The sequence below is a fragment of the Wolbachia endosymbiont of Drosophila aff. chauvacae BK-2020 genome (assembly GCF_032848195.1).
Taxonomy (GTDB): Bacteria; Pseudomonadota; Alphaproteobacteria; order Rickettsiales; family Anaplasmataceae; genus Wolbachia; species Wolbachia pipientis.
Map to the genome: position 1 here is coordinate 288,357 of NZ_CP136586.1, position 57,671 is coordinate 346,027.

The following is a 57,671-nucleotide window of genomic DNA, read 5'->3' on the forward strand; positions in this document are numbered from 1 at the left end:
TAACAAAACTTGAGTGCTGTCATTAACTTGAACATCGCTGTCATTTGAATCAAAACCACTCTTAGTATCTTTATAGAGGTTATCTTTTTCATCGTAGGTGTCACTACTACAAGACCGCCCTTCTGAAAGGGTTATGGGCTGATTGGAAAAATTGGTGCATAAAGTTTTTTGCTTGGAAGACATATCACTCCTCTATCTTTTCAATAACTACATTATGATTTGTATAAACACATATATCGCCAGCTATCTTCATAGCCTTTTTCGCAATTTCCTCTATTGATATTCCTTTAATGTCAATTAAAGCTCTTGCTGCAGATAGAGCAAAATTTCCCCCAGAGCCAATAGCTGCGACTCCATCTTCAGGTTCAAGAACATCACCTGTTCCCGTAATTACTAATGAAATAGATTTATCTGCAACGATCATCATAGCTTCTAATTTCCTCAGATATTTATCCATTCTCCAGTCTTTTGCAAGTTCAACACATGCTCTCATTAATTGCCCTGGGTGCTTGTCAAGTTTAGATTCTAATCTTTCAAAAAGAGTAAATGCGTCGGCTGTTGCCCCGGCAAATCCAGCAATTACGGAATCACCAGAAAGACGCCTAACTTTTTTTGCTCCAGATTTTATAACAGTGTGGCCCAGTGAAACTTGTCCGTCACCTATTACTACTACACTTTTATCTTTTCTAATTGATAATATAGTAGTGCCATACATTTTATTGTTATCGTGTTGAATCATTTTTCTATCACTTTAAATAAGAATCTCATTATACTTTAATCTTTAGTCAAATTTACTAAATATGTTCAACTATAGCTTATAATATAATACCTTCCTTATAACATTTAAAGTGCAGATGCAAAACATAATTCACCCAGATTTGGAAAAAAGTATAAATAATTGGTTCGAAGCAAAATTTAATGGCCTTACATCGCCATTTTATAGCTCTATAGATCTTAGAAACTCTGGCTATAAAATCGTTCCAGTAGACGCTAATTTATTTCCTGCGGGGTTCAATAACTTAAGTGAAGAATCAAGAACGATGGCAGCAAGATTGATAAAAAGCTATTTTAAAAGACATCAATACAAAAAGGTTCTTATAATACCGGAAAATTATACACGCAATAAAATGTATATAGAAAACGTATTTGTTATAGAGAAAATACTACAACTCGCAGGTTTTGAGACTAGAATTGGCCTTTTATATAATGAAGTATACAATTTAATAGAACAGTATGAAACTGTTGTGAAAGAAAACTCTCTGCTAAAGACAACTTCAGGATTTGTGCCTGATGTTATTATACTGAACCGTGATATGACGAGCCACATTCCAGACACGCTGAAAGACGTAAAGCAAGATATAGTACCAAGCCCACTATACGGTTGGCATAGCAGGCAGAAATTTAAGTATTTTGAAATCTATCAAGAATTAGCATCTGAGTTTTGTGGCAAATTTAAAATAGACCCATGGCTAATTTCTGTGCTTACAGAGAGCTGTGATGGAGTTGATTTTGATGATGATTTGTCACTAGGAGCAGTAGCAACTAAAGTTGACCAAATATTATCTCTAGTGCAAAAAAAATACGAAGAATATAAAATAAAAACACAACCTTACGTTTTTATCAAAGCAAGCAATGGCACATATGGGATGGGCATTATAACAGCAACAAGTGGAGAGGAAATATTAAACCTCAATAAAAAAAAGCGTCATAAAATGAAAAAGATAAAAGAAGGAATAGCAATCAATAGCGTTATTATACAAGAAGGTGTACCAACCATTGACATGTTTAAAAGCAGTTCTGCAGAACCGCTAATATACTATATAGGAGATACTTCAACATGTTACTTATACCGATGTAATAGCAGAAAAGATGTATATTCTAGCTTGAATGCCACTGACTGTGAGTTTCATGATGTTAGCCAGGTTGTAGAAGGTAAAATTCTATCACTTTGGAGTATTGTTAGCAAATTAGCAGTACTAGCGTTGGCAGTAGAAATAAAATCTTTTCATCCCTAATTCTTATACCTCTACAGTGCTGTCATTAGAATGACCGTTTATATTATGAACATCATCAAGTTCAGTGGAAGGATCATCATTGACAGGTTGATTAAACAACTTATCAAGTTGAACTGCAAGAAATACTGCACTATATATTATGCTGACTGTTACGCTTAAGTTGAAATTATAGATTATACCACTACCCAAGTTTATTGGTATAGTTGGAGTTTCTATCCTTCTTAATATGAAGTTTAATAAACCTAACGACAAAGTTAATGTGCTGATAATAAGGTCCTTCTTACACTTAGCAGACTTTTCAGGATCCTTATTATCCAGATATTTCTTGCATGTATAATAATAGCTTATAGGTTCTGAAATGAACAAAAATAGGATCGTTGATGTTGAACTAATATAACTTGTTACATCTGCATTACCTCTAGCCAAAAAATGGATGACTTTCAACATCATCAATGCTTCTATGGTGCTGCTTGCAAGATTAGCCGATTTACCCACAATTTTTGCCAGCTCTTTTTTACTCTCAGGGTTTCTGTAATCCTTAATTAGATCCTGTAGAGTAAATGCAGAATGGGCAATGTATAGAATAGATGTCGGAAACTTTACTAGTCGAGCAACATTCCGTATAAGAAAGATATTGGATCTATTATTGTCAATGAACTCGCAGCAAAATTGCAGTGAAATCTTACACAATAGGGCTGTTAAACCTGTTGTGATGCAGATTACCTTCCTGAAATCATGATCATAAATATCATGCACCCTTTGTGCGAGTATGTTAGATTTCTTTTTTAGCTTGTTTGGCATGAAATAGTTAATAACTTCCTGTTATTCTATCACATAAAATCCTAAAAGAAAAGCCCTATGAATCAGGACTTTAAGGGAGATTTATGCACAAATCGGCTAAGCATTTTATAAACAAGGGATCGGTACTGAGAGTTGGCACACGAAAGTAATATCCATCCTTGATAATTGCTTTATATTCTATATCAAGTTCAACTAGAGTTTCTGAATGCTCAGAAACAAAAGATATAGGTGATAGAACTACAGGTACACCATCAGCTTTTGCGCGTAATAGCTCACTTTCAGTGCTTGGCTCTAGCCATTTTACAGGACCAATCTTACTCTGATAACATATTGACCAATCTAAGTTATTGATAGCTAACTTTTCTACTATTAACTCTACGCTTCTTTCTACCTGTGAAGCGTAAGGGTCGCCCTTTTTAATGATACTAAGAGGTAAGCTATGGGCTGAAAATAGGACTCTTGGTTTACCGATTTTTCTAGCCAATTTATAGTACTTAGCTATCAGATTAGTGTGAGCTTCAATAAAATCTTGGTTATCATAATAACGGTGAATCATTTTTGTATTGCATTTTAGGCCATACCGTTTAGCATTTTTTTGCCAATTCTCGATGGATGACAGAGTTGTGGTAGTTGAATATTGTGGATACAGTGGCAGCAGAATTACTTCGTCAGGATCAAACTGTTTTACACTTTCAATAACTTCGTCAGCAAATGGACGCCAATAGCGCATGCAGATGAATACCTTGTGTACATGGTTTCTATTTTCGTTTAATTTTAGTTCTGAAGCATTAGCTTGCATTTTTGTATTCTCTAGAATTGGCGATTTACCTCCAATTTCCTCGTATATTTTTCGTGCAGTATTTTCTCGTTTCGCAGATATAAACTTTGCTAAAAGAAACCGAAAGGGATTCGGTAGATTGATTATTCTCCTGTCATAAAAAAGGTTGAATAAAAAAGGACGGACCGCATTTAGTGAATCAGGCCCGCCAAGATTAAATAAGATAACTGCCTTTTTCACCTACGCACTACTACAACAAGTTACTTCTGGGGTGCCTATAAAATTAGCTACACACTCATCAAATTTAGTTATAGGCACTAAATTTCTTACACTGGCATACAATAAGTGGCCTGATCTCTTCAGGTTACTCTTGGTGGATGTGAAGTTCCAATCGAAAAATGTATCGACAAAAAGACTTGGTACCGTTTCAAGAAGTTCAACAGCAGCTAAAGATAGCATTATACAACTTTGCAGGACATTCAGAAGAACCTTGAGGGGAAAAAGTAAAACTTTAACGAAAAGAGAGGTGCTACTTGTTTCATCCAGTAGTCGCCCTGAGTTAGGCGAATTATACTCGGTGTGTTTTCTATTTTGATCAAAGATAGGAAATTTTATAGTATCTTTCTTAAATTCCGCGTCTATTTCTTTTCTACTATGGTTAGTGATTTTTTCCATTAACTTCTCACGCAGATGAAAAGTTCTGACAATAAAACATGTGGCAATCATTAAGGAAGCACATAAAAGTGCGCATTGCATGAGGCTCATACTGCCTAGCATAGCTGGCAGTGCAAAACAAACAAGCGGTGCTATGATTGTCATTTCAAGAAATGGAATAGTGTTTCTTTTCATTGCAAAGGCAGCACCTTCTTTTAATTTTGTATTATGATGTGAACTATATTCCAAATAACTTAAAAATGCCAGACTAAAAGTCAAAAACCCTTTTGTTCCACAAAAAAGTGATGACTTAAAGTTACTTACTCATTTTTTAGTAGTAGATTTAGCTTGTTTTTTAGTGGTAGGCTCAGCTTGTTTAGTAGTGTTATTTTTACAACATTCACCCATACAATACCTCCTTGATGGTTTATTCTTAACTATAAATAAAAAACTGCTTTTATCAAATCAAAATTTACAATAAAATAAATCTATAAATATACTATTTTATATAAGGAAATAATATGGCAATTGAGAGAACACTTTCGATATTAAAACCTGATGCAGTAAAAAATAATATTACAGGCAATATAAATTCCTACATCGAACAATCTGGGCTGAAAATCACAGCACAAAAAATGATGTTACTAACAAAAAAACAAGCAGAGCTGTTTTATGAAATTCATAAAGATAGGCCTTTTTTTGGGGAATTAGTAGAGTTTATGACCTCTGGTTCTGTGGTAGTTCAAGTTTTAGTTGGTGAAAATGCAGTAAGTAAATACAGACAAATCATGGGAGCTACCGATCCAAAGCAGGCAGGTAAAGGGACAATCAGGGGTGATTTTGCTGATGATATTAGTGAAAATAGAGTTCACGGCTCAGATAGTCTAGAAAATGCTCGTAAGGAGATAGCTTTCTTTTTTGCTGAATGTGAGTTGGTGTAGTCAACTCAGATTGGCGTCATCCAAGTAGCTGACAACATAGAAACGAAAAAACTTCCTTGACAAACCTCGCCAGCCCCCTTATCATGAAACTGAAGCTATTGTATTTGCTTTCGCCAATCTGCAGATTAAAAGGTCAGGATTACTTAATGTATCGGCGTCTTATGTTCAATTTTTTGCAGTATATAGATACTGCATGTCTTTACAAAACTTCATCTACATCTAGATTTTTATCTAAATAAGCTGAACGCGCTTATAAAGCGTTACAAGACATCAAAAAATGCCAATACTCGACAGAGATAGTAAAAGACTAGCTAACTCGGGGATTCTTTGTCTTTTTTTCTGCTTAGTAAATTTCTTAAACATTTGCAGCGTAGGTTAGTTGCAATTAAAAGCGGCTGAATCTCGCTTGTCAAGCGTTTAAAACATAAAAAACGCCAATATTTTAAAGCGGATAATAACCCCAGGGCTTCTTTTGCCTTTTTTTTCATTTGGTAAATTTCTTAATATTTATAGCTAAAGTAATTTAAAAGTCCGTGAAGGGTGTCATGCCAGTGCTTGACACTGGCATCCAGTTTTCCATATAATCTCATCAAAAATGTTTATTTTCTAGCTACTTTTATACTTATCAACCCAGTATGCTTACTTACAATTAAAATTTCTGGATCCCAGTGTCTGGGCACTGGGATGACAGCTAGCCTGACAACCGTCATCCCGCTACGTGTTAGCGGCTAAGAGATACCGCGAATGAATCGCGGTATGACGGTTCGCGGCAGTATGACGTAGAGCTCACGTTAGCTATACTTTTATGCTTACAAACTTAATAAAATTCCTGGATCCCAGTGGGCTTTGTTGCATCGCTACTTATGAAAGGCTAACTATAATTAGGATTATAAGCAACTTATTGAAAATCTTGTTTTTTTTGCAATCAATCTGATCAAATTTAAGAATAGTAACTTGTTATTTATATTAATAAATTTAATTCTATTGAAAATAGCTAAAGCATTGAAATTCTTGAATTTTAGCCGGATTAGTGAGTGGTAGTGAAATTTCTTTTACTCAAAATTAGGTATTCACTGACCGTTCTTGTTATAAATACCAGAATAATAAGCTACTGATATTCTCCACCTTTTTTATCTTTAATCCATCATAGCTAGCGATGCAACAAAGCCATCCCAGTGTCTGGGCACTGGGATGACAAAAAAGGAGGCACTAGGATGACAAAGGAGAGCTACTCGGATGATACCTTTTTTCTACTTAGTTTGGATTATGCAAGAAGTCTATTATAATCAGGCTTTAAGTGTGCGGAAGTAATTTTTTGCGTTAGAGTAAAAAATTTTTTCTATAGCTAATCAAAGTGGGATCAAGAGAAACTTACCACTTTCTTTACAAAGGGTTTGATGTTACCATTTGACTGCCTATTCTGAATTTATTGAATGAACGTTAACATAAAGAATCTAGTTCATGCTTTCTCTAAATTGCCAAGTTTAGGGCCATCATCATCACGCAGGTTAGTTATACATTTACTCCAAAACAAAGAAAAAGTTATGCTACCACTTGCATCTTTGATTAAAGAGCTAGCAGATCTTATAATAGAGTGTGAAGTTTGCGGAAATCTAGATACTAAGTCACCTTGTTCTATTTGTACTAACCCAAAACGTGACACTAAGTTACTGTGTGTAGTAGAAGAATTAGGTGATCTATGGGCGTTTGAAAAAGGAAATATATATTCAGGTTTATACCATGTTTTGGGTGGCAGATTGTCTGCAATAAATGGCATAGGTCCAAAAGAACTCAACCTTGACACTATTCTGAAAAGAGTGACAGAGTCTAAAATTGAAGAGATAATTATCGCAATTAATCCGACATTAGAGGGCCAAGTTACTGCACAATATATAATTGAATTGCTAAAAAATTTGGATGTGAAAATATCACGCCTTGCTTGCGGCATACCAATGGGCGGAGAAATTGACTATCTTGATGAAGGAACGCTGAGGATAGCACTTACTTCAAGACAAGAATATGAGTTAAATATAAAATAAGACATGTGCTTAAAAAAACTTATATCGCTAATAACATTCAAAAAGAAAAAAATAGTGCCACCACTTAAAGTGGTGGCTTGGGAAAATAACCACCTAAACTATAAGCAATTTTCAGGTAAATTCAACACTATAATTAAAACAATTGATCAGTCTTTTACAATAATATCTTTGGAAGGATATGATGGATGGGGCAAGACGTTTTTTTTGAAAGAATGGGTAAAAGAGTTAAAACAGCAAAATGAAATTGCAGCTTATTATAGTGCATGGGATATCAATGCATTGGACCAACCACTGCCTTCTTTTTTAAATTTCCTATTTGAAGATTTATTTGTATCGTATAAAGTAAAAAGAAGTGTTATACAACAGTTCAAGAACATAAACCAAGAGCTATTTTCTCTAAACACACTAGGAAAGCTGATCAGTAAATCTCCACTTGCTATGCTTTCAGTATTTCTTGATGCTGCAAAAGAGGCTGATAAAAAAGACATAGGTTTTGTCTTGAGTGAATTAAGTCTTCTCCAAAGAAGAAAAGAGAGTACTAGAGATTTTAAAACACAGTTAGCGGATGTGGTTAATAAAATCAGAAAAGACAAAAACATTTATATAATGGTGGATAATCTTGATGTGTGCCGTCCTAAATTCGTTGTCGATTTTTTGGAATCTATAAAGTATATGCTTGATGTGGAGGGGCTGGTTTTCATTATTTCTGTAAGTAAAGATAAGAGTAATGTACAAAGAGCAATCAGCACAATACTTGGACCAAATTTTGACCTAAAATCTTTTACTGATCTCTCTTTACATTTGCCAAAACAACCGATAGAAAAATTTACAAAAGAACTATTTGAAAATATTAAATTACCGAAAAAGTCAAAAAATTTGATTGTAGATAGTTTTATATTTTATGCAGAAAGCCTGTCACTATCGTTAAAAACAATAGAATACTGCGTAAAAAAAATAAAGCTGTGTCTTCTGAATCACACAAGAGAAGAATTACCTGATCCGAATTTGTTTTCATTTTTGGTAATACTGCAATCGATAAATATTGATATATATGAGGAATTAGGTTTTTCATATCAAAGAGCATTGGAAAAAATTGAAAATGAATATAAATCTTTAGTTCTAAATGGTCAAGAAGAATGGGAAAAACTTAAAACCTCTCTAGAAACTGCTTTTGCAGAGAGGGAGTCAAAAATTAACAAAGCTATAAAGGATATACTATTTTGAAAAGATACCCTACCTTTACATATACAAAGATAGGGTAACATTTGATTAACGCCCTTTTACTATGTCATTACCTTGTTCAAACTTTCTGATTAATTCGCTTACATTGACATTAGATAATTTTTTACCTGCAGATTTGTCATTATGTGAAGCATCAGGTTTACGAAGGTCTTCCTTACTGTTACTCCTAGTAATATTACATCTAACAATGTTTGAATTATTAGACTTATCGCTTACATCTGAAATATTGCTTTTTTCACTACATGAAGACGAATTACTCGACATATTGCCTAAGCTAAAGAGCTTTTTACCTTGATAGATTGGATTCCAATCAAGTGGATTATAAGTTTTTTTGCTAGTCTCAACCTTTTGGTTATTTTGCTGTTTAGGAGAAAAACCAAGTTTTTCTCTTTCTTTCTTGCTTAGCGTTTTGAGAAATTTTACGGTTTCTAATTCATCAGTTGCTTGTACTTTATGTAAATCAAAGCTTTTTTGATGGTTATCCTGCTTAACATTTTCCATCATTTTATCTTTTATTGTTCTATCCTCATCATCAGAAGTGCTGCTACTAATATCACTGATACCACTATCCCCTGAATTGCGGCGTTGTTTGTTAGGAGTGCTATGAATGTTGTCTTCCATGAGTTTTTGCATTGTTGGGCCAAATGTTCTTCCAAGATTGCTACTCACTGTTTTATTACTATCATTTGCTTGAGAATGAGGTACATTTCGCTCAAAAATTGCTTTTATTCCAGCAAATTTAGCTTGGGAAGATTTCGGAGGAACAGGTGGGGCAACCATGCCTTTTGAGTTAATCTTTCCTTCATTTTGAGGAAAAATTTTTGGATTATTTTTTTCTACTGTAGTATTCATTTTTTTACCTCTAAACCTATTAACTAATAAAAGTATAAACTTAGAGGTATTAATTTTGTAATAACAATGCTAATAGATTACCGCAGTTTCAATAAGCATCACCAGAGGATTCTCTATATAATGCTTAAAGGCATTTAAAAACTTTGCTCCGAGTGCCCCATCAACTGCTCTATGGTCAACAGAGAGCGTTACTGTCATTATTTCTGCTATTTCTATTTTCTCATTCATAACAATTGGTTGTTTTTTAGATGCACCAACTGCCATAATGCAAGATTGCGGCGGATTGATTATAGCACTGAAGGCTTTTATACCAAACATCCCTAAGTTGGAGATAGTAAACCCTCCTCCTTGAAACTCTTCAGGTTTCAATTTTCCAGATCTTGCTCTGCTTACTAAATCTTTCACTTCTTTTGATATAGATAAAATACCCTTTTTATCAGCATTTTTTACTATAGGAGTAATTAGCCCATCTTCAAGTGCCACAGCGATTGAAATATCTATATTTGAATATCTCAGTATTTTATTATCTATCCACGAAGAATTTATATCAGGAAATTTTTTCATGCTGAAAGCTGCAGCTTTTATGATTAGATCATTAATTGTTACTTTATTGTTTTCATCTGCTGAGTTAATCTCGTTTTTTAACGATATTAACTTATCAACCTGGCAGTCTACAGTTAAATAAAAATGTGGAACATTCTGTTTTGATTCAGTCAGGCGCTGTGCTATCACTTGGCGCATGTTGCTTACTTCAACTATGGTATCTTTCTCAGGACTTTCAGTATGTATACCACTGCCTAAAAACTCCAACACATCAGCCTTAATTATGCGACCATATGGTCCTGTACCTTTTAATTGCTGCACATTAACCACTTCATTTTGAGCTATTTTCTTAGCTAATGGGCTTATTTTTGTTCTACCTTCTGCATAACCCTCTGTCATCTGAGTAGCTGACACTGGGATCCATTCTTCTTTTCTAGATCCCAGTGTCAAGCACTGGGATGACATTGAGGGGTTGGATTCCAGCGTCACGCGCTGGAATGACACCGAAGAATGACTTATTGGCTTTCCGTTTAAATCTTGGTGTTCTGATTTTTGATTATCAACAGCACTTTTTGTCACTTCCTTTTTAACTGCACTATTGATGGAAGTTGAAGTATAGTTGTTAAGTGCACTTTCATCTTCTCCTTCTTCCAGCATTAAAGCTATTGGTTGATTTACAGGCACGCCACTTGTTCCTTCTGTTACTAAAATTTTTGCTAAAACTCCTTCATCTATAGATTCAAACTCCATTATGGCTTTATCAGTCTCTATCTCAGCAATTACGTCGCCTACTTCAACTTTGTCTTGTTCTTTTTTATGCCACTTTACAATTTTTCCTCCAGCTTTGCTCATTGTTGGTGAAAGAGCAGGCATTAATATTTCTATAGGCATTGATTTTGCATTTAAAGATCTATTCAATTTTTAATTTACTCTTTATCTTATGTCAACCTAATCGTGAATTATGATGAATAAGTCTGTTACACTATCCCTCACGTTATCCCAGTGCGTGACACTGGGATCTTGGTTCAGTACTATTATCCTATTGTTTTTATTATTTAGCCATAGCTTGTTTGCTAACAACTTTGTTTCAACCAAATCAAATAAGATCAACATGAGAACGGGGCCAGGGTTTCACTATCCTGTAAAATGGATATACACTTGCAAAAATCTGCCCCTGAAAGTGATAGAAGAGTTTGAGAGTTGGAAAAAGGTCTGCGATATAGATGAAGACTGCGGATGGATAAAAGGCAATCTTCTTAGTGATAAGCGCTACGCGATTGTAAAAGAAGATACTTATGGATATCAAAAACAGAGTGTAGACAGCAAGATTACTATGAAAATAGACAAGTTTGTTGTGATGAAGATAGAAAAATGCAACGAAGAATGGTGCTTTCTTTCCACCCCAAAACGCAAAGCATGGGTACAAAAAAAACATATATATGGGGTTGATTAGGTTGACAAAAGATCTGAATTAACACTAGTTTCTGGGCCTTCTGTAGCATGCTCTTCAGATGAAGCAGAGGGTTCTTGAGGCTCTGGAGACTGTACAGGGCTATCACAGAAACTCCTTAACATCTCCTCAGCGGATGAATCTAAAATTTGTACAATAGACTTTTCACTCTGCTCTTTTAGCGATTGATCCACTCTAGAAATCAACTCAGAAAACTCGCTACCTGATTTTTCAGCTTCACTTTTTATTTTACTTTCTATGCTTGCAATATTACCTTGGTCAATTTCTTCTTTTGTTATGTTGAATGACTTTGCAACATCTTGATATCCAATCTTGCAATTTCCACAACCAATTATGCAAAAAGTAATAGAATCAGATATTTCGCTTGCAGCCCAATTATGTATAGTGTAAGCCAAATAATTGTCATGGTATTTAATGCTAAATTGTTGTTCTATTAACTCAGAAATTTTATTCTTTAGAGACATAAAGCACCCTCCTACATTCGTTATACCTTTTTGTTAAGATACAGCAATTACACCATTTACTACATGCTTTACTTTAATTAATTATTAAAACAAGAGCATCATTTCCAGAGCTATATCTTTTTACCTTGATAATTCTTTTTTGACTTCCTCTTTAATTATCCCACTTATATTCACGTTAAGATCCCCTACCCAAAAATCAGTCATAGTTTCAAGATCGTATAGATCCTCTATTACTTTTTTAATAGCAGCATTTATTTCTTCTTCGTCAAATTCCTTTATAATAGGTCTAATCTTCACATACCCTGGAGAGCCTTTACCATAAATTCCTTTGCTTTTATTAATGCAGCCACCTGCACCAGATCTACTGCTTCTCAAACCACTTCCACACTCTACTGTTTCATACTTGATTTCACCATTTTCTATATATGCTATTTGATTGTCTTGTGTAGACTTCAGTTTATCTGCCTTTACAATTTTCTCCTCTAGCTTTAAATCTTGCTTATGAATTACTGTTTCCTCATAACCCTTACCACCGTATGTTCTACACTCACCTCCACCTCCAACAGTAATCAGTTGCTGGCAATGTTGCTTCTGCGAATTGCACATTTCTATGAAAACAGGTCCCCCGTCCTTATCTGAGAAGTTACTTTCCTGGTTACCCCCTCCCTCTGTGACTTGCACCTTAATTATAGGATAATTAGGATCGATTTTCAGTTTAGCTTTAATATAATCTCCTGGCATCCCTACTCTGCTTTCAGTAGAATGGCATTTTTGATTGTCGCAGCCACTACCTTGTATATGACCTGCTTCACCACTTCCCCACGCTTCTATTTTAATACGATCAAATTTTATTGATAAGTCATCTGTATAAACATCTTTATTTTTATGATCATAGGATTTTTCATTATTGTTTTCAAGATCTGGTTTCTTATTTTTCAGATGTTCCTTGATTATCTCTTTTAATTTTTCTTTTAATTTCTTTTTGAGACCTTCTAAATCGAACCTACACAATTTATCAGCGTAAAAAACCTCTGTTCTGTTTGCTTTAATCAGTTGATCTTTTAATTGTGTACACTTTCGTACTTCATTTTTTTCATCTCTTAATACTTTACCATCCTTATCTTTACAATCCACTTCCTCATACCTTAAGTAGAATGGCTTATCATCTTCATTTTTATTCAAATATTGTTTTGAACGGCTACACTTTCCATCAAAGCAGATGCAACCATCATCACCTTGCGCACATCCTTCTTTATGCTCTACATCCGTCAATTTGTATACTACTTTCAGTCCTTCACCAGATTTTAATTTTTCGTCTATTTTGCTATCTTTCTTCACACAATAACTGCATTCTTCCTTCTTCTGCTCATTTTCATCAGGGAAGAAACCATACTCTTGCTTATTAAATATTATTTTATCCAACCTCTCTTGAGTTTCTTTCAAAGGGTAAACTATTTCCTTGCTTGGAAGATAATAGAACTGATTTGATTCCTTGGCGTAAACAGCATTGTATTTAGTATATCTTGTTCCCATTAATTTTAGTGGTATTATTTTATTTTCTCTTTTAAGAACAAACTCCTCTGGTTCTGGCTGCCATCCAGAAAGACAAAGCATTTTACTGTTAGAATTTCCTTTATACTTTACTTCTATTTCCGGCTGCCCAGAGTTATTAAATTCACATTGAATAGATTTGTCTTTTAACTTTTTCTCAAAATCATTAAAACTATAAAAACTTCCGCCTTTAGAACATTTAATTTGCACATCAGGAACATAGCCATATTCTTTCAGAACTTTAAATTGTTGCGGATTACTTTCTAATATACCTTCTATAATATTATCAATATTACTATCAGTTGTTTTTGCTACTATTGCTGGTTTTACTACTTTTAAAGATAGGGGGCCAATGTTTATAGGATGGTTGAGGTCAGTATTAACATTAAAAGTACAGGAACCATTACTATAGGTTCCATGTGCTTTAGCACAAGTGCTCTCACTCATCTTCATTTCTACTTTCAATGTATTTGCATTTACTATCTCCACTATCTCAGGTTCTGGAGCAGGTGGTGCAGGAAAACAGCGGATGAACTGTGGATTGTTTTCATCTATACTTTGAGTTCCAAGGTATTCAGCGCAGAGCTTATCTTTTTCTCTATAAGTTTTGAAGTAGTACGTGATGCCATCTTTGTCTAAAATAGAGCGCCACTCAGCTTTATTTTCTCCATACCCTTTAGGGAAATCTAATTTTTCTCCAATCTCTCCGTCTCTTCCTTTCAGATCACCAATGATTACCTTAACCTTAGGATTAAAGTAATCATTGTCTTTATCTGTTATAGGAACAATTCTAACTTGTGGAAGCGACATTGCAAGTTGTTCACAAAATGGAGGGGGGCCAGGTGCAAGTGGAACAGGAGCACATTTTACTGCCGTTTGGTAGCAGGTATCACAGACTTTTTCCATCTCCCCAGGACGGAAAATATTCTCACCCGAAAATACTCTAGAACCCCATGAAGAAATTCCTGACATACAAGCCCATTTTTGACTGCAAGCACATATTTTAGGAGAGTTAGCGAATCTTCTTTTTTCCTCATCAGTAACACCGTCTGCCCATTCCCATTTAAGACCCCGAGCAATTTCTCCTCCAGCTTTTGTTTTATCTCCTTCCCAGTCGATAAAAGCTGCAGCAGAAACTCCAGCTCCTGTACCTTGCGTTCCATATATCTGGCGGCAGGATTCCCCACTTTGTAAGTCATAACAATAACTTTGTCCATCATAAGCACATACTCTAATTTTGGGATTAAAGTAACCATCAACTCCTTGATCTTTTATTGCTTGCACCTTAATTTCCTTTACCCAATCTCCACCAACTATTGCTTCCCACCAAGTATTACTTTCTACAAATGTTGGACAATCAGCATATCCTTGATACGAAAGACCAAGTATCAAAAAAAATATCAATAAGAAATTAAGCCTTACACTTCTCATAAAATACCGGTAACCACTCATTAACTTCTTCTCCTTTTTCTTTTATTGCCTCATACATATACTTTATAGTCTCTTTGTTAGCTGAAAGTACATGTATTTCTTGCATATCCTTCAAATCCAGATTTAAGGTTACTAATCCTTTGTACTGTTTTATCAAAAATAAACCTTCCTGTGTTGGCGTCTGCAGAATTATATTCAGCTCCTCTTTCGATAGAGAAAATGCCTTCATGTATAATCTATTTGCATTGACGTTCGGCATCAAGATTCTTGTATCAACATGTTTATCTAAATATTGAGTAAATTTGCTAGCAAATGCGAGATTTAAATTCTCAGTACTTAGGATTACTACAACATTTAGTTCCGTCATTCTTTGCATCCAGTTATCAAACTCTTTCTCTGTAGGAAAAATATTACTTATCTCCCATGCTTCATCCAAAACAAGTATTGCAGGCGAGCCATCACATTTTGCCTCAAAAGAATATAAAAAATAGTAAAGTATCACGGACATACATTCCTTTTGTTTTGTAAGGTTTGCGGTGTTGAGAGATATAATTTTTGTTTCCCAGTCAATATCTGATTCATCACCATCTTGAAATAAGTAAGCAAAGTCACCATCGTCACACCATCTACTTATCTTACCCCCAAGGAGCAAGAGCACCTCAGAAATTTGTGAAATAGAACGTGATTCCTTGGGTATAGCAAATATAGAATCCACAATTTTTCTTATCTTTTCTTCTACGTCCACCAAGCTCGTATCGGCTACCATTCTTCTGATCAGTTCAACCAACATATTGCGATTGGAAGCACTATCTTCAATGTTTAGTGGATTAAATTTTAGGCTTTTGTCCTTATATTTTGGATCGATTATGTAATATTTACCACTCACTGCTTTAGTAAAAATTATTGATTTTCCAGTGTTATCCAATATGACAATTCTTGGGTTAAACTTTCTTGATTCTGATAATAGAAAATTAATGAGTGAAGTTCTGCCTGAATTTGGAGCTCCGAGTATCGTAGTATGGCCATTATTTCTTTTTCCATGAAAATTAAAGAAGTAAGGATTTCCTTTTTTTGAAAAAAAAATCATTACCGCTTCTTTCCACCTTCTTCCTTTTAATGTACCTGACGTAAAATCGTGCAGCATAGCAAAGCTGCAAGCGTATTTTGTTAAGATATTTTTCGGTTGCGTAATAAAAGCAAAATTGCCTGGAAGTTGTGCCCAAAAATGACTTTCCATATGTAAATCAGTTCTAAACATCATGAAGCCAACTAATGACATTATAGAAGATAAATCACTAATACTTTCAGCTAACTTATTCCTATCATCTGCAAATATTGTAAAAATAATTTTCTGTTGGCAGAAGTCTATACTAGAGGTCTTTTCAAGCTCTATTATTTCTTCAATTCCTGAGCTTTTAAGTAAGGTATTATCCTCACTAATTTGCAGCATGTTGATTTGTTTTTTAAATTCTTTTATTGCTTTGTTATTACTAGTAAATATCATTATTTCTGTAATGATAAATTCAGATTCAAGCTGCAAGCATCTATCTATATTACCTAAAGAGATTTCCCGGTATTCTTTTATGCTGAAAATAGAGCCAAATTTCTGTTGATTTTCAAATATTGTTTGAAACGTATTGAAACCAAAAGCTATTTTAAAATTTCTAATATATTGCGACAGGTCCCTTTCATGTATTGGATAATCTTTGTGCGTTAATGTAACAATATAGTGGAGAAATTCTATCATTTCAGAATATATTTTACCTTCACTAAACCTTAGACTCAGTTTTTTAGCTCCAAAAGGTCCTAAATCATTTTGAATTACGTCAGTTATCTTTTGCAACTCCTGATGGCTTTCTTGTAAAGACAACTTATGCTTATTCTTTATTCTATTGAAAAAAAACGAATTATTAGTATGCTTGCCAAAATCGCTAAACAATATTACAATGTATAGTTCATTTATATACTGTAATTTACTATCAGTTAGTTTATTAAACCACGTTGAATGTAGGTTGTCAGAGAAGTCTTCAGTTTTATTCCATTTCAAGCTCAGTTTATTGCGCTTTCTAACGGTATGAATCCAAACGGTAAAACACAGGCTATTAATATTTTTTGATATGCTTTTTCTAATTTCAGTTCTGAGGTCGCTGTAGTTATCAACAGAAGAATAATCTTCTAACTTGATTATTTTTAACAATTCTCCCTGTTTTGTTAGTATGGTTTCTTCATCGTAATGACAAGCATAAGGAACAAAATCTAAATCAATGCTTTCTAGTAATGCTAAGTTGTTCTTTTTTTTAAGCTTAGAGTTAACTGTTGGTACTTTTAACTGCATATGCGTATTCAATAAAGATAATTAAAAAAGATAAAAATACTATCTTAATTTTTATCTTTTTTTTCGCTATCGGATTGTAATTTTATATCTTTTGCAAAGTTAAATTTTTCTTTTAAGTAGTCTGTTGCCTTTTCTGTACTACCGAACATCAGGACCAGTACACCAAACATTATCATAAAAAAGATTAGACCTCTCAACACTACTGCAAGTATCACTGCAGCTATACACAACCCTATGATTGTTGAAGGACTCATATTTTCTACAGTATCTTTAACTGAAAATGAAGAAATAAAATTTTTTACCGTTTCTTGTATACCCTTTAATTCATCACTCGCCGAACTTGCTTCGCTAGAATATGATGCAAAAATGAAACTTAATAAGGCTATAAAAACCAAAACTTTATTCAATTGAATGCGCATCAACTAAATACCTTTTAAACATTTCTTAAATATAACAACTTTTATATCAATAGGCAAGCACTGAATTCACTTATCCACTACAAGTAACACATATTTAATTTTTACAGACGTGAACATGCTGTAAGCTCTTTATCATCAACAAGAGGACTCACATTAATGGATGTTAATTTACTTGATAGGAAGTTTGAATGCAATTCAGCTACTGCTGCTATAGCAAACACTGCAGCCATAGCAAGTAGTCCTGCTCCTATCAATCCTGATGTCATTGCTCCTGCAACAATGCACCCTATTGTGGAGAGAGCACAACCTGCTACAAGTGCAACGTGAAGATTTCTGTTATTGGGTTGGTTTTTAAGTAGGATATCTTTCTTAACTTGATCTGGATTTGCTTGACCATCTGAGTTTTCATTTTCTTGCATTTTTGGCTCTTTTTTTACAGTCTGCTCTGGCTGCACTTGAGTCTCGTTTTCTTTTGGGGATTCCAAATTTGATTCTAATAACTCAGTTTTTTCTCCACCCTCTGGTTGTAAGCCATTATCTCCTTCAACAGAGCTCAATGTTGAGTTTAAACTTTCCTCAGATGAAGTGCTTGTTACTAAAGTTAAACTGCTCCTTCTGCTACTTACTGGTGATTTCAAACTTTCTTTACTCGTTCTAGGTGAGTCTATTCCACTATCTGAGTCATTGCCACTACTGAGTTTAGAAGTTTTCTTCTCCTCTATTTCTTTCACACCCTTGCTATATTTTTCAAACACTTCCTCTGCAACATCTGAATTACTAAGTATTTTATTATCACCACTTTTTTTCTCAGCTACATTCAAGAGTGTTTCTTGTGTGTTGTTTTGCTCTTCCATATGTTTTAGCTGCATTTGATCTTCAATATTTTCTTCAACAGCATTTGGTATTGAGCTTACACTGCTGCTCCTGTTAGTAATATCCAAAATTGTTTTTACTATTTTTCCTCTTATTGTTTGTGGTCTTTGTGATTGTTCTCTTTCATTGTTAAATACTGTAGGTACAGCTAGTTCTTCTGATTTTATTACTTCATCTTTCAATGCAGGAAGAAAGTTTTCGATATAATACTTATAATGTTTTTGATATTCCTCTTGTTTTTCTGGTGATTTTTCTAATTGTTCTCTCAGCGATTTTTCTAATTCAGTTAATACCTCAGGACTAGCTCCTTCCTTGAACAACTCTATGCATTTTTTGATAGTTCCATCTCCCTTTTGTGGGCTTCCATATTTATGATTTTCTTTTGTTACCTTTTTGTATATAGTGTCGTGCAATTGTTGGTTAATATCTTTTTTAGAACTTAGCATAGACTCCTCCATACATAACAAAATGTATAGATACCTCTTTAGCGTTAATTTTACATTAAAACTGGGCAATTATGCCATATTATAAATAATTGCGGCAACTTGCTTATTGGAAGGTCGCTTAACTATTTGCTTTCTGGGCTTTCTACTTCTACAGATTTGCTATTAATATGATTCTTTGCTTGTTGAACTAACATATCCACTACTTCTTTTACAGGCTTTTCCTTATCAACCATGCCAACACTTTGGCCAGCCATTAAAGATCCCGTTTCAACATCTCCATCAATTACTGCTCTTCTTAAAGCTCCAGCCCAGAATTTTTCTATTTCAAGCTGCCCATCTTCTTTTGAGATCTGTCCCTTTTGGTATTCATCAATAACTTCTTTTTGACGCTTCATAAAGTCATCGCTTGCTTTGTTGGCTATAGCTCTTACTGGAATTACAGGAAAATCAGCACTTATCTGTACAGAAGGTATTGCATTACGTGCGGCCGATTTAATAAACACTTCCTTAAAATTTTTGTGGGCAATTGACTCATTAGTGCAGACAAATAATGTACCTATTTGACAGCCACTTGCTCCCATTTCCAGGTAATTAACTATCATTTCACCTCTTCCTATTCCACCTGCAACAAACACTGGTATTTGTTCATTTTTAAAATGAGGCAATATCTCTTGTGCAAGAACAGAAGTGCTAACTGGACCTATATGCCCACCTGCTTCCATTCCTTCTATTATTAATGCATCTACTCCCATTTTTACTAACCTTTTCGCAAGGCTTAATGCTGGTGCAAAGCACATAACTTTAATGCCTGCACCCTTGATTTTTTCTATATTAGGCTTTGTTGGCAGTCCACCGGCAAGCACTATATGGCTCACTTTCGTTTCAATACACACATCTATCAACTCACTCAACTTTGGGTGCATAGTAATTAGATTTACACCAAATGGCTTGTTAGTTAATTGCTGCGTCTCTATGATTTCTTTTTTTAGCAAGTCTGGAAACATTGCACCACATGCAATCACACCAAAACCACCAGCGTTTGAGATTGCTGAGACCAAGTTTCTCTCTGAAACCCAGCTCATAGCACCACCCATTATAGCAAACTCACTGCTAAGAAAATCTGTTCCTTTTTTCCAGAGGCTACTTAACATATAACCTATATCATACGTTTAAAAATGTTTTGTTTATCTATAAATGTGTGTTTTAAGGCGCCAAGTATATGTAAGATTATAAAGAGTACCATAAAATATGCAAGCATCGAATGTAGCTCGTTAGCCGTGTTAGCTAGATCTTTGTTTTGATTAATCAACAAAGGGATATGAAAAAAATATTTGATCTGTTTGCCAGAAGCAGAAGACATGACATAGCCAGATAGTGGCATTAGCACCATCAAAGAATATAAACCAAAGTGTACTGCTTTACTTATATTGATTACAAACCGAGAAAAATTTGCTGGAAGTGGTGGAACATAAGTAAAGACGCGAAAAAATATGCGTACTATGATTAATCCAAGAATAGTGATACCGCAAGCCTTATGAATAGCGTATATGTTGAACTTAATTTCATTGCTAAGTGGCAGGCTTTTCATATAAAGTCCAGAACAAAGCATACCGATAATAAAAACAGCCATCAACCAATGGATAACTCTTAAACCTAGGCTATATTTATCGTCTTCCATTTTGATTACCCTAAAGTAGCATTTATATAATAGAAAAACTATTTTTCAATCAAAATCATTAAAGCAATTTAGATTTACCGACAATGTAGCTATACAAATTCGACCCAGCCGGAAGTCAAGGGCACCTAAATCAAGAAACGGATTAAACGAAAAACTTACTTGACAAACTCCGCCAGCCTCCTTATCATGAAACTGAAGCTATTTATTTATCTTCTCTGTACAGATTAAATGACAAAAAAACTCAACGTATCTGGTGTCTCATGTTTAATTTTTTGCACTATGTGCACTCTATGTCTTTATCAAATTTCTAGGTTTTTACCTATACAAGCTGAAATACGCTTATAAAGCATTTAAAACATCAAAAAACGCCAACTTAAAAAATGGATAGTGAATAATTAGCTACCCTAGGGTTTCTTTTGCCTTTTTTTCTGTTTAGTAAATTTCTTAAATATTTATGACTAAAGGTTAGTTGCATTAAAAAGCAGCTAAATCGCGGTTATTAAGCGTTTAGAATAAAAAAACGCCATACTTGAAAGTATAATGTAAGTAATTAGCCAACCACGGGGCTTCTTTTGCCTTTTTTTCTGTTTAGTAAATTTCTTAAATATTTATGGCTAAACGACAATCGTCATCCCTGTAAAGGTCAAGTATCCCGCTACGTGTTAGCGGCTAAGAGATACCCGGCGGTATGACGGTTCGTGATGGCATGACGATAAGGTTCCAGTGTCAAGCGTTTGGCATGCAAATTTCCTTAAACGTTCGTAAGCTTAAAACTTTACTTTAGATCAAACTGCTGTATAGTGACTTTATAGCTTCAATTTTGTAATGAATATACCTAGTATAGAAAATTGTGATCTTCACAATAAAACCGTCTTACTCAGAGTTGACTTCAATGTTCCTATAAAAGATGGAGAAATTCGTGACGTCACTCGTATTTTGAGAGCATTGCCTACTATTCAGTATTTAGTGAATGCGAGTGCAAAGATTATTATTATATCACATTTTGGACGCCCAAAGGCCAGAGACAATAATCTGTCGCTAAAAAATGTAATTGACACTTTATCGCAGTTACTAAATAAAAAAGTGAAATTCATTGACGATTGCTTTGGTGAAAAAGTACAAAGAGCAGTAAGTGTTATGGATGCAGGAGATATAATATTACTAGAGAATCTAAGATTTTATAAAGAGGAAGAGCAAAGTGACTCAAATTTTGCCAAACAACTAGCATCTCTAGCGGATATATATGTAAATGATGCATTTTCTTGCTCTCACAGAGCTCACGCTTCTATTTCACGCATTACAGAATTTTTACCCTCTTATGCAGGGTTTTGCTTGCAAGATGAGCTAAAGTATCTTGAAAAAGCTGTATCGTTTAAAGCTAAACCTATTACTGCGATAGTTGGGGGAGCTAAAATATCAACTAAAATAAAAGTGCTTATGAAGCTAACAGAAAAGGTTAATTACCTAGTTCTAGGTGGTGCAATAGCCAATAATTTTTTGTCATTTAGCAAAGTAAATATAGGGAAATCTTTCTTTCAAAATGGTGTTGACGACCTTCTGCATAATATTCTTGAAACAGCAAATAAAAACAATTGCAAAATAGTTGTGCCAGAAGACGTTCTGGTTGCAGTAAACTCTGATTACAGCACTAGTATTTCAAGAAGAACTGAGTCCATTTTGGACGGTGATATAATTTTGGATATCGGACCACAAACTTTGAGTACAATAAGCAGTATAATAGCAAGCAGTAAGACTCTGCTGTGGAATGGACCTATTGGTGTTTTTGAACATTCAGCTTTTGCAAGCGGTACAATAGGGGTAATGAAAATCGTAAGTGACTTAACGCACAAAGGAAAGTTAACCAGCATAATAGGGGGAGGCGATAGTCTATCTGCAATAAGCGCTGCAGGCCTTGCCGATAAGGATTTTACATATGTTTCCACTGGTGGAGGAGCATTTTTAGATTGGTTAAGTGGCGATGAAATGCCGGGAGTTGCTGCTCTGCAAAAACGATTAGATTAAAACTTTTTTAAATTATTTCTTATAGGCTAGCTTTTTTGTGAACGTGATTATGTCGAAGACAGTTAAACTAATTTTGTGTTTAATAATACCAATAATAGGATTTATTTTTTATATTAAGGATCATTATTTTCACACCGGCTATGTAGAAGAAAATGTTGAAGTCAATTTTGAACCATTTTTCAGTTCACAACCAGCCACCGTTTCAGAATTAACTGACTTCGATAGAGGAGTGTTGAAAGTTTGTGGAGATTGGGGAGCACATCCAGATAAAGAAGATTTCAAAATTTTACTTAGTTGTCCGCAGCATCAAGAAGTAGTGAAAGGAATATATAAGTGATTACGCCAGATGCGGATTTGGAGTTACTTAAAGATGAACTGGCTAACATTTGGTTTACAAATAGTGGAAGTGAAAAAGAAACTATAGGGTTTGGACATATTTTTTGTGGTGAGCCAAACGATAAATTAGGTGGTATGCATTTTGTAGGTAGATATGTTGAAGCTCAAGAGGATAAATGGGCAGTTGGAATCCTGTGCAATGAATCAGATATTAAGCCGCCGGTTTATACATTTGGAATGAAATATTTGGGTAAGGATGGGGAAGTGAAAGTTAAATGCCCAAATGGATACGCATATAACCTTCATGCCGATAATTTCTGCAACTAAGGCGTTTAAGGAATTAGGAAAAGATGGAATGTGTCTATATGAAATGGAAGATGACAATTATCAATCAGCGTTTGTAAGAAAGAATGATGCTATACTCACGTTCTATCCTGACTTAACACCAAAATGTGATGATAAGAGTACTTATTGTAGTTGCGGTAAATCTTAATTTCAAAACCAATAGGGTGAACAAATGATAAAAATGCTATAGGGTGTAGCAAATCTAAATGAGTTAAAATTTTGATTAAAGGGTTTTGTGAATAATAATGAAGAAGGGCATTATTCGTCTAATAAAAGCAATTCAATACTCTTGTGAAGGAATAAAATCAGCTTTTATATCAGAAATTGCGTTCAGACAGGAGTTACTGCTTTTTATAGTATGTGTCTCAATTTTGTTTGTTTTGGATGTAAGTAATCTAGAACGTGCAGTAATGATAAGCAGCCTATTCCTGGTGTTAATTGTGGAAATTGTTAACACTGCTTTTGAAACGACAATTGAGCGTATTTCCAGTGAACAACACATACTTTCAAAAAAGGTGAAAGATCTAGGTAGTGCAGCAGTTTTTCTTTCATTAATTAACTTCCTGATAACATGGATGATAATATTGATAGGTTAATACGAATGTTATTAAGATATGTTGTCAAACTCACCAATTAAAGTTTTTATATCTTGCGGTAAATCAGAGACAAATTCCATGTATTCCTTACTTTTTGGGTGGTATAAGCCCAGTGTATAAGCATGTAGTGCTTGTCTATTGAAATTACGAATGAAACTAGAGTTTTTAGCATATTTTGTGCTTTTACTACTATTTTTTCCATAAACTTGATCACCCACTATGGAATGTCCTATGTGGCTCATGTGGACTCGAATTTGGTGTGTTCTGCCTGTCTCTAAAGTGCATTTAACGAGGCTTACTTGTCCTATAACTTTTTGCACTAAATAGTGAGTGATTGCTAATTTGCCTGTGATTTTTGTTACACACATCATTTCTTTATTACCGCGTTTGGGAGCAATGTTAGTTTTTATCGTGCCTTGCTGAGAAGATAATGTTCCCCAAACTACTGCTAAGTATTCCCGCTTTATTTTGCGATTCGATAACAATTCAGACAAAAAACTATGGGCTGCTTCATTTTTTGCAATTACCATTAGCCCACTAGTATCTTTATCGAGTCTATGAACAATTCCTGGTCTTACATTAAGGTGAGCGATAACTGCGTTCAAAAGCGTATCATTGTTTGTCCCAGCACCTGGGTGCACTGTTAATCCACTTTGTTTACTCAGAACTATAATGTCCTCATCTTCATAGACGATATTAAGTTTTATGTCATAATTAGGCTCAATTGATGTGGATATGTCAGGTTGAACGAGATGCACCACATACTCTTCATCTGGTTTTACTATGTAGTCATTATTAATTATCGGTGTGCCAAGTAATTTCACCTGCTCATTTTGTATCAATCTTTGCGCTTTGCTGCGTGATATGTTGCATTTTTCAGCTATATAGGTGTCTAACCTTAACTTCTCTTTATCATTATTAACACTTAAGGTTATTATTGAGTAATCTATAGTGATTTACCCCGCGCCATTTCCCATGCTGCTTGAACATTTGGGTCTGTAAACATTGTTGCACTAGACTCAATTTGCAGATCACCTTGTTTTTTAATATGGCAAATTGTTTGAGAGCCATCTTTCCAGTAGATTGTAACTTTATTATCAAAATCTCGTAATGTTGCCTCAACCTTTTTTTCTTTATTATCTTTTTCTTCCAGCTTAATAGATTCTAATAAATAATATAAGAATTCACTTGGTTTGCCGTTGATTTTTTCTTTCCATTCATCTGTTTTTTCTTGTTCAGATTTTTTTTGCTCTAACTTTTCCTTCTTTTGCTGCAGCTTATTTTGTTCTGCTTCCAGCTCTAACTTTCTAACTGTGTCACGTAGTTCTTTGACTTTATTTTCTAATACTAATAATTTATTAGTATTATTTCCATTGTTAGCTTCTAAATCAGGCGTACTTGGTTGAGCTTGCTTCTTTTTTATTTCTTCTAATTCATTCCTTACTACGTTTAATTGCTCCTTCAATTCCGTTTTTTCCTCTTCTGTATCCTCTTTTAACTTTTTTAGCATGCTAAGGAACTCGTTATTATTAGACTGCGTAGTTGATTGAAGCCAGCCTACAAAGCGGCTTGGTTCAAATCGTTCAATTTTATCTTCAGCAATTTTAATAGCATTCTCTAACCTAGAAAAAGTACCTTCAATATCTAGTGAATGTGCTTTTTTTGTCAATTCTTTAGTGTTGTTTAAAACTTCTGAAATTTCTGCATGTAGCCAATCTAAATCTTTTTTGATGTCTTCTCTGATTTTTTTTAGGTGATCAAGCGTTTCTTTAATGTTAATATTTGCAGGCTTTAAAAGACTATTATCAAGTAAATCGCAAGCTTTTTTAAGGTTACTGTCAAATGAGTTGCAAAGCGGACTAAGTAGTTTTTTCATTAGAGATATTAGTTCATTTTCCCTTTTACCAAGCTTATTTTCTACTACTGATACAACCATGCCCTTTCCAGACCAGTATGGAAATAGAAGACCTAAAGAACTGTGTTTTCTAATAGTATGATTTTCATGATCCACGCTATTACTTATTAGATTGCTAAGTGTTGATATGATGCATAAAAGAATAGCGACTAATAAAGCTATTAATATTATTGGAGCATTAATGGATTGTGATATTGCTGAAACTACTATAATAGTACCAAATACATATGATCCAGTAAACAAGAGAATCCTATTTCTATTTTCTGCTTCTATATCTTCTAGTATTTCTCTCTGCGTCTTAGAAATTGGTAAAACTATTGAAAGCTTTTCCCCCTTTTTATCTAAATTTGTTACAATTTCAATTTTTTTAGCTTCTTGAGCAATCTGGCTGTACTGTTCATCAACTTGATAGTTTCCTATTTTTTTATCTATTTCATTCTCTTTTATTTTTTGTGTATTTATAAAGTTTATAACAGCAGTAAATAAGAGAACTATAAGAGGAATAAAGGCAAGAGGTGCTGGCGTGAACGCAAACCCAGCAATACTTACTGTAACAGGCTGAATAGAAAAGACAGTAAATGCTATAAGAGTAGCAATGGTACTTGCTATCGATATAGTACCAGAATACTTTCTTACAGAGCTCAAAATTCTACTGGGCTGGTCAGAAAGTTTTCTAAATCCTAAAAAATCAAAATAGTCTTTGAAAGGATCTTGAGTGTCTGTAACCATAACATTTTTCTAGTTTAAACTTATTTAGGTATACGTTAACCAAACCTTAAAATCAAGTTTCTTAATTTTTCAACATGTGCCAAGGCCTATTGGAGCGCACTGTATTAATCTTTACGTAACGATTTGTTAACCAAACAGAATGTGTGCCATACGTTTCTAGATCAGCATGTTTAATAATTTTAGCGTTGCAAGCTGAATAGTCGAATTCACTTAATTGAATTGTTAAATCAACTTTATCACAATTTTCTGAAATATCTTCTTTTTTATAAGCTAGCAGCACTAATTTATTATTTCCTTTATTATATATGCAGCCATAATCGTTACACTTTAGCCTTTTATCTGAGTTATTGTATTTTTTATGATTCAAAATTTGGTTCTGCCCATTTTGCTTCGCCCATGTTTTGACAACAAAGTTCCTATTTTTTCTGGTGAGAGAATATAGTAAGTTATCACTCTCCTTTGCAGCAACATTATCAGCATTTATCAAGATATCAGGAGTTCTATACATAGCACTAGAGAAAATACCCAGCACAATAAAGAAAATTCCGAAGAAACGCCAATTTCTTTCCCACAAGCACAGCCACAATAACCCAAATGTTATTATAATAATTGATGAGGCAGGAAAAGTACGAATGGGAATAACCAAATACTGAAGACTAGCGATTGCATTTGTTATATACAAAATGCTGTCAATTGGGCGCTCTATAAATGGCGCTATAATCCATTCAACACCCAAAGGAATCAACAAAACATAGATTATTCCAAGTGGAATAATAATTAATGTAACTATTGGTATAGCAACTAAATTTGTGATAATGCCACTAATTGAAAAATAATTAAAATTATATATCGTATACGGAACAGTTGCTAAACTTGCTATTACTGAGCTGATCATCATCGACACAAAATATTTCATTATTTTTATTTTGAACAACTTATTAGCATTAATTTGATAACTGGCAACCAGTGCCAAAACAGCAGAAAATGACATCTGAAAGCCAGGCTTTAAAATTGCTTCTGGTTCTACTGAGAGTATCACTGAAGCAGCAAACGCAATTGCTATTAACCCTCGATATTTTCTCTCTATCATTATTGCAACGAGTACTAAAATCACCATAATGTAGGCACGCTGAGCAGAAATTTGCATACCGGTAATCAATAAATAAAACGTGGTTGGCAAGATAGTAAGGAATGCAGATATTTTCTTGGTGTTATACTTAAGAGTCAAAGTTTCAGATATTGCGAATAAATTACGAAACACTACAAAAAACAGACCAGCAACAAATGATAAATGCAAACCAGATATGGCAAACAAATGTGCTATACCTGAATCTCGTATCGCGTCCATAGTTTTTTGATCTATGCCATCTTTTTTACCGATCAGTAATGCAGAGATTATATCCGCATGTGGTTTTTTGATATTTTGCTGCAGGTTTTCATAAATGTATTGACGGAAAGATTCTATATACTCTAGAAATTGCCTTGCTTCAGCCTTTTTGTGTAGGGCTATTTTGCTTGTTGCAAAACCTGTTGCACTTATTTTCTGGTAATATGCTATTCTTGCAAAATCGTATGCATACTCCGAAGGTGCAATCTTTAGAGGGAAGAGTTTTGCTGATAATTTTACTTGATCGCCTATTTTAATGCCTTTTTCCACTTTGGTTCTAACTGATATTCTGATGTTATCTAGAGCTCTATCCGGTGTCATTCCAGCGCGTGACGCTGGAATCCATATCTTTTTTTTCTGGATCCCAGTATCAAGTACTGGGATGACAAAAGGGGGCACTGGAATGACAAAAGGGGGCGCTGGGATGACAGGAGAGGATTTTGAGATAGTAGGGGATTTTCCAACAGAAAGCAGAAATTGTTTATATGAGCCCCTGTCGTTAATATCCTTCACTGTGGCAACGATATTTTTTACATACCTCTCTTTATCAAGAATTTGAGTATCAACTAAAGCTGTTCTTAATTTACTGGCTGTAAATCCTATGAGCACTGCAATTAAAGCAATGCATAATATTGCGTACTTTCTGTATAATATTGCAATCAAAATTAGTGTGGGTAAAAGCAAAAGAAAAATAGATATGCAGCTTGGTTCAAAACTTAGGGAAAAATATGTTAAAATTCCTGCACACTGAAGAACAGGAAACCACAGTATCAAGTTATATTGTTCATTGCGCAGATTGTTACGTATATAACTAACTATTATGTCAAGAAAAGTTAATAAGTGTGTCGATATTTGCATGTGGTGAAATTTTATTTTTCTTTTTTCATTATTTGTATATATAATAACTAAATAAGCAACGACGCGGGATGGAGCAGCTCGGTAGCTCGTCAGGCTCATAACCTGAAGGTCGTAGGTTCAAATCCTACTCCCGCAACCATTTTTAAGGATATAGTTGTTCCACTTTCCAATCGCTTCCCTCAACAAGAGTGTATCTAAATCTAATATGCTTCCTATATTCACCTTCTTGCCAAAATTCAATTACTTTTGGGATTACGCAAAATCCCACCCAAAAATCAGGACGAGAAACTTGTGTATTGTGAAATTCTTTTTCCTTCAATTTTATAGCTTGCTCAAAATCTTGCCAATCTTTCAGAATGCTCGATTGTTTTGAGCACCATGCGCTAATTTGACTACCCAGCGCTCGAGAAGAGAAGTATTTGTCAGTTCTTTCATCGTTTAGAAGTTTAACCTCTCCTTCAATTCGCACTTGCCTAGCAAATTCTATCCAATGAAACACTAACGCAGCTTTGGGGTTCTCAGTCAATTCTTTCCCTTTTTTACTGTTTACGTTAGTGAAAAACACAAAACCTTCTTTGCTATATTCCTTTAGTAATACCACTCTTGCAGATGGAATACAGTCTTTGCTACAAGTTGCTAGCGTCATTGCAGTTGGTTGTTCACACGGAGAATTAAGTACTGCTTTGTACCACTTTGAAAACAAATCAAATGGATCTTTTTCAAGTGAAAATATCATATCAAAAAATAAAATCTTAATTCTGGCACGCGTTGCAAAAATAAGTGCTACGGCCATTTTGTCGTATAAGTGTTATGATATTATTGCAAATCTTGCAAGGTTTTTGAACTTTACCATATACGTAAAAGTTATTTTGAAAGTATCCAGCAGATCCAGATGGCTGTGCATAATCTTTCAGTGTTGAACCACCTGCAGCAATTGCATCACTCAGAGTATTTTTTATTTCAGCAGCAAGTTTTTCGCACTCTCTATAGGTCAAGTTTTTTGCTGACCTGAGTGGTGATATACGGGCTCTAAACAAGCTCTCAGAAGCATATATGTTGCCTACGCCAACTATTGATTTATTGTCCATTAACGCTGATTTGATATTCACTTTTTTGTTTTTCAGCAACTCCTGTAAATAGTCTCCACTGAATTCATCCGTGAGGGGCTCTATTCCAAAATCGCTAAAAAAATCCGTTTCTTGTTCTTTATTTAAAACGATAACTAATCCAAATCTTCTTGGGTCATTAAAAATTATTGAAGTATTGTCAGAAAATAAAAATACCACGTGATCATGCTTATTCCGCATTTGATCGTGGTCAGCATATATAAGCTTTCCGCTCATGCCAAGATGTATGATTACAGCCACACTACCATCTGTATTCCAGATGGTATACTTACCTCTACGCTTGATGTTACGTATGACTTTGCCCTTTAGCATATCATCAATATTTTTTGTTATTGGGGCACGTAAATTCCAATTATTCACTATAACATTACTGATTTGCTTGTTTTTAATTTTATCAAGCAAAAAATTAGAGATTACTTCCACTTCCGGTAGTTCTGGCATGATACCTCCTTCAAAACTTAAGTTTCTGATGGTAATTTTGTCGTTCTCAAATACATTCGAGTATTCTGCGGTGCTTTCTCCTAAAAATTCCTCACCACAAACGAGTTTTGAAAGGGTTCTCTGTCTACTCTGTTGCTGCTTTTTTCTTTTCAAAATATTTTGCTTTAAAGCTTTCGCTAATCTTTTTTTCTCCTCTTCTTTTTCCTTATTCTTTTTTGTGTTATTCATTATCATAATATATAAACTTGCCGTTGTAGCTCAGGTGGTAGAGTACGTCATTGGTAATGACGAGGTCCCAAGTTCGAGTCTTGGTAACGGCACACTGATTATACTTATAATATTGCATAACTTGTAAGCAAGGCTTAGAAGAAAGTTACAGAGGTAAGTTGTCATGCTTTTTCCATATCCTTTCTACCTTCTTGTTTTTGAGTAGCTCTAATGCTTTACAAAAGTGATACCTTGTTTTACTTGGCACTATAATGTCATCAATGTATCCATATGATGCAGCAAAAAATGGGTTAGCAAATTTTTCTTTATATTCTTTAATTAACGTTTGCTGATCTTTTTCGTGTCGAAATATAATCTCAACTGCACTTTCAGGGCCCATCACAGCTATTTCAGCAGTTGGCCAGGCATAATTTATATCACCTTTTAGATGTTTCGAATTCATAACAATGTATGCACCACCATACGCTTTTCTAGTGATAAGGCTAATTTTCGGCACGGTCGCTTCAGCGTAAGCGTAAAGCAGTTTCGCTCCGTGTTGTATTATATTATTGTATTCTTGATTTGTACCCGGCAAAAATCCTGGAACATCAATAAGTGTGATGATCGGAATGTTAAATGCGTCACAAAACCTTACAAACCTCGCAGCTTTTCTTGAAGAATCAATATCCAAACATCCTGCAAGGTGCATAGGTTGATTTGCAACAATACCGACAGTATTTCCTCCAATTCTACCAAAACCAGTTATGATATTACGAGCAAAATCAGGTTTCAGTTCAAAGAAATTCCTTTCATCACAAACTTTTTCAATGAGTTCATACATATCATAAGGAGTATTAGGATTGGTAGGAATTAGAGTGTTTAAGGATTCATCAATGTCGTCAACATCATTACAGATTGGTGCAGATTTTGGTGATTCTTGATTATTTGCTGGTAAGAAAGTAAAGAATTCACGCATTTTTAGCAGCATTTCAACATCATTATTGAATGCAAAATCCGCTACTCCTGTTTTGCTTGTATGAATTTTTGCTCCACCGAGGTCTTCGAAACTTACATCTTCGTAGGTAACCTTTTTTACTACATCTGGCCCGGTTATAAACATATATGAACTGTTTTTCACCATGAAAGTAAAGTCAGTTAATGCTGGGGAATAAACTGCACCTCCTGCACATGGGCCCATAATTAAAGAAATTTGTGGTATAACACCCGATGCATTTACGTTTCTTTGAAAAATTTCTCCATAACCAGCAAGAGAATTTACTCCTTCCTGAATTCTGGCTCCACCAGAATCATTTAGTCCGATAATTGGAACTCTGGCATTAATTGCCATATCCATAATTTTGCATATTTTTTTTGCATGTGACGCACCAAGTGAACCACCAAAGACAGTAAAATCCTGAGAATAAACAAAAACTTTTCTGCCATAAATAGTACCATGACCAATCACTACCCCATCACCTAAAAAATTAGCATTTTGCATGCCAAAATCATTTGCATGATGTTTTACGAATTTATCGTATTCTGCAAAAGAACTTTCATCGAGCAATATACTGAGCCTTTCTCTAGCAGTTAATTTCCCTTTTTCATGTTGTTTGGTAATCCTGTCAGAACCGCCTCCTTTTTCAGCTTCTAGTGCTTTGGTTTTTAGATTTTCTAGTATTTTAAAGTCTTGCATACAATAAAGTAGTTTTCAAATTAGTTGTAGACTTTATTAAGTTTACAAACCCTACTAACTATACACATACACTATTGCTATATGCAACAATGTATGTATGATAATTGTTAATGCTCTGGTGATTCATGGTCACTACTTTGAAAATGTTGCGATGTGTCAACTCTTTTCATATTAGAAAGAGGTGGACTAACTGCACTGCTTTTCGTTTGTGCAAAACTTTTAGCAGCTTCAACAACCTTGCTTATACGAGGTTCTTTTTCTAGCTCTTTTAGGTACTTTGAGAAGATTTCACAACTTTTGTCATCCATATGTACCATTATTTTACCAAAACTTTCAGCTTTTTCAGAAGATAAAATCATTTCGATCTTTTCATCGCCTACCCTAAAGGTCATTTTTACTTTGCCTTGCATATCATGATATTGCCAGCTTTTTATTCAGATTAGATTATCTCCTTCTCCTATTCGCAATGCACCATATTCTAAGTCCTTAAATTCCGGGGAGTTCATAAATTTTGCAGGAGTGATCACACTTTTTTCTGGACACTGTACATAATAAAATTTATTATCTCTTTCTACTATAATTCCTTTTTTTTTGTCATTTTCAATACTATCACTTACAATTTGTTTTAGACGTGACAAATATTCGCCGCGTTCTTTCAGTATATCTTCTGGCAATAATCTCCGAACTTCTTGGCTCACATCAGTGCCTGTTGAAACTAGATTAAACATTTCTAACATAAGAGGCCGTAGTTTTTCTTTTCCAGTCTCAGTAACATTTTTATCTTGCTCCATGAGGTGGTATAAGATCAGTATCGAATAATCTATTATTGATGACTTTTTTCTCCTTGGAATACATCAACACTAAACATGACCTTGTGCTTTTTTGCATCGTCTATAGATTTTTGAAGTCTCTTTGCTATGTTTTCGATAGCTTCATCATTAGGTAAGTGTTCAGGCAATGGCGTCAACTTAAGGAAAAATATCAGCGATAGTATATAAAATTTCTCTCTAAATTTTTTATCATTAAATTATCCAAAGAGTGCAAGGGACAGCACTTTTGTTTCTATTTTATTGCAACAAAAAAGTTTAAAATGTGTCTTTTTTAGGTGAGGCATGCAAAAAGGAAAAGATCTTATCTTACAAATTAAAAATGCAATATACTCGAAAACTTTTCAGAAAATCCATTGTGTTGAGTTTTACACGAACAAGAAAACTTCCTTTTTCGACAGTATTTTCTATGATTTTAAAGTTAGTTAAAAAAAGTTTGGGAATAGAATGTGAACTTATGGAGCCATTGACATGTACCCTCAAAGCAAGCTTTTTCTAAAGCAAGGTATAAGATTTGCCATACAGGCTTTCAAGAATCTAAGCATCCAAACAGCCTATCAGGATGAACCTGAGTTGGAGAGGCTATAGACTTATTGCAGCAGATGGTTCTGGTATGAGATTACCCAGCTCTGGGGAAATTGTATCCGAGTTTGAACCAAATGGAACAACAGGCACCATTGGCAATTTGTTTGTTGATTTGTGTACTTCATTGATTTGCAGTGCTCGTCTTGCAGCTTGGAATATAGGTGAACAAACGTTGGCGGCAGAGCAATTACCCGAAGTTATCACTCAAATGCGTTTATTAAATCAAGAGAAATTATTATTTATCTATGATCGTCTTCAGTAAAATTCATTCAGCAGCATTATAATTTGGAAGTAGATTTTATTTTTCGCTTGCAAAAAAGAAATTATAGTAAGCTATGGGAACGCTGGCGAATTAGATTTTGATTTTATATTAGAAAATGAAAAGCTAAAAAATAAAATGAAAGGACAGAAAGTAAGAGTTATAGTGCTGACATTGGCCAACTGAGAAACAGAGTTTTTGACCGAGACTTTGGAGCAAAGCTTATGTGTTAAGGTGGCACATAGAGGAGTGCTATAAACGACTCAAAGTAGGAGCAGAGTTAGAGAATTTTTCTGGAGAGGCTGTATTACAAGAATTTTGGGCAAACTTGGTCATGTGCAATATATTATCGCTTCATATGTGTGATGCACAAGGGCCTTGGAACCCAGATCAAATTACTGATACCAATTCCCACTGCACAATAAACGGATAGATAACAATGGAAAAAAAGCCATACTATTGCCTTTCTTTCTCACTCCACAATTAAATAACTCTACAATATCGCTTATTTGATTCACTAATAATGAGAATTGGTATGAGTATCGTTTAAATTTCTCAGTTTTATTTGGTGTAATGAGGCAGAAACTCTATCAGGTACTTATTGCGCCAAAAAACTTTCAAGCCCTTTTTAAGTATACGCGCTAAAGTTAAAATCCGACCGGGACAGCCGCAATAAAGTAGATAAGCCTAAACGCCATCATGTCTTTAGGAGAGTTTGCTAATGAAAGTTCTTAAGTTGACGCCATTGGCTGAACGGATACGGAATGACATCATCCTTTTTTCTGGATTCCAGACTGGAATGACACCTCTGGACACTTCCGTCGTAAAGGAACCAGTGTCAGCTACTCGGATGACACCTTTTTTCTACTTAGTTTGGGTTATGCAAGAAGTCTAATGAAGTGAAAATAAATTTATTTACCAAAATAGAGTTGCCTTGGTCTACAGATCTTAGTTTCTTTATCATTTATCATTTCATACCACTGAGTAACCCAACCAGTGGTTCTTGCAAGTGCAAAAATAGGCGTGAACATATTTGAGGGGATATCAATAGCATTCATTATTATACCTGAGTAAAAATCAACATTTGGATATAACTTACGCACGATAAAATATTCATCCTTTAAAGCTATTTCTTCAAGTTTTTTTGCAATTTTAAGCAGTTCATTATTTTGTTCTAGTTTACTTAGAACCTCATGGCAAGCGCCTTCCAATATACGCGCGCGCGGATCATAATTTTTATAAACACGATGTCCAAATCCCATCAATTTAAATGGATCTTTATCATCTTTAGCTTTTTCGATGAATTTATCTATATCTTCACTTTGCTCTATCTCTTTTAGCATATTTATAACTGCCTCATTAGCTCCACCATGTGCTGGTCCCCAAAGTGTAGCAACTCCTGCAGAGAGGCTTGCAAACAGATTAGAACCAGCCGATCCCACCAATCTGACAGCCGCCGTAGAAGCATTCTGTTCATGATCAGCATGGAGAGTAAATATTTTATCCAGAGCTTTTGCAAAAAGGGCGCTTTTATCATTATCAACAGCATCGCCAAATATCATCTTTAAGAAATTTTCACTGTAACTTAATTCATTGTTAGCATTTATGAATTCCTGATTGTTGATATGCCTATAAATCATTGCAATAATTGTGGAAACTTGCGCTATTGCAGAAATTCCAAAATCTAGGTCTTCACCATTGACATTGTTGCCATGCTTTTCATGATAAGATGCTGACAAACTTGCAAAACATGCAACTAAGATTGACATAGGGTGAGCAGTTTTTGGAAATGCTTTAATTACATTTGTAACTTGCTCTGATACTTTGGATGATTCTTGTATTTTGAGAAGAAATTTTTTGTGTTGCTCTGAACTGGGTAATTCACCATAGAGCAATAAATAAATCACAGCAGTAAAATTATTATTCTCTGCCAAATCAGCTATATTATGTCCCCTATATTTAAGAACTCCTTCATCTCCATCAATGAATGTAATTGTAGAAGAGCATGAAGCTGTAGAAATAAACCCTGGATCGTAAGTGAATAATCCTGTCATCTTATATAAATCCTTGATATTTAACACATCAGGACCTGTTGTTCCGCTTAATACAGGTAGCTCGATTTTTAATCCATTACTTAGTTCTAATAGCACTTTTTTATCCATCACTTAAGCTACTTAAATTTTATACAGAATATACAAACTGAGGAGTATATATTAATACAGTTAACTTTACATTAACCGTATTAAGCGGTCATCAATGCTTTTACTTTTGCATTTAAGCGACTTATTTTACGCGCAGCGGTATTCCTATGAATAACACCTTTATTCACACACTTGTGTAAATTAGATTCAGCATTCCGAAATGCCAGAACAACATTTTCTTTGTCGCCAGACTTGATTATATCAACCAAATTTCTAATAGCAGTGCGAGTTTTACTTTTCCACATCTTATTTATTAAAGTGCGCTTTGCTATTACCTTTATCATTTTTTTAGCACTCTTATGATTTGCCATATATTAATACCTAAAATACTGTACTTTTCTTTTAATTATAAAGTTTTTTTGTTAATTTGCAATATCAGTTTTTCCTATGGTTAATCTACTGCTTCTCTCTTCAATAATTTTTTCTAAACTTTGCAAGAATTCATTTTTGTTTAACCCAGGATATATTGGGGGCAATATTTCTATTACTGCCTTTCCGGGATTCTTTCTCAGAGAAAGTATGCTTTTTGGCCAAAACAAACCAGTGTTTAAAGCAACCGGTAACACAGGAACAGATAATACGCTATATAAAGCAGCAATACCTGGTTGATATTTTATATTTTGGTTTATAGTTGTTCTTGTACCTTCAGGAAATATTATTATGCTTCTATTTTCTTTTATACGCATTTTTGCTAGTTTGATTATATGGCGTATAGAACTGATACCATCTGAACGGTTAATAAAAATCATTTTCAGCGCTATAAGATGCAAACCAATGAATGGAATCCATTTCAATTCACGTTTTAAAATAAAAACCGCTTTTCTAAATAGTAGTATAAAAATAAATGTTTCAAATGGAGATTGGTGTTTAGATGCAATGATAAAAGGTTGCTTAGGGATGTTTTCCATTCCCCTCACTTCATATTTAATGCCACATAATAAACGCAGCATGAATAATACAACTCTCACCGAACAGACGAGGAAAATGGTTATTACACACTCAGAAAAGAAAATTACAGGGAGAGTAATGAAAGTATAGAATACCTCCCATAATATAAGAAAGAAATTAAACAATAAACTTGAAATCACAAACTCACATAAATTTATTTAAATTTAACTTTATTACAAATTAAAAACAATAAATTTAATTATTGATCATCTGAGTAATAGGATGCGAATCAGCTAATTTGTCCTTTAACTTTTCGTTAGCAATATGAGTATATATTTGTGTTGTAGAAAGGCTAGTATGGCCAAGAACTTTCTGTATCAACACAATATTTGCTCCGCTATTTAGTAGATGGGTAGCAAAAGAATGCCTAACCACGTGTGGAGAGATCTTATTTTCATCAATATTGCATTTTCTTGCCAACTCCTTCATTAATTGACCGACCCTCTGCCTTGTAATTGGTTTATTAGGTTTATCACCTGGGAATAGCCAATCGGATTCCTTTTCTTTAGAGATCAGGTTATCACGAACTGATAAATAATTTCTAAGGCTCTGCAATGCTTGTTCATTAAAAAGAATTTGCCTCTCTCTACCACTTTTTCCTTTTATTATTATATAGCATTCTTTGTTATTACTGTTTATTAAATGTGACACTTCACATAATTTCATACTAATTAGTTCAGAAACACGCATTCCAGAAGAGTAAAGGATATCTAAAATCGCACATAGCCTTTTACTGCTTATTTCTTTATTCGATTCGCTTGCTGATTTTCTCACTGTGTCCATTAGCAAAAATATTTCTTCGACACTTAAATACTTAGGCAAAGGACGAGAAACTTTTGGATTCTTTAATTCAGCATCATTAGCCGGCGCTGGATTAAAATCTATTATTCCGTCATTAAATAGACACTTGTAAAAATTTTTCATAGCGGATATTTTTCTTGATATAGAGCTACTTTTATATTTTTTTTGTGTACATAAAGATTTCACATAATCTTTAATATTGGTTTTGTTTACACCAACCAAGGTAGTGCCGCTTTCCAATAAAAATTCTTCAAACTGGTGTAAATCCGAACGATAACTTTCCAGAGTATTTTGTGCAGCGGACCTCTCTGAAGCTAAAGCATCTATGTAATATGTTATGTAAAGATTTTCTTTTTTATTTTGCGACTGTTTATTTTTCATTATCAGTTCCTATATTTATTTCTTTGGCTATAATTTGATTAGAAGTGTTCCCTGTGTTTCTTATGAGAAAATATGAGACAAATAAAGCATTTATCAATAGAGTGAACATCACAAACTTTTGCTTTAACCTTTTTCTTAAATTTAATCTTACTCTTATCATAGTTAAATTATAACGTTAAATCTATAAAAAACACCTTATAAAGTGAGCTCTACTATAAATATAGAATACTTCTTAGCTGTATCTATCTATATTTATTATAACATAACATTGATTATAATTCTAACATGGACAGGTAGAGATTCCAATTACGTTAGTGTTATGGGTGTTAATAAATTTTTAATATACACCTTTACAAAAGAAGAAATCAAATGGCATCTTTTTTTAATAAAGTGCTAATAAAAGGAACGGTCACATTTGACCCTATAGATTCATTATCTATCTTTTCTATAATTTTATCAATGCTATAGAAAGAACGTTCTATTCTTGCTAAAATATAATTAATCACTTTTAAATCAATTTTTAACTGTTTATCTGAAAATCGTTTTATTAGCATAATTCTTAATAATTCCTCGCTTGCAGGCAAAATTTTTACGCTGATAGTTGATAATATTCGAGAACTTAAATCTCTTAGTTTGAAGTTAAGCTTTTTTGGTGAAATTGAAGAAGTGATTAGCAGCCTCTTGTCGTTTTCTTTCATGTAATTGTAACAATGTAATAACATGGCTTCATCTTTAATGTTTTGTACGTCTTCTAAAATAAAAGCATCGCTATACCTAATCTCGCTTACGAAGTTATTCACATTGATAAAGATTGCATCGTTTATTGATTGCCAAATATGAGCAAGATGAGTTTTACCGGAGCTTTTAGGTCCAAAAAGAATCAGACATTTCCAAGATAAATCATTAACTACCGAATTATATACGTGCTTATTTTCATCTAAGATGATGTAATTTTGCCGGCTATAATCAGCTTGATTGTTGTTAAATAAATTTAATTGCACGTTGAACCTCTTACGTAACCTCTTTCTGGTAGTAATTTTTGCGCAGAAATTTACTTACGCTCCTCAAATGTGTCAGGTATTCTGGGCTCATTTCTCCTCTTACCATAAATTGATTATGCAAAAGGTCTGTTAGCCGTTTTTATAAAGCTCACTTTTAAAATATTTATTGATTGCATATTCTACTGATACATTGAACATTGCTATTATTGGAATAAAAAGTAATATACCTGTAAATCCAAAATATGAAGCGCATATAGTAATTCCCAGAATAATTACAGTTGGATGTATATGAACTTTTTTTCCTATTAATAAAGGAACTAATATATTTGAATCTATTAATTGTCCAACACCAAATAATAGCAAAACAGCAGCACTTTCAAACCATCCACTAAATTGAGTGATAGCGCTCAAAAACCCAATAATGGTATATAATAATGGCCCTACGTAAGGTATGAACGTTAACATTCCTGATAAAATTCCAATAACAATAGAGTGTTCCAATCCAATTATGCTCAGACTCACAGAGTAAAAGACCATCATGACAATACATACATTTACCTGCCCCTTTAGATAATTAGATATAATGAAATCCACTTTGGAAAAATAATCTGCAATTTTTCCTCTGTAAGGAATAGGGATTAATTTACTAGCTTTTTCTATAATTAAAGGCCAATCACGTAATATATAGAAAAACACTACAGGAGTAATCACCATTAATGATACCGTGTTAAAGCTTGAACTTAACACTTGGATTATAAAGTTACTAGCAATATCAAGAGCATTCATGAAATAAGATACATAGTTGCTGTAATTTTCTGCTAGATTTTTAGATAAATGATCAAATAAGCTATCCTCGATTTTCATATTAAGAAATTCTAATACAGAGGGGATTACTTTAAACTTTAATGAAGGCACTTTACTCACTAAGAAATTTAATATTGAAGTAATTTGAACATATATAATAGGTAAAACAAATGTTATGACTAGTATAAAAGCTATTAATAAAATAAGTATTATAAAAATTACAGAACATGAACGTGGTATTCTATACTTTTCAAACTTGACTACTAGCGGATTAAACAAATATGCAATAATAATAGATATTAAACATGGAAAAATCATAGGACGCATCAGGAATAACATCCCTATTATAAAAAGCAGTATGAAACAAATAGTTATATGACGTTTTTGCATGTGTTTAGCATAGCTAATTTACTGAAAAATATGCAATTTATTTTTCCTATGTTGAAAGTATTTTACGATTTGTAATACTATCATTTTTTACTAAAATTTAGTTGTTTAATCCGCAGGCAAAGATAGATTTTGAGCTCTCTAAATATCTCTTTTGCTATTATAATTATGCTAGTTAATAGGGGAAGTAACTTTTATATGATGTCAGAAATTTTATTTTTCGGAAAGAATCTTGGATAGAGAGGAAAGCTTCTACAAAAAGAAATATGTGCGCTAAGAAATACAAAATAGCAGCATTAATAGTTGCAGCGGGAGTAGGCAGTAGATGCAATTCTACGATTCCTAAGCAATATATAAAACTGGCAGGTAAATCTGTTTTATTTCATACAATTAAAAGATTTCTGGCTAACCAATATATAGATTACATAAGAATAGCAATTAATAGAGACCATGAAAGTTTCTATGAGAAAGCTATATCACTAATTACAGACACTAAATTACTAAGCCCTGTATACGGAGGAGAAAACAGGCAAAGTTCAGTTAAACTAGGGCTTGAAAGCTTACAAAAAATTAACCCAGATTTTGTAGTTATACACGATGCTTGTAGGCCTTTTGTGTCAGATGTTCTGATAGATAACTTGGTTGAATCTATGATTAATGATCAATATACAGGAGTAGTTCCAGCAATAGAAGTTGAAGACACTATGTCATTGGTGAGTAATAGTTTTATTGAATCTACGATTTCAAGAGGAAAGCTCAGAGCCATACAAACCCCTCAAATTTTTAATTTCAAAGAATTATTATCATGCCATCAATCAGTCAAAGAATTTACTGACGATTCATCACTAATGGTAGAGCACAAAAAACATGTTGCGATTATTAAAGGTGAGAAAAGCAATTTTAAGTTAACCACAAAAGAGGATATCAATATGGCAAAGCTTCTTTTTGAAGAGCCAAAATTTCGTGTCGGAGCCGGTTATGATATACATAAGTTCATTAAAGTTCAAAATGGTGCTGAAAGCTTTATAAAAATTTGCGGTGTGAAAATTGAACACAACATGGCAATAGAAGCGCACTCTGATGGTGATGTTGCAATACATGCAATCGTTGATGCAATACTCGGAGCACTGGGATGTGGCGACATAGGAGAGCACTTTCCTCCTAGTTCCTCTGAATGGAAAGATTGCAATTCATCTCACTTTCTTGACTTTGCTGCTAAAAAAGCAAAAGAAAAAGGGTACAGCGTGTCTAATTTAGATATTACTATAGTTTGTGAAGAGCCTAAAATATCGCCTTACAAAGTAGAAATGAAGAAATTCATATCAAAAGCATTAGAAATTGATGATGAATTTGTAAATATCAAAGCAACCACTGCAGAGAAATTAGGTTATATTGGAAGAAATGAAGGAATAGCAGTGCATGCTTCTGTGTTATTGCATACAAACTTTTATTGGAAATAGAAACGAAAAAACTTACTTGACACCCTTCGCCAGCCCCCTTATCATGAAACTGAAGCTATTTATTTATCTTCTCTGTACAGATTAAATGACAAAAAAACTCAACGTATTTGGCGTCTCATGTTTAATTTTTTGCACTATGTGCACCTTATGTCTTTATCAAATTTCTAGCTATACAAGCTAAAATGCGCTTATAAAGCATTTAAAACATCAAAAAACGCCAACTTAAAAAATGGATAGTGAGTAATTAGCTACCCTAGGTTTTCTTTGCCTTTTTTTCTGTTTAGTAAATTTCTTAATGTTTATAATTTAGATTAGTTGCGGCTTAAAAGCAGATGAATCGCGGTTATTAAACGTTTAGAATAAAAAAACGCCATACTTGAAAGTATAATGTAAGTAACTAGCCAACCACGGGGCTTCTTTTGCCTTTTTTTTCGTTTGGTAAATTTCTTAAACATTTATGGCTAAACGACAATCGTCATCCCGCTACTTGTTAGCGGGATCTAGAGATACCGCGGCGGCATGACGTAGGACTGCTGTCATTCAAGTAGCTGACGCTGGAATCCAGCCTTGCTGTAATCTCATCAAGAACGTTGTGTTTTAACATAAGATCAGCCACTTTTATGCTTACCAACTTAATAAAATTCCTGGATCCAAGTAGTCAGGCTACTCGAATGACACCTTCATAAAGTGAAATGAGATCCCGCTAACAAGCAGCGGGATGACGAGAAAGGGGCTACTCGGATGATACCCTCATAAAGTAAAATGAGATCCCGCTAACAAGCAGCGGAATGACGGGAAAAGAGGTGCTGGGATGACACCTTCACAAAGTGAAATGAGATCCCGCTAACAAGCAGCGGGATGACGGGAAAAGAGGTGCTAGAATGACACCGTTTACTATGTAACATCTCATCATATCACAATGTTCGTACAGTTGTGGCGGTATGACGTAGAAAAACTGTTAACTTAAATCTATATTGACATGTCCCATTTTACGCTTATCCCTAACCTCTTTTTTCCCATATATGGTTAAACTAGCTTTTTCGTTGCTCAAATACTTATGAGAATCATATATATCATTACCTATTATATTTTTCGTCATACAAGGAAAGCGTAATACTACTTCCTGCATAGGTAGCCCGCATATTATCCTAACTAGCTGTTCAAATTGACTAACGTTACATGCATCCAAGCTCCAGTGGCAAGAATTGTGAGGTCTTGGAGCTAGTTCATTAACTAACAATTCGTTATCCTTAGTAACAAAAAATTCAATAGCCAGAATTCCTATTACATCAAGCGCATTTGCTATTTTCTTTGCAGCTCGTTGTACCTCTTGAGTTAATTTACTATCTATTTTAGCTGGCACTGTTGAAGTATCAAGTATTCCATCAACGTGGTAATTTTCTGCTATAGGAAAAAAAGCTACTTTACCGTTTTTATCTCTTGCAACGACTATTGAAACCTCTTTCAGTAAATCAACACTTGCTTCAAGAATGTACTCTGTATTCCAATCAAAGGAAGCAAATTGCTTCACTTCAGAATCATTCTCAAGCACATATTGCCCTTTTCCATCATAACCCATTTCTGTTGTTTTCAGCCTTGTTGGATAGCCAAAAGCTCTACTGCTTTTCAGTAGCTCATTATAATTTTGTATACTTTTGTATTCAGCAGTTTTTATACTCAAGCTTCTAATGAAATCTTTCTCTCTAAGCCTATTTTGCGCAATGTGTAACGCTTTTTTACCCGGATAAAAATTTACATCGATATCAATTGCACTACATGGAATATTTTCAGACTCAATAGTGACCAAATCCACACTCTGTGCAAAAGATTCAAGCGCTTTCTTATCAGAGAAATCTGCTATTGTGAAATCATCAGCAATAGAACAAGCTGGATCGTCTTTAGCACTGGCAAAAACATGTATTTTTTGTCCAAGTTTTGTTGCAGCGATAGCAGTCATTTTACCTAATTGTCCACCACCTATTATTCCTATTACTTTTTTGCTCAGCGCATCTGGTTCATTCATACTATAAATTGATATTTCCTAATTAAAGTATACTTGAAAAATCTATGAAAAAAGTATATAATTAAAATACTATTTTCTTATCATGAATATTTTATAATGATAGAATACACACTAACTACCAACTTTGTTGAAGTTACAGTTTTACCAATTTATATTGAAGAGCAATCCATTCCTTATGAAAATTGCTATGTATGGATGTATAACGTTAAGATAAAAAACAAAAGCCAATCAACTATTCAATTGTTAAGTCGTCATTGGCAAATAATAGATTATAAGGGAAAAGTAAATGAAATTGCCGGAGTTGGTGTTATCGGAGAACAACCTGTGATAAAATCTGGAGAGGTATTTAAATACACAAGTGGAACATACTTAAATGTACCGTCAGGAATAATGCAGGGTAAGTATGAATTTCTGAATGAAGAAAGCATAAAAGTTTTTGAAGTTATGATACCACCCTTTTCTTTGGATAGTCCATACATCAAAACTAGACCCCATTAACTGTCAAAATAGTTTATTTGTAACCAGACTGCATTCTGTGATTTTTAGCAAAACACGATACACAATCGTCATTCCGCTACTTGTTAGCGGAATCTATGCCGAGATACCGCGGCGGTATGACGGTTCGCGGTGGTATGACGGTTAAGTAATTCGTCATCCCGCTGCTTGTTAGCGGGATCTAGAGATACCGCGGCGGTATGACGGTTCGCGGCGGCATAGCTATCTTCAAAAATATGGTTGAATAATTGTTAATAATAGTGTATAATTATTAATATTTTTAAGCACTTTGGCTATGGCTTTATCTAAGTTTCTCGACCCTAAGCTGGATTTAACCTTCAAAAAAATATTTGGCACTGAAAAAAATAAGAATATTCTCATACATTTTTTGAATGATATTTTAGGGTTTACCGAGATAAATACTATACAAGAAGTGGAATTCCTCAGTACTATAATGGATCCTGAAATTGCCTCTGATAAGCAAAGTATAGTTGATGTTCTTTGCAGGGACTCTAGTGGGGCTAGGTATGTGATTGAAATGGTGCGACCTGAAAGCCTTCGGTCATATTGTTTAAAAGGAGAGGAATTCATTCAGAAAGAAACTGAAAGGATTCTAAAGCTTATTGAACCAGATGTTTTGCCATCTGAGTCTACGCATCAGTGCGAATTGGGTAACCAGTTGGTGCCGAGCGACGCGGACAATGAACCTCCTCTTGATAAAGAAGATGCTCAATCGTGAGAGAAAGCATAAACTACAAGCATCATGTGGTTGGAGGGCTAGGCTTAGTGGTATGGTGAACGTAAGTGAAGCTTCATAAGTATCGTAACGATTAAAGAGCTAAAGATGCTGATAAGCTCCGACCAAAAGGTAATGTGGATGAGTTACATTTTTCATTTCTGGAGGTACGCAAATAATAATTCCACCGGTATAGAGAAGCCACCTAACCCACTATTGTATGACAAAAGGAACAGGATAAGCCTGTATTTTCGCCTATATGGCAGGCAACCCGCAAGGAATGCTGATGGATGTGCAGGTAAAGGATAATGGAGAAAGCGAATGCCATTTTGTAACGAAATGGATAGAATTTGTAACATTAATTCGCGTGAAAACGAGCAGACTTCCATTTGGTCCCTCATGACAAGAAACTTTGTTAACCACTTAAGGTAGGAAAGCAGATGATTACAAGTACAACTGTAAGTGCACCTACCAATAACTCCGAAGCATGGAACCAGTTACCCTGGAAGAAATGCCAAAAAGTTGTTATGAGGCTACAGAGGCGTATTGTTAAGGCTGTCCAACAAGGCAGATGGGGTAAGGTGAAAACTTTACAACACCTTCTCACACGCTCTTTTAGCGGCAAAGCTTTGGCGGTTAAGAGAGTAACTGAAAACCAAGGAAAAACACAGCAGGTGTAGATCGTCAAATATGGTCAACTTGCAACACAAAATTTCAAGGAATAAAGCTATTAAAACAAAGAGGATACAAACCTTCTCCGCTAAAACGGATATACATCAGTAAGTCTAATGGCAAAAGAAGACCTCTTGGAATCCCTACGATAAAAGATAGAGCCATGCAAGCATTATACTTGTTTGCTTTGGAACCGATAGCTGAAACGATCAGTGATCGTCACTCTTATGGTTTGAGACCAAAAAGATCCTGCGCAGACGCTACTGTGGCTTGTCACTTGTTACTGGCAAGCCGTAACCAACTACAATGGATACTCAAAGGTGATATTAAAGGGTGTTTTGATAACATTAACCATGAATGGCTCATGAAGCATATTCCTATGGAGAAGAAAATTCTTCATAGCTGGTTAAAAGCTGGCTTCCTAGAATCAAAAACTCTGTATTCCACAACTGCAGGTACCCCACAAGGTAGTATCATCTCTCCAATACTAGCAAATCTAGCCCTAAATGGACTTGAAAAATCATTGGAAAGTCAATTTGGTAAACTTGGCAGTAAAAGAAGAAGCAAAATCAGAAGTGGAGTAAATGTAATCAGGTACGCAGATGACTTTATCATTTCAGGAATCACACGTGAAGTACTGGAAAATGAAGTAAAACCTCTAGTATCGTCCTTTCTTCAGGAGAGAGGTCTTATCCTTTCCGAAGAGAAAACAAAAATTACATCTATTACAACAGGGTTTGACTTTCTTGGTTGTAATGTACGCAGGTATAATAAGAAGTTAATTATAAAACCTTCAAAAGAAAGTATTAAGAAACTTCTTAATAAAGCACGTACATTGATAAAGGCAAACATAGCGAACACTCAGGCCGTACTAATCAAGTTGCTCAATTCCCTATTAAGGGGATGGGGAAATTACTACAGCCATGTGTGTGCGAAAAGAGCTTTTAACAAAATAGACCATGAAATTATGTGTGCTCTATGGAAATGGGCAAAGAAAAGACATCCTCGTAAAGGATTACGTTGGATAAAGAATCGTTACTTCAAGGTAATGAAACAACGCCAATGGGTCTTTGCTGCACCCATATGCAAGAACAAACCGAAAGAGATAAGGTAATTAAGACTGCTTAGGTTGATTGATATACCTATCAGACGACATGTTAAAATCAGGGCGGATGCAAATCCACTTGACTTAAAATGGAAAAAGTATTTTGATGAAAGAGTGAAACAAACAAAAATGTTAGCAAGCTCTTTCTCAAGAGAAGGTTCTCTACTGTTGGTGTCACCATTAAGAATGATGTTTTCTGAGGAATCATGAAGGACAAGCCGGTTCGAGAAAAGAAGGACTTAGATAAGGGGCTCAAGCGTAGTGTGGGGAAACCTGCATGCTGCGTTTCTAAGGGAGGGAGTAGTAGCAATACTACTTCCTTACCTAACCAGCTCGCTAGAGACAAGGGCTTCGAAAAACGCGCTCAATTATATGCCGCTAAAGCCTACTCAAGACAATTAGATAAATCTGGCAACTACATTGATTTAAAGAAAGTCTTCTTTATTGCTATATCAAATTGTAACTTACTTCCTGAAGAAGTTGATTATATTTCTACTCACAATATACGTGATATAAAAACTAACGGCCATTACTTAAAAGATTTTCAGTTTGTCTTTATTGAGTTGCCTAAATTCGCAAAAAAATAAAGTAGAGCAGTTAGAAGGTATAGTAGAAAGGTGGTGTTTCTTTTTTAAATACGCAGAAGAAACAACAGAAGAGGACTTAAAAGAGATAGCAGAAAAAGCGCCAATAATAAAGCTAGCATATGATGAATTAGACAAGTTTCGTTGGAACGAAAAAGATTTAGTAGCCTATGAAGAAAGGATAATGGATCTACTCAAAGAAGAAGCTATTCTTGAATACAGACTTGATCTTGCTGAAGAGAAAGGTATACAAAAAGGTATAGAGAAAGGGAAAATTGAAGGGAAAATTGAAGTCGCAAAAGCAATGCTGGCTAATAATGTTGATGTCAACACTATTGTTAAGTTTACTGGCCTTTCTATTAGTGAGATTGAAGAATTAAGTGGAAATCTGTGAACGGTTACGTTTATTTTTTATCCTTATCATCAAGTGTAAATAAGGTTATTGTAGAGATTAAGCCTATTATAACTATTATTAACGAAAATGGGGCAGCTTCTCTATAGCGCTCATCGCTTACAAGTTCATATATTCTAGTTGATATAGTTTCAAAATTAAATGGTCTTATAATGAGTGTTGCTGTGAGCTCTTTGATAGTATCCATAAATACGAGCAAAAATCCCGATAATATACTCTTCTTGATGAGAGGGATATGAACATTCAAACATGTGGAAATAGGTCCATGACCCATAGTATATGCAGTCCACTCAATTTCATTTGGTGTTTTTTTGAGCCCTGACTCTACCGCCTTGAAAGATATAGCAAAAAAACGAAATAAATATGAGTAAACTAATGCGCCAATAGTTCCTACCAAGCTAATTTCCACAACATATTGAGTAATGAAAGAGGATATTCTGCTTAAAAATATTATTATACTAATTGCGATAATTGCATTTGGAATTGCGTAGCCTAAAGAAATGAGACGCGCTATATTGTTGATTACCTTATTTTTACGCGCCGTATATCCAATCATTATTGCAATGCTAATTGAGATTAATGCGGTGATAAATGATAAACTAATGCTATTTGCTATTATGTTATAGAATCTTGCTTCGTATATGAAAAACCCCTTCTCTATGCTCCAATATATGAGCGGAATCATTGGCAAAATAAAACCTATTAAGATCGGCAATACACACATAAGATAAGCAAAGATCAACGGCATAGCGCCACTTATACTCCGTTTGTTGTGATAGTCCGAATTGGTATTGATTGAAGAGTAAGATATTCCTTTTTTTTGTAGTTTTTTTTCGATAGCTATTAGTATCACAACGAAAATTAATTCTGCAACTGCTAAAACAGTAGTTGAATATTTGTCATGCAGTAAAAACCAGGTGCGATATATTCCTGTCGTAAAAGTATCGATAGCAAGAAACTGTGGTGTGCCGAAATCTGTAATTACTTCCATTAGTACCAAAGACAACCCAGCTATAATTGATGGGCGTATGGAGGGTATGATAACAGAAAACAGGCTCTTCAATGAGGAGAACCCAAGCGTTGACGCAATAGTGACTGAGTTACTAACATTCTTTAGACTTGAGCGAACTAACATATAAACGTATGGATATAGGCTGAATCCCATTACTAATATTCCACCACCTAGGGATTTTATTTCAGGAAACCAATAGTCACCTTTGCTCCAATCTAAAATGTCTCTTAATAAGCTCTGCACCGGACCTGAAAACTCTAGCGTATTTACATAGACGAACGCTACTATATATCCAGGAATCGATATCGGAAAGAACAAAGCAATCTCAAAAATTTTACTTCCAGGAAATGAAAAAAATGTGGTGAGCCAAGCTGGAATTACTCCAAATATGAAAGATATTCCCCCTACTCCTACCATCAAAATTAACGTACTCAGTATATATTCAGGAAAAAGTGTACTGATTACCCATTCGGAATTCGCTGAATCTGTAAATAAGATTGATATTAATGATAATATTGGGCAGACGAATAATATGCTTACTAAAAATAAGAATATATTTTTAAATACTCTTAAAAACATTAATTTGAATCTATATTTTATATTAAAATGTTATATGTAAAAACTGAAGATATCCAGTAATTAACAGCCGTACTATTGAATATCTTTATAATTTTGTATATCATGTTTCTAGTTGATAAGTGAATAATCATGAGCTTCGTCATTGCAACTTTCTATCACTTTGTAGAACTCTCTAATTATTATGACATGAAAGACGAAATAAAAGCTGCATGCAACAACGTTGAGTTAAAGGGCACTATACTCCTTGCAGAAGAGGGTGTTAATGCAACAATATCTGGTGAAAGAAACGCAATTGATAAAATATTCGATTTTCTACATTCTGATTATAGGCTAAGGGACCTTACATGGAAAGAGAGTGCAGCAGAATATCAACCATTTAGCAAGATGAAGGTAAAATTAAAAAGAGAGATTGTGAATCTTGGTGTAAGCAATCTTGATATTTCCCTTAGGGGTAAATATGTTGATCCAGAGCATTGGGATGATTTTACTTCTCAACCTGACGTTTTAGTAATAGATACACGAAACGAGTATGAAGTGAAATTAGGCAAGTTTAAGAATGCAATTAATCCACACACACAATGTTTCCGTGAGTTTCCTCAGTGGACAGAGTCATTTTCTGAGAGTAAAGACCTGAAAGTGGCTATGTACTGCACTGGTGGGATTAGATGCGAAAAATCTACAGCATATATGAAAAGCCTTGGATTTAGTGATGTTTACCATCTTAAAGGCGGCATTCTTTCTTACCTTGAAAAAACTTATAATAAAAATGGTAATTGGAAAGGAGAATGTTTTGTTTTTGATGATAGAATTGCTGTTGATAACTCACTTACTCCAAGCAACACAATAAAATGCATATTCTGCTCAAATCAAGTTTCAACTGATAAACTGAAATCAGTTCCACGTGGCCAAGTGGTTTGTTCTGATTGTAAACTTCAGTGTTATAGCTATAATAAATAAAACATCATACTGCTGCAGTTGTATGCACGTTGTGATTTGAGAGCAACCTCTACCAGAAAGGGTGTCATGCCAGTGCCCAGACACTGGCATCCAGGTTCTTTTTTTCTAGATTCCAGCGTCACGCGCTGGAATGACAATAAAGAGCATATGGTTATGCAAGAAGTCTATTTCTTACCCTTAATCAACTCTAAAGCCTTCTCCAGATCTATACTCTCAATATCTGCACTCTTGCCCAAAGCAACGTTTGTTTTACCGCATTTTATATAGAATCCGTACCTACCGTTGCAGATAAAAACTTCTTTTCCCTTTTCATTAACCCCGAGAGATTTTAACTCTTTGCGTGGACTGTTTGCAATAATTTGTACAGCTTCGCTCAATTCTGTATTCAGCACCTCTTTGGAGCTTTTCTTAAGAGAAAAGTATCTACCATCATAGAAAATATAGTACCCAAATCGCCCAAGGCCTATTTTTACTTCCTTTCCGGTTTCAGGGTGTTCTCCGATTACTTTTGGCAAGGAAAGTAACTGAGTAGCGGTGCTCAGATCAATCTCATTAACATTTATATCTTTTGGTATGGAAACCGTTTTTTTCTTTTTTAACTCGTTATTAAACTCCAGATAAAGTCCAAAAGGACCCTTTTTGATCATCACTTCTTGGTTTGTTATATCATCTATACCTAAACTTTTTGGATATTCTGAATTGTCGTTACTACCTGTAATTTCTTTTGTATGGTTGCATTCAGGATAGTTAGAACATCCAAGGAACACCCCGGCTTTTCCAAAGTTCAATTTCAATATGCCACCTAAGCAAGCAGGGCATTTCGTATTCACCTCTTTTCTTCCTTCTTCTGAACAAAACCAATCGATTACCAAATCGTGAATGCCGCTGAAAACTTCATCATGCGTCATTTGCTTGACAGAGTTTACATGACCAAAAAATGGCACCCAAAAGTGGCCTAATTCTTTTTTCCAATCTGCATGTCCATTTGAAATTAAATCAAGCTTCTCTTCCATTTGTGCTGTGAAATCATACTCTACACAACGCTGAAAAAAAGTTTCTAAAAATATAGTAACGATTTTACCGCGGCTGCTTGGAATAAACCTTTTGCTATCCAATGAAACGTACTCACGATCTTGTAATACCGAAATAATTGTTGCATAAGTTGATGGTCGACCTATACCGATTTCTTCCATTTTTTTTACGATACTTGCTTCACTATAACGAGGTGGCGGTTGAGTGAAATGTTGTTTTGGCTCAACTGAAATCAGCTTACACGCTTCCCCTTCCTTCATGGCAGGTAGCAGGCCTTCATTTTCGGCTTCTATGTTATCTTGGTAGACTCTATAAAAACCATCAAAGAATATACTTGATCCACTTGCTCGCAGAATTACTTTCTGGTCAGTAGAACTAATTTCGACTACCACTTGATCAAGAATCGCCGACTCCATTTGACTTGCAATGGTCCTTTTCCAGATTAAATCATACAATTTAAATTGCTCTGGCGTTAAGTAATCCTTAATACTACCCGGCGTTCTATTGATATCAGTTGGACGAATTGCTTCATGTGCTTCTTGAGCATTTTTGACCTTTTTTACATATTTACGAGGAGACTGCGGTAAATATTTATCACCATATAATGACTTAATTGACCCTCTAATTGAGTTTATAGCCTCATCTGCAATATGAAACCCATCTGTACGCATGTAAGTTATCAACCCTACAGTTTCACCACCAATATCGATACCTTCATATAAATTTTGCGCTATGCGCATAACACTTTTCACATTAAAATACAGTTTATTCACTGCATCTTGCTGAAGACTTGAAGTAATAAACGGAGGAAGCGGGTTTCTCTTAACTTGCTTGCGTTCTACTGTGCTTACAGCATATTGCCTTGATTCAATCTCCCTGACTAAGTTCTTTGCTTCTTCTTCATTCTTAATATCAAATTTTTCTAGCTTTTTATTGTCATAGTGGCTTAGCATAGCAAAAAAAGCCTCATCTTTGCTATTTTGCATTTCTGCTTTTATGCTCCAATACTCCTGTGTTATAAATTTACTAATTTCATCTTCTCGTTCGCATATAATCTTTAATGCAACAGACTGCACTCGCCCTGCAGACTTGCTTCCCGACAATTTTGTCCACAGCAGTGGTGACAAACTAAATCCAACTAGATAATCCAAAGCTCTACGTGCTTGTTGTGCACGCACTAAATCCATATTAATTTCACGTGGATTTTTTATTGCTTCTTGTACTGCTCTTTTTGTTATCTCATTAAAGACTACTCTATAAATGTTGTTTTCATTACTGATTGCTTTCTTTTCTTTTAATGTCTCTATCACATGCCAAGCCATTGCTTCCCCTTCTCTGTCTGGGTCTGTTGCAAGATATATATCTGATGTTTTGCTTGCGGCTTTTACTAGCTCTTTTATATACTTTTCTGCTTTTTCAATGGTTTCATACTTTATAGTAAAATCATTATCCGGATCGACAGAACCGTTTTTTGCTGGAAGATCCCTCACATGTCCAAAGGATGCAGCTACTTTGAACTCTTTACTCAAATATTTACCTATTGTCTTTGCTTTCGCAGGTGATTCAACTATTAATAATGCCATATTGTTAATTATTTTAGTACTTAAAGATAATATGTTGAGAAATATACAATGAAAAGTAAAAAAATATTTTAATGGTTCTTGTGAATTTTACGAACCGGGTTGTGGGACCTTTTCAGAAAACCCTTGGACGTTGCTATTTTTAAGTGACTTTGAAGGCTCATTACAATAGTATATGATCGCAGCAGCAACGAGAAGCTAGATTCCAGTGTCAGCTACTTGCATGACAAAAAAAGGAGCGCTGGGATGACATCCTCCCTTGTGGAAATTGCTCTCAAATCACAATGCCCGTACAGCCGTAACCCTAGAGGTACTGTTTCTCACCCACTGCAAATATTGCACGGTACTGTCCACTTGGTCGTCGTGGCGCGTTTCAGGAAACATTAAAATCTCATACTCAAAATCGTTCAGCCATACTGCTTGATGTGGCAGAAAAACCTTGCCAGACTCTATAATCGGAACAATTTGATGAAATCGAGTGAGCTTGTCATCATGTGGCACTATTTCAATAATCGGTAAATCACTGTTTGTCTTTAGCTCTTGCACCAATTGTTGACCACTTGTTTTTGCTTCGATTAAAATTGCGTGTGGCGTCCATCTTGCAGCTAGTGACAAAACCTGTTCTTTAAGCTTTGGATACTCAAGCTTTGCGCGATATACGTCGAGTAAATAGAATTTATTATCTATTTTTGCCCAGGTGGTGCAGACACTAAAGTTGCTCATGTTACTTGTTGAAACCGCAGTATCCCAACTTTGTGTTATATGCGAGAGATTATCAGGAAATTTTTTATAGCGTTTCAGAGGTTGTCCGGAAACTAGTAAATTCAAGCATATTCCCTCTTTAACATAACCCTACTCATAGCTAGGTATATGAAATTCTCAGTGGATGTTGTGAGTAAATCATACTCCTTCGATAGCCTTCTATTCCTATTAACCCAAGCAAAAGTCCTTTCTACAACCCATCTTCTTGGCTGTACTTTAAACCCTTGTTCTCTTGTTGGTAGTAGCTCAGGTGGCGTATCTTTGTGCACCCAAAATCTACATGGAGGCCTTTTAACAATTTCAATATCTATGTCATATTCTTCCTTTATGTGATTCTTTAAATTTCTTCCTTGGTATCCCATGTCAGCCCACATTTTTTTAACTTTAGTATATTTTGTTCTCATATTGTTTAATGCTATTTTCATACCATCTCTATCATTTTCGTTAGCAGCGCCTACGTAACAACCTAGTATAAAACCCTGAGTGTCTGTAATTATATGCCTTTTTCTACCCTTTACTTTTTTACTTCCATCATAGCCTTTGATCCCCCTTTTCTGTAGTCTTTACAGATTGACTATCTACTATACAGGCACTCGGCTGCTCATTCCTTCCTATTTTTCTTCTACTATATTTTGTAATTTCATAATTCATTTTCTCAAAAATTCCCTGCTTCTTCCATTGCCTGAACTGCTCATACACAGTCTTCCATAGCGGAAAATCATTTGGTAAATACCGCCATTGACACCCTGTACGCAATACATAGAAAATTGCTTCTAATATTTCTCTTTTGCTATACTTTGGCGGCCTTCCTCCTTTCTTGTATGATACTCTGAAGTGTTTTTCTATTCTTGCCCATTCCCTTTCGCTTAGATCTGTTGGATACTTTTTTCTCATCTTTACCCCGTACTAAAATTTCAGATATTATAGCCTTTTACTTGTTTCCGGACAACCTCTCAACCACTCTGGTTTAATTATACCACTTGAAAGCGGCAGAGGGTTTTGTTGATATTGAGCAGCAAAAGCGTAACTCCCAAGTTCAGCTTTTATTATCTCAACTTCTTCTTTTCCTCCATCGAGGGGATATAACAACTGACCTTCTTCTCTTGAATATAATATCCTTACAGGTGACGCTGGTTTATTATATAATCGCCTGGTCGCACAGTGCTGAGCTACTCGGATGACAGGAACGGGAGGCATTGGCTTTTTGATTGAATAAATAACCTGCTTATTTTCAGAAATCATTGGCAAACAAATATGATGCCATATGTTTTTTGGCTTGGAGAGAAGGTGTCCAGTTAAGTCCTCCTGGTGTAGCCTGTGCATTACAAGAACGATGACTCCTTTTTTTCTATCGTTCAGCCTGGTTACTAAAGTCTGATCAAACCAGTTTGTGGCACGCTTTCTAAGCGTTTCACTCAAAGCTTGAGCAGAACTGAGCGGATCGTCCACAATGATAAAATCACCACCTTCACCAGTTAGTGTTCCACCAACTGATGTTGCGATTCTGTATCCTCTCTGCACTGTTTGAAATTTATATTTGGTATTCTGGTCTTTGGATAGTTCTATCTCTGGAAATAGCGCTCTATACCAACTAGACTGCATCACGCACCTGGTGTCGAGCGAGTGCTTTTCGCTGAGCCGCTGAGAATAACTTGCAACTATTATTCTCGCAGTTGGTTGGTTTCCCAGTATCCATGCGGGCCACGCAACGCTTATGCACATGGACTTCATCGAGCGCGGAGGCATATTGAATATTATTCGTTTCACTTCACCAGCGCTCGCTGCTTCCAGCCTGTCTGCTATGACTTTTATATACTGATAATCGTTATACTCACACCCCGGCACTACCGTTTGAAAGCACAGTTCAATGAATTTTAGAAAGTTCATGATATAATGTTGAAACCAACGCGTGACGCTGGGATGACAAAAAAAGGAGCACTGGAATGACACCCTACTTAACCGTCATACCGCGATTCATTCGCGGTATCTCTTAACATAGATCCCGCTAACACGTAGCGGGATGACGAATTACTTAACCATCATCTACACCGTCATACCGCGATTCATTCGCGGTATCTCAAAGCATAGATCCCGCTAACAAGCAGCGGGATACTTAACCATCATTACACCGTCATACCGCGATTCATTCGCGGTATCTCTTAACATAGATCCCCTACTATACCTTAACATAGATCCCGCTAACAAGCAGCGGGATGACGAATTACTTAACCATCATCTACACCGTCATACCGCGATTCATTCGCGGTATCTCTTAACATAGATCCCGCTAACACGTAGCGGGATGACGAATTACTTAACCATCATCTACACCGTCATACCGCGATTCATTCGCGGTATCTCTTAACATAGATCCCCTACTATACCTTAACATAGATCCCGCTAACAAGCAGCGGGATAACGAATTACTTAACCATCATCTACACCGTCATACCGCGATTCATTCGCGGTATCTCTTAACATAGATCCCCCTACTATACCTTAACATAGATCCCGCTAACACGTAGCGGGATGACGAATTACTTAACCATCATCTACACCGTCATACCGCGATTCATTCGCGGTATCTCTTAACATAGATCCCGCTAACAAGCAGCGGGATGACGAATTACTTAACCATCATTACACCGTCATACCGCGATTCATTCGCGGTATCTCTTAACATAGATCCCCCTACTATACCTTAACATAGATCCCGCTAACAAGCAGCGGGATGACGAATTACTTAACCATCATCTACACCGTCATACCGCGATTCATTCGCGGTATCTCAGCCGCTAACAAGAGATCCCGCTAACAAGCAGCGGGATGACGATTGTCGTTTAGCCATAAATATTAAGAAATTTACCAAATGAAAAAAAGGCAAAAGAAGCCCCGTGGTTATTATCTGCTTTAAAATATTGGCGTTTTTTATGTTTTAAACGCTTGACAAGCGAAATTCAGCTGCTTTTAATTGCAACTAACCTACGCTGCAAATGTTTAAGAAATTTACCAAGCAGAAAAAAAGACAAAGAATCCCCGAGTGAGCTAGTCTTTTACTATCTCTGTCGAGTATTGGCATTTTTTGATGTCTTGTAACGCTTTATAAGCGCGTTCAGCTTATTTAGATAAAAATCTAGATGTAGATGAAGTTTTGTAAAGACATACAGTATCTATATACTGCAAAAAATTGAACATAAGACGCCGATACATTAAGTAATCCTTACCTTTTAATCTGCAGATTGGCGAAAGCAAATACAATAGCTTCACTATCATGATAAGGGCGCTGGCGAAGGGTGTCAAGTAAGTTTCTATATAATATTTTCTAAAATAAATAGACTTCTCGCATCCAATTTTGGCAGCGCGCGACACACAACTGCAATGACAAGGTGTCGCAAGATAAACATCATATTCACACGAAGTACTTGACTTCACTTGTACTAAGAAGCATTTTATATATGTTGTGTGCCCGTAGCTCAGCTGGATAGAGCAACAGCCTTCTAAGCTGTGGGTCGTAGGTTCGAATCCCACCGGGCACACTCTTTTATCAATACTTTCTATAAATCTTCAAGTACTCTGGCACCACATTTTCAATTGCTAATGGTCGAACCTTCATTGTTTCAAGGTCAACTGACTTTTCGATTGAACTATTCATCATAACTTTCACCTGATCTTGAGTAAGCATAGGGTTCGTATCTCCGGTTATTGGTTTTAGCAGCATAGAAATAATTTTATTTTCTAAAAAGAAAGCTATTAACTTTGCCATTGGAAAAGATACATTGATCAACAAACACTTTCTGTTAGTAACATTCAGAATAAACTTCAATAAGCTTTTGAAAGAGTAAACCTTTGGTCCACCCATGTTATAAATTTTCTTGTCTT

49 protein-coding genes, 3 tRNA genes and 8 pseudogenes (2 of these 60 cut by a window edge) are annotated in these 57,671 nt (G+C 34.9%); 23 read left to right on the forward strand and 37 right to left on the reverse strand.

Annotation, left to right across the window (positions count from 1 at the left end):
• Positions 1–183 carry the 5' portion of an ATP-dependent protease ATPase subunit HslU gene (hslU, locus tag R0F62_RS01480; RefSeq protein WP_006280200.1) on the reverse strand. The gene continues 1,308 nt to the left of window position 1, outside the view, so 183 of the gene's 1,491 nt are visible here — the first part of the coding sequence; its start codon is at positions 181–183; its stop codon lies beyond the left edge, outside the window.
• Between the two features lies 1 nt (position 184).
• Positions 185–739 (reverse strand): ATP-dependent protease subunit HslV, encoded by a 555-nt coding sequence (gene hslV / locus R0F62_RS01485; protein ID WP_006280198.1) that lies wholly within the window; start codon positions 737–739, stop codon positions 185–187.
• A 115-nt stretch (positions 740–854) separates the two neighbouring features.
• Between hslV and gshA the strand changes: the two genes are divergently transcribed.
• Positions 855–2,015 (forward strand): glutamate--cysteine ligase, encoded by a 1,161-nt coding sequence (gshA, locus tag R0F62_RS01490; protein WP_010963085.1) that lies wholly within the window; start codon positions 855–857, stop codon positions 2,013–2,015.
• Between the two features lie 3 nt (positions 2,016–2,018).
• Here gshA and R0F62_RS01495 read toward each other — a convergent pair whose 3' ends face one another.
• The 3 genes and pseudogenes from R0F62_RS01495 to R0F62_RS01505 all read right to left on the reverse strand — a co-directional run bounded on the left by R0F62_RS01495 (position 2,019) and on the right by R0F62_RS01505 (position 4,656).
• Positions 2,019–2,816 (reverse strand): hypothetical protein, encoded by a 798-nt coding sequence (locus R0F62_RS01495; RefSeq protein ID WP_208571599.1) that lies wholly within the window; start codon positions 2,814–2,816, stop codon positions 2,019–2,021.
• Between the two features lie 70 nt (positions 2,817–2,886).
• A complete protein-coding gene (hemH, locus tag R0F62_RS01500) occupies positions 2,887–3,834 on the reverse strand; it encodes a ferrochelatase (protein WP_010082099.1) in 948 nt (315 codons plus the stop codon).
• A pseudogene (locus tag R0F62_RS01505) lies at positions 3,835–4,656 on the reverse strand (hypothetical protein).
• Positions 4,657–4,769: 113 nt separating this feature from the next.
• Between R0F62_RS01505 and ndk the strand changes: the two are divergent.
• Positions 4,770–5,189, forward strand: a complete 420-nt coding sequence (gene ndk, locus R0F62_RS01510) for a nucleoside-diphosphate kinase (RefSeq protein ID WP_274979046.1) — start codon at positions 4,770–4,772, stop codon at positions 5,187–5,189.
• A 599-nt stretch (positions 5,190–5,788) separates the two neighbouring features.
• On the opposite strand, the gene R0F62_RS01515 is transcribed toward ndk, so the two are convergent.
• Positions 5,789–5,899 (reverse strand): WPE palindromic element domain-containing protein, encoded by a 111-nt coding sequence (locus tag R0F62_RS01515; RefSeq protein ID WP_080717651.1) that lies wholly within the window; start codon positions 5,897–5,899, stop codon positions 5,789–5,791.
• A gap of 723 nt (positions 5,900–6,622) precedes the next feature.
• Between R0F62_RS01515 and recR the strand changes: the two genes are divergently transcribed.
• Together recR and R0F62_RS01525 are read left to right on the forward strand one after the other, a co-directional pair.
• Complete coding sequence (gene recR, locus R0F62_RS01520; protein ID WP_010963080.1) at positions 6,623–7,228, forward strand: recombination mediator RecR; 606 nt, start codon at positions 6,623–6,625, stop codon at positions 7,226–7,228.
• A 3-nt stretch (positions 7,229–7,231) separates the two neighbouring features.
• On the forward strand, positions 7,232–8,452 hold the full coding sequence (locus R0F62_RS01525; protein WP_010082095.1) for a KAP family P-loop NTPase fold protein: 1,221 nt from the start codon (positions 7,232–7,234) through the stop codon (positions 8,450–8,452).
• A gap of 45 nt (positions 8,453–8,497) precedes the next feature.
• Here the strand turns inward: R0F62_RS01525 and R0F62_RS01530 are convergent, their stop codons facing one another.
• Positions 8,498–9,322 carry a hypothetical protein gene (locus tag R0F62_RS01530; RefSeq protein ID WP_007550761.1) on the reverse strand — a complete coding sequence of 275 codons (825 nt, stop codon included), beginning with the start codon at positions 9,320–9,322 and terminating at the stop codon, positions 8,498–8,500.
• Between the two features lie 69 nt (positions 9,323–9,391).
• Positions 9,392–10,756 (reverse strand): pyruvate dehydrogenase complex dihydrolipoamide acetyltransferase, encoded by a 1,365-nt coding sequence (locus R0F62_RS01535; RefSeq protein WP_274978970.1) that lies wholly within the window; start codon positions 10,754–10,756, stop codon positions 9,392–9,394.
• A 70-nt stretch (positions 10,757–10,826) separates the two neighbouring features.
• Between R0F62_RS01535 and R0F62_RS01540 the strand changes: the two genes are divergently transcribed.
• Complete coding sequence (locus tag R0F62_RS01540) at positions 10,827–11,318, forward strand: SH3 domain-containing protein (RefSeq protein ID WP_007551030.1); 492 nt, start codon at positions 10,827–10,829, stop codon at positions 11,316–11,318.
• Here the strand turns inward: R0F62_RS01540 and R0F62_RS01545 are convergent.
• The 7 genes from R0F62_RS01545 to R0F62_RS01575 form a co-directional block, all read right to left on the reverse strand.
• Positions 11,315–11,800 (reverse strand): WBM0748 family T4SS-associated protein, encoded by a 486-nt coding sequence (locus R0F62_RS01545; protein WP_010082090.1) that lies wholly within the window; start codon positions 11,798–11,800, stop codon positions 11,315–11,317. The two genes, R0F62_RS01540 and R0F62_RS01545, sit on opposite strands and share 4 nt — an antisense overlap.
• Positions 11,801–11,920: 120 nt before the next feature.
• The gene (locus tag R0F62_RS01550; protein ID WP_317051394.1) at positions 11,921–14,782 is read right to left on the reverse strand and encodes a hypothetical protein; all 2,862 of its coding nucleotides are present in this window, start codon (positions 14,780–14,782) and stop codon (positions 11,921–11,923) included.
• Entirely contained in the window at positions 14,763–17,117 is a 2,355-nt protein-coding gene (locus R0F62_RS01555) for a VirB4 family type IV secretion/conjugal transfer ATPase (protein ID WP_010082026.1), read from the reverse strand. Before R0F62_RS01555 ends, R0F62_RS01550 begins: the two co-directional genes overlap by 20 nt.
• A gap of 44 nt (positions 17,118–17,161) precedes the next feature.
• Positions 17,162–17,536, reverse strand: coding sequence for a hypothetical protein (locus tag R0F62_RS01560; RefSeq protein ID WP_274978971.1), 375 nt, complete (start codon positions 17,534–17,536; stop codon positions 17,162–17,164).
• A gap of 101 nt (positions 17,537–17,637) precedes the next feature.
• Positions 17,638–18,855, reverse strand: coding sequence for a hypothetical protein (locus R0F62_RS01565; protein ID WP_317051395.1), 1,218 nt, complete (start codon positions 18,853–18,855; stop codon positions 17,638–17,640).
• 122 nt (positions 18,856–18,977) lie between these two features.
• Positions 18,978–20,006, reverse strand: coding sequence for an NAD(P)H-dependent flavin oxidoreductase (locus R0F62_RS01570; RefSeq protein WP_010082023.1), 1,029 nt, complete (start codon positions 20,004–20,006; stop codon positions 18,978–18,980).
• Positions 20,007–20,011: 5 nt separating this feature from the next.
• Positions 20,012–20,533 (reverse strand): cytochrome b, encoded by a 522-nt coding sequence (locus R0F62_RS01575; RefSeq protein WP_010082022.1) that lies wholly within the window; start codon positions 20,531–20,533, stop codon positions 20,012–20,014.
• An 825-nt stretch (positions 20,534–21,358) separates the two neighbouring features.
• Between R0F62_RS01575 and R0F62_RS01580 the strand changes: the two genes are divergently transcribed.
• From R0F62_RS01580 to R0F62_RS01600, 3 genes and pseudogenes are all read left to right on the forward strand, one after another.
• A complete protein-coding gene (locus R0F62_RS01580; protein WP_010963073.1) occupies positions 21,359–22,555 on the forward strand; it encodes a phosphoglycerate kinase in 1,197 nt (398 codons plus the stop codon).
• 49 nt (positions 22,556–22,604) lie between these two features.
• Positions 22,605–23,384 (forward strand): annotated as a pseudogene (locus R0F62_RS06730) (EndoU domain-containing protein).
• Between the two features lie 97 nt (positions 23,385–23,481).
• The gene (locus R0F62_RS01600; protein WP_007549043.1) at positions 23,482–23,832 is read left to right on the forward strand and encodes a diacylglycerol kinase; all 351 of its coding nucleotides are present in this window, start codon (positions 23,482–23,484) and stop codon (positions 23,830–23,832) included.
• An 11-nt stretch (positions 23,833–23,843) separates the two neighbouring features.
• Here R0F62_RS01600 and R0F62_RS01605 read toward each other — a convergent pair whose 3' ends face one another.
• From R0F62_RS01605 to R0F62_RS01615, 3 genes are all read right to left on the reverse strand, one after another.
• Positions 23,844–24,788 (reverse strand): RluA family pseudouridine synthase, encoded by a 945-nt coding sequence (locus R0F62_RS01605; RefSeq protein WP_038227940.1) that lies wholly within the window; start codon positions 24,786–24,788, stop codon positions 23,844–23,846.
• On the reverse strand, positions 24,779–26,476 hold the full coding sequence (locus R0F62_RS01610; protein ID WP_274978967.1) for a hypothetical protein: 1,698 nt from the start codon (positions 26,474–26,476) through the stop codon (positions 24,779–24,781). The genes R0F62_RS01605 and R0F62_RS01610 overlap by 10 nt, the downstream gene beginning before the upstream one ends.
• A gap of 61 nt (positions 26,477–26,537) precedes the next feature.
• Positions 26,538–28,721 carry a ComEC/Rec2 family competence protein gene (locus R0F62_RS01615; protein ID WP_274978968.1) on the reverse strand — a complete coding sequence of 728 codons (2,184 nt, stop codon included), beginning with the start codon at positions 28,719–28,721 and terminating at the stop codon, positions 26,538–26,540.
• A gap of 62 nt (positions 28,722–28,783) precedes the next feature.
• On the opposite strand from R0F62_RS01615, the gene R0F62_RS01620 reads away from it, so the two are divergent.
• A tRNA-Met gene (locus R0F62_RS01620) sits at positions 28,784–28,860 on the forward strand.
• Positions 28,861–28,863: 3 nt separating this feature from the next.
• On the opposite strand, the gene pdxH is transcribed toward R0F62_RS01620, so the two are convergent.
• A complete protein-coding gene (gene pdxH / locus R0F62_RS01625; protein ID WP_022626142.1) occupies positions 28,864–29,457 on the reverse strand; it encodes a pyridoxamine 5'-phosphate oxidase in 594 nt (197 codons plus the stop codon).
• Positions 29,458–29,473: 16 nt separating this feature from the next.
• The gene (gene mutM, locus R0F62_RS01630; protein WP_010963068.1) at positions 29,474–30,289 is read right to left on the reverse strand and encodes a bifunctional DNA-formamidopyrimidine glycosylase/DNA-(apurinic or apyrimidinic site) lyase; all 816 of its coding nucleotides are present in this window, start codon (positions 30,287–30,289) and stop codon (positions 29,474–29,476) included.
• Between the two features lie 247 nt (positions 30,290–30,536).
• Between mutM and R0F62_RS01635 the strand changes: the two genes are divergently transcribed.
• Positions 30,537–30,609 (forward strand) — tRNA-Thr (locus R0F62_RS01635).
• Between the two features lie 53 nt (positions 30,610–30,662).
• Here R0F62_RS01635 and R0F62_RS01640 read toward each other — a convergent pair.
• From R0F62_RS01640 to R0F62_RS01650, 3 genes are all read right to left on the reverse strand, one after another.
• On the reverse strand, positions 30,663–32,189 hold the full coding sequence (locus R0F62_RS01640) for an acyl-CoA carboxylase subunit beta (protein WP_015589410.1): 1,527 nt from the start codon (positions 32,187–32,189) through the stop codon (positions 30,663–30,665).
• 107 nt (positions 32,190–32,296) lie between these two features.
• A complete protein-coding gene (locus tag R0F62_RS01645; protein ID WP_010963066.1) occupies positions 32,297–32,599 on the reverse strand; it encodes a hypothetical protein in 303 nt (100 codons plus the stop codon).
• 24 nt (positions 32,600–32,623) lie between these two features.
• A complete protein-coding gene (locus R0F62_RS01650) occupies positions 32,624–32,917 on the reverse strand; it encodes a hypothetical protein (protein WP_317051396.1) in 294 nt (97 codons plus the stop codon).
• 384 nt (positions 32,918–33,301) lie between these two features.
• Between R0F62_RS01650 and R0F62_RS01655 the strand changes: the two are divergent.
• The 3 genes and pseudogenes from R0F62_RS01655 to R0F62_RS01665 form a co-directional block, all read left to right on the forward strand.
• A pseudogene (locus tag R0F62_RS01655) lies at positions 33,302–34,260 on the forward strand (transposase); the annotation flags it as partial.
• A gap of 137 nt (positions 34,261–34,397) precedes the next feature.
• A pseudogene (locus tag R0F62_RS01660) lies at positions 34,398–34,582 on the forward strand (IS4-like element ISWosp8 family transposase); the annotation flags it as partial.
• Positions 34,582–34,755 carry a hypothetical protein gene (locus R0F62_RS01665; protein WP_316659922.1) on the forward strand — a complete coding sequence of 58 codons (174 nt, stop codon included), beginning with the start codon at positions 34,582–34,584 and terminating at the stop codon, positions 34,753–34,755. The pseudogene R0F62_RS01660 and the gene R0F62_RS01665, both read left to right, overlap by 1 nt.
• A gap of 16 nt (positions 34,756–34,771) precedes the next feature.
• Here R0F62_RS01665 and R0F62_RS01670 read toward each other — a convergent pair whose 3' ends face one another.
• The 6 genes from R0F62_RS01670 to R0F62_RS01695 all read right to left on the reverse strand — a co-directional run bounded on the left by R0F62_RS01670 (position 34,772) and on the right by R0F62_RS01695 (position 40,386).
• On the reverse strand, positions 34,772–36,022 hold the full coding sequence (locus tag R0F62_RS01670) for a citrate synthase (RefSeq protein WP_274979123.1): 1,251 nt from the start codon (positions 36,020–36,022) through the stop codon (positions 34,772–34,774).
• Between the two features lie 80 nt (positions 36,023–36,102).
• A complete protein-coding gene (gene rpsT / locus R0F62_RS01675) occupies positions 36,103–36,372 on the reverse strand; it encodes a 30S ribosomal protein S20 (RefSeq protein WP_274979122.1) in 270 nt (89 codons plus the stop codon).
• 51 nt (positions 36,373–36,423) lie between these two features.
• A complete protein-coding gene (locus R0F62_RS01680; protein WP_010963063.1) occupies positions 36,424–37,149 on the reverse strand; it encodes a lysophospholipid acyltransferase family protein in 726 nt (241 codons plus the stop codon).
• 55 nt (positions 37,150–37,204) lie between these two features.
• Positions 37,205–38,191, reverse strand: a complete 987-nt coding sequence (locus tag R0F62_RS01685; RefSeq protein ID WP_274979121.1) for a site-specific tyrosine recombinase — start codon at positions 38,189–38,191, stop codon at positions 37,205–37,207.
• A 365-nt stretch (positions 38,192–38,556) separates the two neighbouring features.
• Positions 38,557–39,192 (reverse strand): DnaA ATPase domain-containing protein, encoded by a 636-nt coding sequence (locus R0F62_RS01690; RefSeq protein WP_006280257.1) that lies wholly within the window; start codon positions 39,190–39,192, stop codon positions 38,557–38,559.
• A gap of 129 nt (positions 39,193–39,321) precedes the next feature.
• A complete protein-coding gene (locus R0F62_RS01695) occupies positions 39,322–40,386 on the reverse strand; it encodes an AI-2E family transporter (RefSeq protein ID WP_010963061.1) in 1,065 nt (354 codons plus the stop codon).
• A 263-nt stretch (positions 40,387–40,649) separates the two neighbouring features.
• Here R0F62_RS01695 and R0F62_RS01700 point away from each other — a divergent pair, with 263 nt between their 5' ends.
• Positions 40,650–41,843 (forward strand): bifunctional 2-C-methyl-D-erythritol 4-phosphate cytidylyltransferase/2-C-methyl-D-erythritol 2,4-cyclodiphosphate synthase, encoded by a 1,194-nt coding sequence (locus R0F62_RS01700; RefSeq protein WP_010963060.1) that lies wholly within the window; start codon positions 40,650–40,652, stop codon positions 41,841–41,843.
• A 958-nt stretch (positions 41,844–42,801) separates the two neighbouring features.
• On the opposite strand, the gene R0F62_RS01705 is transcribed toward R0F62_RS01700, so the two are convergent.
• Positions 42,802–43,866 (reverse strand): 5-(carboxyamino)imidazole ribonucleotide synthase, encoded by a 1,065-nt coding sequence (locus tag R0F62_RS01705; protein WP_010082017.1) that lies wholly within the window; start codon positions 43,864–43,866, stop codon positions 42,802–42,804.
• Between the two features lie 96 nt (positions 43,867–43,962).
• Between R0F62_RS01705 and apaG the strand changes: the two genes are divergently transcribed.
• From apaG to R0F62_RS01740, 7 genes and pseudogenes are all read left to right on the forward strand, one after another.
• On the forward strand, positions 43,963–44,364 hold the full coding sequence (gene apaG, locus R0F62_RS01710) for a Co2+/Mg2+ efflux protein ApaG (protein WP_007549064.1): 402 nt from the start codon (positions 43,963–43,965) through the stop codon (positions 44,362–44,364).
• Positions 44,365–44,656: 292 nt separating this feature from the next.
• Positions 44,657–44,902 (forward strand): annotated as a pseudogene (locus tag R0F62_RS01715) (PD-(D/E)XK nuclease family transposase); the annotation flags it as partial.
• Between the two features lie 454 nt (positions 44,903–45,356).
• Positions 45,357–45,500 (forward strand): hypothetical protein, encoded by a 144-nt coding sequence (locus tag R0F62_RS01720; RefSeq protein WP_173862902.1) that lies wholly within the window; start codon positions 45,357–45,359, stop codon positions 45,498–45,500.
• A 37-nt stretch (positions 45,501–45,537) separates the two neighbouring features.
• Complete coding sequence (locus tag R0F62_RS01725) at positions 45,538–45,777, forward strand: reverse transcriptase N-terminal domain-containing protein (protein ID WP_233641101.1); 240 nt, start codon at positions 45,538–45,540, stop codon at positions 45,775–45,777.
• 41 nt (positions 45,778–45,818) lie between these two features.
• Positions 45,819–46,883 carry a group II intron reverse transcriptase/maturase gene (gene ltrA / locus R0F62_RS01730; protein ID WP_317051407.1) on the forward strand — a complete coding sequence of 355 codons (1,065 nt, stop codon included), beginning with the start codon at positions 45,819–45,821 and terminating at the stop codon, positions 46,881–46,883.
• A gap of 15 nt (positions 46,884–46,898) precedes the next feature.
• Positions 46,899–47,084 carry a hypothetical protein gene (locus R0F62_RS01735; RefSeq protein ID WP_084741732.1) on the forward strand — a complete coding sequence of 62 codons (186 nt, stop codon included), beginning with the start codon at positions 46,899–46,901 and terminating at the stop codon, positions 47,082–47,084.
• Positions 47,081–47,852, forward strand: a pseudogene (locus R0F62_RS01740) (Rpn family recombination-promoting nuclease/putative transposase). Before R0F62_RS01735 ends, R0F62_RS01740 begins: the two are co-directional and overlap by 4 nt.
• Before the next feature lie 10 nt (positions 47,853–47,862).
• Here the strand turns inward: R0F62_RS01740 and R0F62_RS01745 are convergent.
• Positions 47,863–49,461, reverse strand: coding sequence for an ABC transporter permease (locus R0F62_RS01745; protein WP_095742778.1), 1,599 nt, complete (start codon positions 49,459–49,461; stop codon positions 47,863–47,865).
• Positions 49,462–49,590: 129 nt separating this feature from the next.
• Here R0F62_RS01745 and trhO point away from each other — a divergent pair, with 129 nt between their 5' ends.
• Complete coding sequence (gene trhO / locus R0F62_RS01750; protein ID WP_274979001.1) at positions 49,591–50,418, forward strand: oxygen-dependent tRNA uridine(34) hydroxylase TrhO; 828 nt, start codon at positions 49,591–49,593, stop codon at positions 50,416–50,418.
• Positions 50,419–50,582: 164 nt separating this feature from the next.
• Here trhO and topA read toward each other — a convergent pair whose 3' ends face one another.
• The 5 genes and pseudogenes from topA to R0F62_RS01770 form a co-directional block, all read right to left on the reverse strand.
• Entirely contained in the window at positions 50,583–53,033 is a 2,451-nt protein-coding gene (gene topA, locus R0F62_RS01755; protein WP_010963054.1) for a type I DNA topoisomerase, read from the reverse strand.
• 87 nt (positions 53,034–53,120) lie between these two features.
• A complete protein-coding gene (locus R0F62_RS06735; RefSeq protein ID WP_419198969.1) occupies positions 53,121–53,210 on the reverse strand; it encodes a hypothetical protein in 90 nt (29 codons plus the stop codon).
• A 99-nt stretch (positions 53,211–53,309) separates the two neighbouring features.
• Positions 53,310–53,834, reverse strand: a pseudogene (terL, locus tag R0F62_RS01760) (phage terminase large subunit); the annotation flags it as partial.
• A 20-nt stretch (positions 53,835–53,854) separates the two neighbouring features.
• Positions 53,855–54,686, reverse strand: a protein-coding gene (locus tag R0F62_RS01765) for an IS5 family transposase (RefSeq protein ID WP_394356546.1) whose coding sequence is annotated in 2 segments (ribosomal slippage) — positions 53,855–54,344 and positions 54,343–54,686 — 834 coding nt in all. Because the reading frame shifts where the segments join, the coding sequence is not laid out codon by codon here.
• Positions 54,687–54,743: 57 nt separating this feature from the next.
• A pseudogene (locus R0F62_RS01770) lies at positions 54,744–55,679 on the reverse strand (phage terminase large subunit); the annotation flags it as partial.
• A gap of 1,575 nt (positions 55,680–57,254) precedes the next feature.
• Here R0F62_RS01770 and R0F62_RS01775 point away from each other — a divergent pair.
• Positions 57,255–57,328, forward strand: a tRNA-Arg gene (locus R0F62_RS01775).
• 8 nt (positions 57,329–57,336) lie between these two features.
• Here the strand turns inward: R0F62_RS01775 and R0F62_RS01780 are convergent.
• On the reverse strand, positions 57,337–57,671 hold the final stretch of the coding sequence (locus tag R0F62_RS01780; RefSeq protein WP_010082395.1) for a complex I NDUFA9 subunit family protein. Its footprint extends 616 nt past the window's final position; only the last 335 of its 951 coding nucleotides appear in the window; its start codon lies off the right edge, out of view — the gene reads right to left on this strand; it ends in the stop codon at positions 57,337–57,339.

Bases quoted from the DNA above. Each gene is read 5' to 3' on its own strand.
- mutM (WP_010963068.1), bottom strand. From the start codon at position 30,289: ATGCCAGAACTACCGGAAGTGGAAGTAATCTCTAATTTTTTGCTTGAT.
- R0F62_RS01640 (WP_015589410.1), bottom strand. From the start codon at position 32,189: ATGCAAGACTTTAAAATACTAGAAAATCTAAAAACCAAAGCACTAGAA.
- R0F62_RS01615 (WP_274978968.1), bottom strand. From the start codon at position 28,721: ATGCAAATATCGACACACTTATTAACTTTTCTTGACATAATAGTTAGT.
- R0F62_RS01525 (WP_010082095.1), top strand. From the start codon at position 7,232: ATGTGCTTAAAAAAACTTATATCGCTAATAACATTCAAAAAGAAAAAA.
- R0F62_RS01565 (WP_317051395.1), bottom strand. From the start codon at position 18,855: ATGCTAAGTTCTAAAAAAGATATTAACCAACAATTGCACGACACTATA.
- trhO (WP_274979001.1), top strand. From the start codon at position 49,591: ATGAGCTTCGTCATTGCAACTTTCTATCACTTTGTAGAACTCTCTAAT.
- R0F62_RS01665 (WP_316659922.1), top strand. From the start codon at position 34,582: ATGAAAGTTCTTAAGTTGACGCCATTGGCTGAACGGATACGGAATGAC.
- R0F62_RS01570 (WP_010082023.1), bottom strand. From the start codon at position 20,006: ATGTTAAGTAGCCTCTGGAAAAAAGGAACAGATTTTCTTAGCAGTGAG.
- pdxH (WP_022626142.1), bottom strand. From the start codon at position 29,457: ATGATATTTTCACTTGAAAAAGATCCATTTGATTTGTTTTCAAAGTGG.
- R0F62_RS01535 (WP_274978970.1), bottom strand. From the start codon at position 10,756: ATGCCTATAGAAATATTAATGCCTGCTCTTTCACCAACAATGAGCAAA.
- R0F62_RS01540 (WP_007551030.1), top strand. From the start codon at position 10,827: ATGATGAATAAGTCTGTTACACTATCCCTCACGTTATCCCAGTGCGTG.
- R0F62_RS01495 (WP_208571599.1), bottom strand. From the start codon at position 2,816: ATGCCAAACAAGCTAAAAAAGAAATCTAACATACTCGCACAAAGGGTG.
- R0F62_RS01645 (WP_010963066.1), bottom strand. From the start codon at position 32,599: ATGCAAGGCAAAGTAAAAATGACCTTTAGGGTAGGCGATGAAAAGATC.
- R0F62_RS01515 (WP_080717651.1), bottom strand. From the start codon at position 5,899: ATGACGGTTGTCAGGCTAGCTGTCATCCCAGTGCCCAGACACTGGGAT.
- R0F62_RS01720 (WP_173862902.1), top strand. From the start codon at position 45,357: ATGGCAGGCAACCCGCAAGGAATGCTGATGGATGTGCAGGTAAAGGAT.
- R0F62_RS01575 (WP_010082022.1), bottom strand. From the start codon at position 20,533: ATGGAAGACGATAAATATAGCCTAGGTTTAAGAGTTATCCATTGGTTG.
- R0F62_RS01600 (WP_007549043.1), top strand. From the start codon at position 23,482: ATGAAGAAGGGCATTATTCGTCTAATAAAAGCAATTCAATACTCTTGT.
- hslV (WP_006280198.1), bottom strand. From the start codon at position 739: ATGATTCAACACGATAACAATAAAATGTATGGCACTACTATATTATCA.
- R0F62_RS01705 (WP_010082017.1), bottom strand. From the start codon at position 43,866: ATGAATGAACCAGATGCGCTGAGCAAAAAAGTAATAGGAATAATAGGT.
- rpsT (WP_274979122.1), bottom strand. From the start codon at position 36,372: ATGGCAAATCATAAGAGTGCTAAAAAAATGATAAAGGTAATAGCAAAG.
- R0F62_RS01610 (WP_274978967.1), bottom strand. From the start codon at position 26,476: ATGGTTACAGACACTCAAGATCCTTTCAAAGACTATTTTGATTTTTTA.
- apaG (WP_007549064.1), top strand. From the start codon at position 43,963: ATGATAGAATACACACTAACTACCAACTTTGTTGAAGTTACAGTTTTA.
- ndk (WP_274979046.1), top strand. From the start codon at position 4,770: ATGGCAATTGAGAGAACACTTTCGATATTAAAACCTGATGCAGTAAAA.
- R0F62_RS01725 (WP_233641101.1), top strand. From the start codon at position 45,538: ATGATTACAAGTACAACTGTAAGTGCACCTACCAATAACTCCGAAGCA.
- R0F62_RS01545 (WP_010082090.1), bottom strand. From the start codon at position 11,800: ATGTCTCTAAAGAATAAAATTTCTGAGTTAATAGAACAACAATTTAGC.
- R0F62_RS01745 (WP_095742778.1), bottom strand. From the start codon at position 49,461: ATGTTTTTAAGAGTATTTAAAAATATATTCTTATTTTTAGTAAGCATA.
- R0F62_RS01555 (WP_010082026.1), bottom strand. From the start codon at position 17,117: ATGCAGTTAAAAGTACCAACAGTTAACTCTAAGCTTAAAAAAAAGAAC.
- R0F62_RS01560 (WP_274978971.1), bottom strand. From the start codon at position 17,536: ATGCGCATTCAATTGAATAAAGTTTTGGTTTTTATAGCCTTATTAAGT.
- R0F62_RS01530 (WP_007550761.1), bottom strand. From the start codon at position 9,322: ATGAATACTACAGTAGAAAAAAATAATCCAAAAATTTTTCCTCAAAAT.
- R0F62_RS01670 (WP_274979123.1), bottom strand. From the start codon at position 36,022: ATGGATAAAAAAGTGCTATTAGAACTAAGTAATGGATTAAAAATCGAG.
- R0F62_RS01550 (WP_317051394.1), bottom strand. From the start codon at position 14,782: ATGAGAAGTGTAAGGCTTAATTTCTTATTGATATTTTTTTTGATACTT.
- R0F62_RS01650 (WP_317051396.1), bottom strand. From the start codon at position 32,917: ATGTTTAATCTAGTTTCAACAGGCACTGATGTGAGCCAAGAAGTTCGG.
- R0F62_RS01700 (WP_010963060.1), top strand. From the start codon at position 40,650: ATGTGCGCTAAGAAATACAAAATAGCAGCATTAATAGTTGCAGCGGGA.
- R0F62_RS01695 (WP_010963061.1), bottom strand. From the start codon at position 40,386: ATGCAAAAACGTCATATAACTATTTGTTTCATACTGCTTTTTATAATA.
- R0F62_RS01685 (WP_274979121.1), bottom strand. From the start codon at position 38,191: ATGAAAAATAAACAGTCGCAAAATAAAAAAGAAAATCTTTACATAACA.
- topA (WP_010963054.1), bottom strand. From the start codon at position 53,033: ATGGCATTATTAATAGTTGAATCACCTGCGAAAGCAAAGACAATAGGT.
- R0F62_RS01580 (WP_010963073.1), top strand. From the start codon at position 21,359: ATGAATATACCTAGTATAGAAAATTGTGATCTTCACAATAAAACCGTC.
- gshA (WP_010963085.1), top strand. From the start codon at position 855: ATGCAAAACATAATTCACCCAGATTTGGAAAAAAGTATAAATAATTGG.
- recR (WP_010963080.1), top strand. From the start codon at position 6,623: ATGAACGTTAACATAAAGAATCTAGTTCATGCTTTCTCTAAATTGCCA.